We start from the raw sequence: 57,671 nt of genomic DNA, 5'->3' as shown, positions 1-57,671 counted from the left end.
GCTCTATGTTTCAGGAGTCAATCAGGGGGATTCCCGTGGTGCGCCGTCGGCCGGGCGACCGGGTGCCGACGCGACGTACGACCGACGCGACGCACGACCGAGGCAATCGCACGACTGAGGCAATCGCACGACCGAGGCAACGGACGACGAGACGAATGGCACGGGATTACGACAGCCAGCTCCTGGAGTCGGTGGCGGTACGTCGGCGCAGAATGCGTGACGCACTGCTGTTCGGCGCGCAGCGGGCCCGGCGTACCGCCGACGAGCGGCTGGGGAAAGTGTTCGCGGGGATCGCCATCGCGGCCGTGCTGTGCGCGGGCTGCGTGGGATGGTCCTTCGTCCAGAACATGCTGGAGAAGCAGAAGGCCGAACAGCAGAAGCAGCAGCGCCAGGAACAGCAGTACCAGCAGCCGGCGAAGACGGCACAACCGGATAAATCCGGGGAATCGACGAAGAATCCCCAATAGACCGGTAACTCCAGAGAATTCCATGAGGTTTTCCCCGTGAATGGGGATCGTGAAGGCGTCGGCTGCATCGGCACACCGGCTCCCGACTCCTCAAAACGTCGCGATGATAGGTTCCCGTAAAGTGGTGAGCACAGCAACGACTTCCCGAGCGCAGCTCAGCCGGGTGACTCTGGTCGGTGAGCGGCGCCGGGCCGATATCGTCCTGCCGTCCGACACACCGATCGGGCAACTGCTGCCGGACATCCTGCAATTGCTGGACGACCGGGCGGCCGCCCGCCCGATGACCCGGCAGTTGATCACCTCGGACGGCTCCGCTCTCCCGCACGACAGCACGCTGTCCTCGGCCGGGATCGCGGACGGTGCGGTGCTCCGGCTGGTCCGGGCCCACTCCGCGCCCCCCGCCCCGGTCGTGCACGACGTCACCGATCTGGTGGCCGACGATCTCGATCTGCAGGCCTGGCGCTGGCGCCCCTCCGCCCGTCGTACGAGTGCGGGTGTGGCCTCGGTGGTCTTCGCGGTGGTCTCCGCGCTGCTGGCCCGGCGCGAGTTCGCCCTGGAGGCACTGACCGCCGCCCTCGCGGCGGCCACGCTCGTCCTGCTGGCGGCCGGTGCGCTGATCGCGAAGATCGGGCAGGGGAACCGGGGTCTGGCGACCGCGCTCCTGCTCGCTTCCGGCAGTCTCGGCATCCTCACCGCCTGGACCGCCGCGGACGCGTACGACTGGTCGGGGACCGCGCGGCTCGCCGCCGTCGCCGCCGCGCTGGTCCTGACGCTGGTGCTCCTCGGCTACTTCTCGCCGCTCGGCCGCGGCGGGCTCATCGGTGCCGCCGCCACCACCGCGATCACCGTGGTGTGGGAGGCCGTCGCCGCTGTCCAGGACGACCTGGCGCGGCTCGGCGCCGTCATGGCCGTCTTCTCGGTCGTGCTGCTCGGCCTGCTCCCCCGGCTTGCGCTCGCGGCCTCCGGGCTCACCGCACTGGACGACCGCCGCTCCGGCGGCACCTCGGTCAGCCGCCACCAGGTGGGCAACGCGCTGGCGGCCACCCACCGCGGTCTCGCCCTGGCGACGGTGGTCACCGCGGTCTCCGCGGCGGCCAGCGGCTGGCTGCTCACCCTGGCCGGCAAGCCGTCCGTGTGGACCGTGGCGCTCCCCTCGCTGGTGGCGCTGGTGCTGCTCTCCCGGGCGCGGGCCTTCCCGCTGGTCGCGGAGGTGGTGGCGCTGTTCGCCGCCGCCGCGGTCCTCCTCGTGCGTCTCGTCATGCTGTGGATGGGCCACGCCGGGGGCGCCGGACCGCTCGCGCTGCTCTGCGCGGCCGCGGTGCTGCCGCTGCTCGTCCTGGCGGTCCAGCCGCCCGAGCATGTGCGGGTCCGGCTGCGGCGCATGGCCGATCTGGTCGAATCCATCGGCGTGGTGGGGCTCTTCCCGCTCGCCGTCGGTGTGTTCGGCGTGTACGGACAGCTGCTCAACAAGTTCTGAGTCGACGCGCAGGTGCTCCGGGCGGGGCAGCAGGGCGAAAAAGAAGGGCAGACATGCCGAACGAAGACAACTGGCAGGGCGATGTACTGCGCGCCATGAGGGGCGGCGCCGCCCGGCAGGGCGCGCAGGACCCCGACGGCCGGGGCCCCGACGGCCAGGGCCACGGTGCCCCGGCGCAGGGGCAGGACGGTCAGCCGTACGGTGCCGCCGCGCCGGGCCCCGGCCTCCCCGCGCAGAACGCCCATGCCTACGGGATGCCCCAGCAGCACCCCGGCCTGTCCCAGCCGCCCCAGCAGTACGCCGGCTACCAGCAGGAACAGCAGCAGGCCGCCCAGCAGCAGCAGTACCCCGGTTACCAGGAACAGCAGCAGGCCGCCCAGCAGCAGTACCCCGGTTACCAGGAACAGCAACAGCAGGCCCAGCAGCAGCCACAGCAGCACATCGGCTATCAGGAACAGCAGCAGCACCAACAGCCTCAGCAGCCGCACGCCGGTTACCACCAGGACCAGCAGCAGCAACCGCCCCAGCAGCACCCCGGCCATCAGGGACACCCGGGTGTGACCGCCCACCCCGTCGCACAGCCACAGCAGCCACAGCAGCCACAGCAGCAGTCGCAGCAGGACCGGCCGCGGACCCAGGCCACGTACACCCCCGGCACCCAGCCCCATCACGCCCCCGACTCCCGGCCCGTGGTGGACCGGGGGCTGGCCGCCCTCGGGCGCAAGGCGCGGCGCGGCGAGCCGTTCGCCGCGCGGGCCGCGCGCGCCCTGCGGGTGAGCGTGTCCTCGTCGGCCGCGCGCGAGGTCGCCCGTACCACCGCGACCGCCGAGACGCTCCAGCAGCCGGTGACGACCGGCCGGCAGATCGCCGTCACCTCGATCCGGGGCGGCGCGGGCAAGTCGACCGTCGCGGCGCTGCTCGGCACCACGTACGCGCACTACCGCCAGGACCCGGTCCTCTTCGTCGAGGCCGACCCGTCGCTCGGCTCGCTGCCGCTGCGGCTCGGCGCCGAGTCGCTGCGGTGGACCACCGGTGACCTGGCGGGCATCATCGAGCCGCAGATGTCGCTGCTGGACATCACCGGCTATCTCGTCCAGCTCCCCGGCAACGCCTGGCTGCTGCCCGGCAGCCAGGGCCAGATCGGCGCGATGCTGGACAGCAGGGCGTACGAGCGGGTCATGGTCTCGCTGCGCCGCTACTTCGGCGTCACCGTCGTCGACTGCGAGACGCTGCCCGCCGAGGTCGCCCGGGTCGCGCTGTCCGCCGCCCAGGCCCGGGTGCTCGCCGCCCCCGCCACGCTGGAGGGCATCACCAGCACGTACGCGGTGCTCCAGTGGATGCAGTCGCTGCCCCGGCAGGTGATCGCCGGCACGGTCGTCGTGCTCAGCGAACTGGTGCCGCACCCCGGACTCGACCTCGCCGAGGCGGCGAAGAAGATCGAGGCCACCGGGGCGAGCGTCCAGGTGCTGCCGTACGACCGTCATCTGGCGGCCGGCGGCGAGATCCGCACCGAACTCCTGGCTCACGCGACCCGGGAGGCCGCCACCCGGCTCGCCGCCGATGTGTTCCGGCTCTCCCAGCAGCACCACTGATCACCGATCGGCAGCACCACCGGTCCCGATGCCGACCTGCCCCGACCCCGAGTGACGGACGACGATGAGTACCCGACTGATCCACCGCCCGGCCAGGACCACCCGGCCGCCGGCCGCCTCCGAGGCGCGCACCATCGAGGCACCGCCGAACCTGCCCGAGGGCAAGTCCGGAAACATCGCGATGTCGCTGTTGCCCGTCGCCGGTGTGATGTCCTCCGTCGTGATGATGACGGTCGTGCGCAACAGTCAGTTCGCAGGTCTCGGCGCGATCATCCTCGTCGTCACCGTCATCGGCTCGCTGGCACTGGTCTTCTCGCAGCGCGGCAAGGCCCAGCGCACCCGCCGTACCCAGCGCGAGGCCTATCTCGCGTATCTGGAGGACCTGCGCGAGGAGCTCTCCATCGAGGAGCGCCGGCGGGCCGAGCGGGCCGATGTGCTCAATCCGCCGCCGCACGCTCTGTACGACATAGTGCGCGACCCGGCCCGGGTCTGGGAGCGGCGCCGTCTCGACGGCGACTTCCTGCGGGTGCGCGTCGGCACGGGTGAGATGCCGGTGCGCGATCTGACGGTCGCCCAGCAGGGCTCGTCCGTCCTGTCGCCGCCCGACACCTTCATGCTCAACGAGGCGTCGGCGCTGATGGACCGGTTCCGTACCGGCACCGAACTCCCGCTGACCGTGCCGCTCGACCGGGTCGGCAACGTCAGTGTCATCGGCCCCCGCGAGGACTGCCTGCGCATCGCGCGCGCCCTGCTCGTCCAGACCGCCGCCACGCACGCCCCCGACGACGTCGCGATGGCGCTCGCCGTGCCCGGTGAGCGGCTGGCCGACTGGGAGTGGGCCAAGTGGATGCCGCATCTGCTCGACAGCGAGCAGTTCGACGGTCCGGTCGCGGCCCGCCGGATCGCCCCGTCCGCTCCCCAGCTCTCCCGCCAGATCGGTCCGGAGCTGCGCCGCCGCGCCTCGTACGCGGCCGAGGTGCGGCGCGGTCTGTCCGGCAAGGACGCGCTGTCCATGACGTCCCGGCTGCTCGTCGTCACCGACGGGCACGGCGAGGACGCCGTGGACCTGCCGCGCCCGGACGACGCGGTCGGCCTGCGCGAGATGGGCGTCAGCGTGCTGCACCTGCTGGAGCACCGGGTCCAGGAGCCGGGACACGTCAGCGTACGGATCACCGTCGACGGCGACTCGGTGGTCATCGAGGACCTGCGCGAGCAGGAACCGATCAGCGCCCACGGCACCGTGGACGAGGTCGGCATCCCGTTCGCCGAGGGGCTGGCCCGGATGCTGGCGCCGATGCGGCTGTCCGCCGAATCGCTCGTGGACGCCCCGCTGTCGGGCCCCGTCGACTTCGCCGACCTCCTCGGCATCGACGACGTGGCGCAGCTGGAGCTGTCGCGGATGTGGGCGCCGCGCGGCGAACGCGCCTTCCTGCGCGTGCCGATCGGCATCAGCGACTCCCACCAGCCGGTGCTCCTGGACCTGAAGGAGTCCTCCGAGCTGGGCATGGGACCGCACGGGCTGTGTGTCGGGGCCACCGGTTCCGGCAAGTCGGAGCTGCTGCGCACCCTGGTGCTCGCCCTGGTGGCCACGCATCCGCCGGAGGACCTCGCGCTGGTCCTGGTCGACTACAAGGGCGGTGCGACCTTCGCCCCGTTCGCGGAGCTGCCGCACGTGGCCGGGGTCATCACCAACCTGGAGAACCAGGCGGGCCTGGTCGAGCGGGTGCACGCCTCGCTCGCCGGTGAGGTCAAGCGCCGTCAGCAGGTGCTCAAGGACGCGGGCAATGTCGCCGACATCGGTGACTACGCGGCGCTGCGCGCGGACCGGCGGCCCGATCTGGATCCGCTGCCGCATCTGTTCGTGGTGATCGACGAGTTCGGTGAACTCCTCACCGCGAAGCCGGACTTCATCGACCTGTTCCTGTCCATCGGCCGGATCGGCCGCTCCATCGGTGTGCATCTGCTGCTGTCCAGCCAGCGCATCGAGGGCGGCAAGCTCAAGGGTCTGGACACCTATCTCTCGTACCGGCTCGGTCTGCGTACGTTCTCCGCCGACGAGTCGCGCACGGTCCTGGACACCACGGACGCCTTCCATCTGCCGCCGCTGCCCGGCTTCGGCTATCTGAAGGTGGACACCAGCCATTACGAGCGTTTCAAGGCGAGTTATGTCTCGGGCGCGTACCGGGGGCCGGTGCAGCGCGACGAGGAGCAGGACAGCGGGCCGCTGGCCCTGGAGTACGAGGCGTTCAACACCCTTGCCGAGCCGGTGGGTTCGGGCGAGGAGCCGAAGGTGCGGCGCCGGGAGACCGGGCCGACGGAGATGGGTGTGATCGTCGACCAGCTGCGGGAGGCGGCCGGTCCGGTGCGCCGGATCTGGCTGCCGCCGCTGCCCGGCGCGGTCGCCCTGGACAAGGTCGCGGGGCCGCTGGACGTGGGCCCGCGCGGGATGCAGCTGGCCAAGCGGCGCGGTCCGCTCCAGGTGCCGCTCGGCCTGCTCGACGACCCGACCAAGCAGTGGCAGGGCCAGTGGTACCTGGACCTCACGGTGGCGGGCGGGCACGCCGCGGTCATCGGCGGTCCGCAGACCGGCAAGACGACGCTGCTGCGTACGCTCGCGCTGTCGATCTCGCTGACCCACACCCCGCAGGAGGTCGGCGTCTACGGCCTCGACCTGGTCGGCGGCGGCCTCCAGGCCGTGTCGGGGCTGCCGCACGTCGGCGGTGTCGCCGGGCGGGCGGACCGGGAGCGCGCGGGGCGCACCGTCGAGGAGGTGCGGGGCATGCTCGCGGTCCGCGAGGACCTGTTCCGCGAGCACGCCATCGACTCCGTGGAGCAGTTGCGTTCGCTGCACGCGGCGGGCCGGCTGCCTCAGCTGGCCTCGGCCGAGATCGTGCTGATCATCGACGGTTTCGGTGCGCTGCGCGACGACTTCGACGAGCTGGACGACGCGGTCGTGGACATCCTCAAGCGCGGTGGCGGCTACGGCATCCACGTCGTCGCGGGCATGCTCCGCTGGAACGACGTGCGCATCGCCACCCAGTCGAACTTCGGTACCCGGGTCGAGCTGCGGCTCAACGACCCCAGCGAGTCCAGCATCGACCGCAAGCTCGCGCAGACCCTGTCGCCCGACGAGCCGGGCCGCATCCTCACCGACGGCAAGCTGTTCGCCCAGGTCGCGCTGCCCCGTACGGACGGTCTCGCGGACGTCTCGGACCTGGGCGCGGTCCTGGAACACACGGCCCGTACGGTCCGCGCCACCTGGAGCGGCGAGGTCGCCCAGCCGGTCCGGATCCTGCCGCACGTCCTGGAGCCGCATCTGCTGCCGGGCCCGGTCGCCGAGCCCAAGCGGGTGCCGATCGGCCTGGACCAGACGGCGCTGGCGCCCGCCGTGCTCGACCTGTTCCACCACGACCAGCACCTGCTGGTCCTGGGCGACAGCGAGTGCGGCAAGACGAACCTGCTGAAGACCGTGGCCGGCGGGCTGATCGAGCGCTACGGCGAGGACGAGCTGGTCTTCGCCGTCATGGACCCGCGGCGCGGGCTGCGCGGCGCGATCCCCGAGGAGTTCCGCGGCGGGTACGCGTACAACCCCAAGATGTGCGCGGGTCTGGCCGCCGGTATCGCCACCGAGCTGGAGAAGCGGCTGCCGGACGACCGGGCGGACACCGAGGACCTGGAGCCCGGCAGCTGGGGCAGCGGTCCGCGGATCGTGATCCTGGTCGACGACTACGACGTGCTGACCACCGCCGGTCAGTCGCCGCTCGACCCGTTCCTGCCGTACATCCCGTCCGCCGTCGACATCGGCCTGCACTTCGTGCTGACCCGCCGGGTCGCGGGCGCCTCGCGCGGCATGTACGACCCGCTGGTGCTGGGGCTGCGCGAGTCGGGGGCCTCGGCGCTCCTGATGTCGGGCGACCGCAGCGAGGGCCAGCTGTTCCCCGGTGTGTACGCCGCCCAGCAGCCGCCGGGCCGCGGGGTGTTCATCCGCAGGGGCCAGCCCAACCGCCTCATCCAGACCGTGTACACCGCGGAGTGACCCGCCGGGGCGCGGTCCCGTTTCCGCGGGCCGCGCCCCACCGCACATCCGCATCCGGACGAAGAAGGAACGGCCGACCACATGACCAAGGACGTCATCGCCCTCACCCCGCGCATGCCCGACCCGCTGACCGTGCTCGCGGGTCTGCTCGCGGGCGGCCCGGACAAGCTGGTGGGGACCACGGGCGAGGACGCCGTGGTGCAGCTCTGCGACGACCAGGGCCGGCCGCTCGTCTCCATCGAGGCGCCGCTGCTGGTGCAGGTAGCGGGCGAGGCCGAGCGGCTGCTCGGGGCCACCGCGCCGCCGGTTCCGTTCTGGTGGACGGAGGCCCGCGCCACCACCGGGGTCGAGGAGGCCGAGCTGCTCGCGGGCACCTTCGCGGCCCGGATCGCCACGCTGGCCGGCGGCTCCGCCTGGCCGCCGCAGGCCGCGCGTTCCCTCTCGGTGGTCAGGAGCGAGGGGGTGAGTGTCGCGCCGACGCCCGCCGCCGCGCAGCCCGCCGTGGACGCGCTCACCGACAAGGTGGCCGTCGTCATCCAGGACCGTCCGGTGGTCGCGATGACGGCCTGGCTCTCGGACGCGTTCCGGGCGGCGGCCAACGCCGAGCTGGGGCTCCAGATCGTGACCTCGCCGGGTGCCACCCTCTCCCCCGCGGTGCGCAACAGCCTCAGCGGCTGGCCGTCGCGCTGGGTGGTGCAGGACGAGCGGGACGGTTACTACGACGGTCTGTCCGGTGCCGTACTGCGCTGGCAGCACGGCATGTTCGCGACGGTCGAGTCGGCCGACGCCACCCCCGAGGACCCGCGCACGCCGGTGGCCGCCGCCTATCAGGAGGTCACGGACACCGGTGACCGGCAGCTGGCGATCTCGTTCCGCACGGTCCACCCGGCGGACGACCGGCTGGTGCTGGGCGGCGCCCTGGAGTCGGTGTGGCAGGAGCTGACGGGGCAGCCGCCGGCCGGGTGGGGCACCGCCGAGCCCGCCAACCTGCCGTGGTCGCTGCGCCGGCTGACGGATGTCGCCTTCGAGCGGGCGCCCGAGCCGACCTGGCTCGTGGTGGTCGGCAGCCCGGACCGGCCGGGACTGGCCACGGTCCGCGTCAGCCGTACGAAGGCGGGTGTGGAGGAGGACGTCACGCTGGCGTTCGGCTACGGGCCCGGCGAGGAGCCCCCGCTGGACGCCCTGCCCCGGGCGGCGGAGGTGCTCGCCACCCGTCACCATCTCCAGTCGATGCTGGTCCAGCTCCGCAGGGCCCGCCGTGACCTGGCGGTGCCGCCGCGCTTCGAGGGGCCCGGCGTTCCGCTGGCGTTCGTGCTCGGCGCGGAGGAGGTGCGCGAGATGCCCGGTGACCGGGCCCGGCGCACCCCGCTCTCCGAACCGCCGGTACAGCTCGGTCCGAGGTCCCGTCCGGCGCTGTACTACCCGCTGCCGGGCGACCCGTCCGACCTGTCCGGCTGGCAGGACTTCGAGCGGCTGATGCGGCATCTGAAGGGTGCCTGAGCGCTACGGGACGGCGGGCGCGACAGTACGCGGGGTGATTTGGCAAGGCCGCGTGACAGGGCGAGGCAGGGCGGAGCGGCGTAAAATCGTCTGCGCGGCGGGCCGCTCCGGCGTGTCCTGCGCCGACCGTCGCCCTGTACAACTGGTCAGCTGTAGCCCAGAGATGCTCATTCGTTTCTGACGATCAAGCAGTTTCGGTCACAAATGGCTTCCCTCTTTCCCCCACAGGGGGTTGACTGGGCGTTACACATGGTGATGCCACCGTCCTGAGCCGAGGGCGATTGCCACCGCGGGCCCACGGACCCGGCCCCGATGCCCCCACCCCCGGCGGAGGAGAGTGAGCAGGGATGACTGCCTCGTCCCGCACGGCGAGCCTCTGGCCGGGGTCGGTGGATGCGGGCGGCCCGTCCCCCGATGCGTACCCGGCTCCGAGACGCGAGTCCGGCCGGTCACCCGTTCGTATCGTTCATCCGAATCGTTTCGACGAGGGGCACCAATGAGCCAGATTGCGCTGCCAGCGTTTCATATGCCGTTCCAGAGCACCGGATGCAATCCCGGCATCGAGGAGACCCGGAAGGCCGCGTGGGAATGGGCCGAATCCAATGGTCTGGTGCTCTCCCCGGTGGCCCGGAAGAGAATGATCCGGACCCGGCCCGAACTCTGGATATCCCTCATCTTTCCCACTGCTCCGCAGCAGCATCTCGATCTCTTCTGCCAGTGGCTCTTCTGGGCCTTCCTCGTCGACGACGAGTTCGACGACGGGCCCGCCGGACGCGATCCGCGCATGTGCGAGGCGGCGATCGACCGGCTGGTCGCCGTGCTCGACGGCGGCCCGCCGCGCGGCGCCATGGAGCGCGCGCTCGTGGGGCTGCGCTCCCGCACCTACCGGGACCGCTCGGCGCACTGGATCAGGCAGTTCCGGCGGGACACGGTCGCCTGGCTGTGGACCTACTACGCCGAGGCCGTGGAACGGGCCGCCGGGCAGGCACCGACCCGGAGCGAATTCGTGAAGCACCGCCGGGACTCGGTGGCCATGCAGCCCTTCCTGGACCTCCATGAGATCACCGCCGAGATCGACCTCCCGGAATCCGCCCGCAGCCTGCCCGCGTACATCGCCCTGCGCAATGCGGTGACCGATCATTCGGGACTCTGCAACGACATCTGCTCCTTCGAGAAGGAGGCGATGCTCGGATACGAGCACAATGCGGTGCGCCTCATCCAGCGCGATCGCGACTGCACGCTCCAGGAGGCCGTCGACGAGGCCGGGGCGCAGCTCGCACAGATCGCGCAGCGGGTGCAGCGCGCCGAGAAGGAGCTGATCGAGGAGATCGAGGCGGCCGGCATCCAGGGCCCCACCCGGACCGCGCTGGAGCGGTGCGTGCAGGACTACCGGGGGCTGGTCCGGGGCGACTTCGACTACCACGCCCGCGCGGAGCGCTACACCCGCCCCGATCTCGTCGAGGTCGACGAGCGGGACTCCATGTCGGAGCACTTCGCCGCCTGATCCGCCGTCGGCACGGCGCGGGAGCCGCGACCGGGGGCCCGGCAACGGCCTCCGGTCCCGCGCGGTGGACCCGCCACGGCACGGCTCCCGGAGGCTGCCGGGTGGCCTTCGGCCGGAAAGCGGACGCGGTCCGGTGCGTGCGCTTCCGAGGCGCCGGGATGTTCTCGTAGCGAAAGAGCCGCCAGGACATCCCGGCAGCACCGGAAGCGTGCGTGCCGGGGCCCGGCCGCCCGGCCAGAGGTCACCCGCAGGCCTCTCAGCCCCCCGGCGCCCCTTCGCCGTCACCGGCCAGCAGCGGCAGCGCCCGCAGGGCCAGCGCCCATCCCAGCCGCACCTCGCCCGACTCGGCGTCGCAGCCGGTGAGTTCGGCGATCCGGCCGATCCGGTTGAGGACCGTGTTGCGGTGGCAGTAGAGCAGTTCGGCCGCCCGCGCCGCCGAGCAGCCGCTGTCGAGCCAGACCCGGAGCGTGCCGAGCAGCACCTCGCGTTCGGCCGCCATGTCCAGGACGCCGCCCAGCCGGGTGCCCACGATGCGCTCGGCGATCTCCGGACGGCCGACCAGCAGCACCTCCGCGAGCCGGTCGTCGAAGGCTGCCGCCCCACCGCTCTTGGCGGGCAGCGTGCGCAGCGCCTGCTCGGCGAGCCGCAGCGCCCGGCCGGCCCGGGCCAGCCGGTCGAACTCCGGCGAGACGCCCGCGGTGGCGCCGGTGCGGTGGCGCAGCAGGTCGAGCAGTACGCCGCACTCCCCCGCGGCCAGCCGCACGATGCCCGCGTACCGGCCCGACCGGGGGCACCAGAAGGACCAGATGCCGTGCTCGTCGAGGACGGGTGCCGGGTTGGGCGGCGCGGCCGGGTCCTGGGCGGCGACGACGATGACGTACCGGTCCTGGACCGGCACGCCCAGCGCGGCGGAGGCGGCCGCCGCGACCGCCGGATCGTCGCCGTGCCCGTCGAGCAGGGCCTCGAAGAGGGCGACGCGGCGGGTTTCCTGCCTGCCCTGCATCTCCAGTTGGGTCAGCCGGTACGAATCCGCCATCACCAGTGAGTAGCGGTCGATGGTCTCCCAGACGGCGCCCGCCATGTCCAGTTCGGTGTCCCGGTCGCCCGCCGCCCCGTGGGCCTGCCGCGTCCCGCGCGTGGCCCGCAGGTGCTCGGCCATCATCTGCCACATCACCCGGCCACCGCGCCGGTAGGCCTGGAGCACGGTGTCCATCGGTACGCCCTGCTCCGCGCGCCGCCGCCCCGTCTCGCGCGCCGCCTGCTCGGCGTCCCCGCCGGACATCAGCCCGCCGAAGTCCTCCAGCGCGCGCAGCAGGTTGTCGCGGCAGATCCCCCAGAGGTCGTCCCGGCTGACGGGCGAACCGGAGGCGTACGTGCCGCTGTGCGCGTGGATGTCGTCGACGACCCGCCGGGTCAGTTCGTCGATCCCGGGGAGCAGGGCGACCGCCAGGGCCCGCCGCAGCTCGCCGTCGCCGCCCTCGGGACGGGGTTCTCCGGCGTGCGGGGTCCGGGCACCCGGGTTCTGCGCCATGACCGAAGGTTAACGCCCGCGCGTTAGGCGGATGCCGCGCCATGTACCGCGCCGCGTGGCCGCTGCCCAGGTCAAGGGTGCGCATGGTGGGCAACTGCACATTGTGCGGAGCGGGGATACGGCCGATTCTGGGCAGGCCAGCCGTGTGAACACCGTGTTTCCTGGAGCCTGTCATGTTTCTCAGCGTCGCGACCGTCCTGGGTGAGTCGGCCCGCAAGCACCCCGACGGGGTGGCCGTGGTCGATTCGGGCAACCGGATCAGCTATCACGAGCTGTGGGCGGGGGTGCTGCGCTGCGCGGGCGCGCTGCGGGCGTCCGGGGTCCGGCCGGGCGACCGGGTCGCGGTGCTGCTGCCCAATTCGGCGGACTTCCTGTACGCGTACTACGGCGCGCTGGCCGCCGGGGCGACGGTGGTGCCGGTGCACGGGCTGCTGGTGGCCGAGGAGGTGGCGTACGTGCTGCGGCACAGCGGATCCGTCGCCCTGATCAGCGGCGGTCCGATGTGGCCGGTCGCCGAGGAGGGGGCCCGTGCCGCGGGCGTCCGGGCCGTGCGGGGTCTGCCGGAGGGCGGCGAACCGCTGACCGCGCCGGAGCCCGCGGCCCCCGAGGACGTCGCGGTGATCCTGTACACCAGCGGCACGACCGGGCGGCCCAAGGGGGCGCTGCTCACCCACCTCAACATCGTGCTGAACGCCTCCGTCAGCGCCCACGACCTGCTGCGGCTGAACAGCGACGACGTGGTCCTCGGCTGTCTGCCGCTGTTCCACAGCTACGGGCAGACCTGCGCGATGAACGCGACGCTGCGGGCCGGGGCGACGCTCGTCCTCATGCCGCGCTTCAGCGGCGCGGGCGCGCTGGAGCTGCTGGCCACCGAAGGCGTGAGCGTCTTCATGGGCGTACCGACGATGTACCACGCCCTGGTCGAGGCGGCGCAGGCCTCCCCGGCCGGCCGGACCACACTGCGCGCGGCCGTCTCCGGCGGGGCGGCGTTGCCGGTGGCCGTGCTCGAACGCTTCGAGGCCGCCTTCACGACACGGGTCCTGGAGGGCTACGGGCTGACCGAGACGTCCCCGGTCGCCACCTTCAACCAGCCGGAGTTCGGCCTGCGCCCCGGCACGGTCGGCCACCCCGTGTGGGGCGTGGAGATCGGGGTGGCGGACGCGGCGGTGGAGGATGCCGTGGTGATGCTCGCGGACGGCGACGTCGGCGAGGTCGTGGTGCGCGGCCACAACGTGTTCGCCGGGTATCTCGACGATCCGGAGGCGACGGCCGCGGCGGTGGTCGACGGCTGGTTCCGCACCGGGGATCTCGGGGTCCGGGACGAGGACGGCTTCCTGAGCATCGTCGACCGGAAGAAGGACCTGGTCATCCGGGGCGGCTTCAACATCTATCCGCGCGAGGTCGAGGAGGTGCTGGTCCGCCACCCGGCGGTCTCCGAGGTCGCGGTGATCGGGGTGCCCGACGAGACGCGCGGCGAGGAGATCTGCGCGGTCGTCGTGCTGCGGGCCGGTACGGGGGCGGTGACCGCGCAGGAGCTGATCGACTGGTCCAAGGAGCGGCTCGGGCGGCACAAGTACCCGCGGATCGTGCGGTTCACCGAGGCGCTGCCGCTGGGGCCGACCGGCAAGGTCCTCAAGCGGGCCCTGACGGCGGGCTCCGCCTGACGCCACCGGCGTCTGCCGTTCACCCGACAGGGCCGGTCCGGGTCGGCGCGGCCCCGGACCGGGTACGTATCGAAGCACCGGCACCGGTGGCCGCCGTCCGCGCCGGCGCCGTCCGCGACCGCACCGCAGAAGGGCTGGACCTCATGTCTGCCGTACCCGCTCCGATACCCGGGACGTCTCCCCGGGTCAGCACGGTCCACGGGGCGGTGCGCGGCACGCTGGAGCAGGGTGTCGCCGTGTTCCGCGGCATTCCGTACGCCGCCGCCCCGGTCGGCGCCCTGCGCTTCGGGGCGCCCGTTCCGCCCGAGCCCTGGGAAGGGGTACGGGACGCGGTGGCGTTCGGGCCGACCGCGCCGAAGCGGCCGTACGACCCGCCGCTGGACCGGTTGCTGCCCGACCCCGACGTGCCGGGCGACGACTGCCTCAACCTCAATGTGTGGACCCCGTCCCCGGACGCCACCGGGCTGCCCGTCATCGTCTGGATCCACGGCGGTTCGCTGCTGCACGGCTCGTCGGCGGTCCCGCTGTACGACGGGACCGCGTTCGCCCGGGACGGGGTGGTCCTGGTGTCGGTCAACTACCGGCTCGGCGTCGAGGGGTTCGGGGTGCTCCCGGACGCGCCCGCCAACCGGGGACTGCTCGACCAGATCGCGGCCCTGACCTGGGTGCGGGACAACATCGCGGCGTTCGGCGGCGATCCGGACCTGGTCACGGTGTGCGGCGAGTCGGCGGGGGCGATCAGCATCGGCGCCCTGCTGGCCGCACCTCGGGCCCGGGGGCTGTTCCGGCGGGCGGTGCTGCAGAGCGGTGCGCCGACCGCGCTGCCGCCGGGCGCGGGCGCCCAGCGCACCACGGAGCTGATCGCCGGGCGGCTCGGGGTCGCGGCGACGGCGGAGGCGCTGGCCGCGGTGGACCCGGCCGCGCTGCTGGCCGCGCAGACCGAGGTGACGGCCGGCGGCTCCCCGCTGACCGGCGGGAACTCCTTCCAGATCGTGGTGGACGGCGAGCTGCTGCCCCGCGATCCGCTGGAAGCGCTGCTGGACGGCGCCGCGTCCGGTGTCGATCTGCTGCTGGGCTCGAACAGCGAGGAGTACCGGCTCTGGTTCGTGCCCAGTGGTCTGACGGAGCGGCTGTCCTCGTTCAAGCTCCGGCTGGCCCTGCTGAAGTTCAAGGTGCCGGGCGCCACGGCGCGTACGTACCGGGCGAACCGGCCGGGTGCCACGCCGGGTGAGCTGCTCGGCGCGCTCGCCACCGATCTGCTGCTGCGGGTTCCGCTGAACCGGCTGGCCGACGCCCATGCGGACGGGCCGGGAAGCACCCATGTCTACGAGTTCGGCTGGCCGTCCCCGGTGCTGCGGCTGGGCGCCTGTCACGCGCTGGAGATCGGCTTCGTCTTCGACACCCTGGACCGGCCCGACGCGGTGGCGCTGACCGGTCCGGACGCCCCGCAGGAGCTGGCCGACGCGATGCACGCGGCGTGGGTGGCGTTCGCGGTGTCCGGCGACCCCGGCTGGCCGGGGTGGGACGACTCGCGCCCGGTGATGGGCTTCGGCCCCGGAATGCCGGCCGTGGTGCGGGCCCCGCGCGACGCGGAGCTGCGCGGCTGGTCGCCGTACCGCGAGAGCGCCTGAACGGCGGCCCCCCGGCCCGCGGGCCGGGGGTCCAACGCGGTGCTCAGTTCTGCGCCGCCCAGAACTCGTCGAACGTGAGCAGCCCGTCGCCGTTGGCGTCGTGCGAGTTGATGACGGCCTGGGCCACCGGCTCGGTGACGTAGGGGTCGCCGAGCTGCGCCATCACGCTCTTGTACTCGGCGGCCGATATCAGCCCGTCGCCGTTCAGATCGAACCGCTCGAATGCCTTGCGCGCCGACTCGATGTCCGCCACGGTTCCGCCCCTTCGTAATGCCTGATCAATGCCTGACCAATGCCTGACTGACGGGTGCCAGATTAACGGTCGCGACGGATGGCGGTCGCGGCGGCCGGTCGCCGATCATGGGCGGCAGGCCCGCCGTCCGGCGGACCACGGCCCGGACGGGGGAGCGGAAGGCTCATGGACGAGGTACTGGCACGGATTCTGGCGGCCGCGGCGGGCGGCCGCTTTCCCCCGCCGGACGGGTCGACGACCGTGGTGCGGCAGCCCTCGGCCCGGGACGCGGGAGTGCTGGCGTTCACCGCGCACTCGGTGGTCTTCACCGACGAGGACCCGGACTGGGTGCGGTCCGTGCTGGCCGGCACCCCCGGCGACGCGCTCGCCGCGACGATGAATCCGTACTTCCTGGGCGCGCTCATGGCCCGCAGCGGCCGGCACATGAACACCGTCGATCTGCTGACGGCCGCGCCCGCGCTGCCCGGTGGTCCAAAGATCGCGCTGCGGGAGATCGAGGATCCGGAGCATCCTCGGGTGGCGCGGGCGATGAGGTACCGCGACGAGGTCCGGGTCTGGGCCGCCGACGGCGGTGTGGTGATCCTGGGCCGGGGCGTCGCGGGCCGCTGGGAGACCGCGGTCGAGGTGGCCGAGGAGTCCCGCGGCCGGCGGCTGGGCGAACGGCTCGCGCGGGCGGCCCGGCACCTGGTGCCGGACGCGGTGGTGTGGGCCCAGCAGTCGCCGGGGAACGCCCGCAGTGTGCGGACGTTCCAGGCGGCGGGCTACCGGCCGGTGGGCTCGGAGGCCCTGCTGATCGCGGGGTGAGCGGCCTGCAGGGCCGTGGCGCGCGGTGGCCCGGCGGTCAGCGGAAGACGCCGGTGTGGCCGAGCGAGTACCGGCCCGGCTGCGGGTAGACGGCGAGTCCGTGCGGGCCGCTGCCCACCGGGATGCGGGCGAGCTGCTTGCCGGTGGCGGTGTCGATCGCGTACACCTCGGCGTTGTAACGTCCGCTCAGCCAGAGGACCTTGCCGTCCGCCGAGACCCCGCCCATGTCGGGGCTGCCGCCGCCGGGCAGCCGCCATTTCTTCGCCAGCTTGCGCTGCGCGAAGTCGAAGACGGAGATGCTGCCCTCGCCGCGGTTGGAGATGTACATCTCCTTGGAGTCACGGCTGACGTAGAGGCCGTGGGCTCCCTTGCCGGTGCGCAGCAGCTTCGGGGTGGTGAACTTCCTTCCGTCCAGTACCCAGATCCCGTCGGCGATCATGTCCGCGATGTAGAACGTCCCGCCGTCCGGCGACAGTTTGACGTCCTGCGGCATCGCGCCCTTGAGCGGCAGCTTCTGCTGGGCGACGACCTTCATCTTCGCGGTGTCGACCTTGAGGAGTTCGCCGGAGAACTCGCAGGAGACGATGAAGTACCGGCCGTCGGGGGTGAAGTCGGCGTGGTTGACGCCCGCGCAGTCGACCGGGACGGTCTTGGCCGTCTTCATGGTGTGGGCGTCGCGGAAGACCAGCTGACGGTCCATCGAGGCCATCACCACGGCGTACTTGCCGTCCGGGGTGAAGTAGAGGTTGTACGGGTCGGAGACCGGCACCGTGCGGCCGGTCTTCCCGGTGGCCGGGTCGATGGCGGTGAGGCTGTCGCCGATGTCGTTGTTGACCCAGAGGGTCTTCAGGTCCCAGGACGGGACGACGTGCTGCGGCTGGCGGCCGACCTTGATGGTTCTGATGACCTTGTACGTCGCGGGGTCGATCACGGTCACGGTGTCGGAGTTGGTGTTGGGGACGTACACCCGGGACGGGAAGTCCTTGACGGCCGGTGACAGCTTTCCCGGCCGGTCGGCGGAGTAGACGTCCTTGGCGTCGAGCACCGGGGGCATTCCGGGGAGCCCCGGCGGTGCGGGCGGGGTGAGGCGTTCGGGCTCGACGGGTGGCGCGGCGGCCTCGCTGCCGACGGCCTGGACGTTCGCCTTCTCGGCCGAGGTGCCGCAGCCGGTGAGTACGGCCAGCAGCACGCCCCCGAGCAGGGCCGCGGTGTGCTTGGTGGAGGGAGACATCAGGTCAGCAGCTCCGTGGTCGTCACCGCGCGCAGTCGGCGGCGGTCGATTTCGGTGAGGAGGAGAGGCAGGGCGGCGACCGTGTCCGCGTAGCCGAAGTGCAGGCTCACCACCGATCCGTTGCGGATCTCCCCGGCCACCTTGCGGGTGACGGCCGCGGCGCCGGGAGAGGTGAAGTCGAGGGAGTCCACGTCGTAGGAGAGGACGTGCGGGTAGCCCGCCCGGGCGGCCAGCCGCTGGACGAGCGGGGTGGCGTACCGGGTGCGTGAGGGCCGGAACCAGGTGCCGATGGAGCCGGTGAGTCTGCGCAGCCGCTGGGCGCAGCCGTCGATCTCCGCGTACGCCTGGGCCTCGCCCATCGTGGAGATGTCCACGTGGTGCTGGGTGTGGTTGCCGAGTTCGTGGCCGCCGTCGAGGATGCGCCGGGCCATCGTGGGGTGTTCGTCGAGCCAGCTGCCGACGGCGAGGACGGTGACTTTGACGTGTGCCCGTTCGGCCTCGGCGAGCACGGTGCGGGCGACGGCGGGGTCGCCCTGGCCGTGGAAGGTGAGGGCGACGCGGGCACGGTCGCGGGGGCCGTGGTCGATCTGGACCGGCTGTCCGGGGAAGCGGTGCGGTCCGGGGGCGGGGGACGGCGGCCGGGTGGTCGCGTCGGCGGGGCGCTTCGGGCTCACCGTGCCGGTGACGGTCGTGGCCGGTGGGCCGGCGGTGTCGTGGTCCGCGCATCCGGTGAGGACACCCGCGAGGGCGGCCCCTGCTCCCGCGCGCAGGGCGCTGCGGCGGGGCACCGGAGTGTCGGAGGCGTTCATGTGCAGACACAGTAGGGGCGGAACGAGGAGAAAATAACAATTTAGACATATGGGCGAAGCGAATGAATCGCTCACCGAATCCCATAAATATTCATACTTTTGCAGGCAAGTGACCCATCACACCTGCGATTCACCTTGGAAATGTCTGACTATGACAGCGAATGTCCCACTTGAGGCTTTGGCGAAGAGGTCGCCCGTCTGCCATAGTCGGTCACACGACCGCATGACCCGAGCCCGGTCGTCACAAGCGGCCGTGAACACACCCCCCATTTCACGGCCCCCACACAGCAGCCCCCGAAGCGCCCCACCACGGCGGACCGGGGGCTGCTGTGCGTCCGGGCACCGGCCGGGGTCAGCGGTCGGAGATCCGCATCTCGAACCAGGTGGTCTTGCCCCGCGGCAGCAGATCCACGCCCCAGCGGTCGGAGAGCTTGTCGACGAGGAAGAGGCCCCGCCCGCTGACGTCCATCTCCTGGACCGGCATCAGGCAGGGCAGCCCGCGCGAGGGGTCGCGCACCTCGATCCTGATCCAGCCCCGGCGGCGCAGCATCCGTAACCCGAACACCCGGGCGCCGGTGTGGCGCACCGCGTTGCCGACGAGCTCCGAGACGAGCAGCACGGCGTACTCGGCGGTCTGCGGGGAGAGCGCCCACTGGCGCAGCACCACGCACGAGGTGAGCCGGCGGGCGGTGGCCGCGGACTCCGGACGGGAGGGCAGCCGGACTTCGCCCTCCGCCGGATTTCCGAACAACTCCAGCGCCTTGAACGCCTGTTCGTCCTCGACGACCGGCATCCAGCGCGCCGCTGTCGCACCACCGTGCGGTCGCGGCTGTTCCACACCCTCCAGGCCCGCCATGGAGACCATCATGGCCGCAAGACGGGTGCCCCGTGGCCGTTCCGGAGGAATCCGCCCCCCGGAACACACCGTTCCGTGAGTGTCGTCAGGCATATGCCGGTGGCAGAATGCGACCTGCCAAAGCCCCGCTGACCTGCGTGAACACCCCCTCGGATGGCGGTTGACCGGGCCATCGGGGAGCCGGACCCCAAGGTTGCCCCAAGGCCCAGCCAATCCGCCCGCACGGATGAACGCGCGTCAGTCTGTGCCCAACTGGCGTTCGGTCAGAGGAATTTGGCCTTGCCCGGTCCCTCTTCGACGAAGCTGCGCATTCCGCGCTCCCGGTCCTCGGTGGCGAACAGTCCGGCGAACCAGTTCCGCTCGATCGTGAGCCCGGTGTCGATGTCCGTCTCCAGGCCGGCGTCGATGGATTCCTTGGCGGCACGCAGCGCCAGCGCCGGCCCCTTGGCCAGCCCGGCGGCCCAGGCGTGCGCCTGCTCGTACACCTCTGCGGCGGGCACCACCCGGTCCACCAGACCGATCGTCAGGGCCTCCTCGGCCCGCACGTGGCGGCCGGTGAAGATCAGGTCCTTGGCCCGGGACGGGCCGATCAGCCGGGCCAGGCGCTGGGTGCCGCCCGCGCCCGGGATCAGCCCGAGCAGGATCTCGGGCTGGCCCAGCTTGGCGTTGTCGCCGGCGATGCGGAAGTCGGCGCAGAGCGCCAGCTCGCAGCCGCCACCCAGCGCGTAGCCGGTGACGGCGGCGACGACCGGCTTGGGGATCCTGGCCACCGCGGTGAAGGAGTCCTGGAGCGCCTTGGACCGAACGACCATCGCCGTGTGGTCCATCGCCTGCATCTCCTTGATGTCCGCGCCCGCCGCGAACACCTTCTCGCCGCCGTAGAGGACCACGGCGCGCACGTCGTCGCGCCGGGTCGCCTCCTCGGCGAGTTCACGCAGCCGGTCCTGGGTGGCGACGTCCAGGGCGTTCATGGGCGGGCGGTCCAGCAGGATCGTGCCGACGCCGTCGCGTACTTCGAGGTTTGCGGTCATGAGAGGCAGGTTAGACCGACCGGCAACTGGGGGGTGGGAGAAGGAGCGGGACTGGGTGCGTGCGACTGCAAGGCGGAGGATTGAGGCATGGCGGAGCCATGGTGATTGACGACAACGCCGCAGACGCGCGTGCCCAGCCCCGCGACGCCGCCCCCCAATTGCCGGTCGGTCTCAACTGCCGCTAACACGAGCGGGCCCGGTGCTGTTGGTCACAGCACCGGGCCCGCTCCGTACGGCTTGCGCGAAGGACTACTTGGTCCACTCCGACCAGGACATGTTCCAGCCGTTGAGGCCGTTGTCCGGCTGGATCGTCTTGTCGTGCGAGTTCTTCACGACCACGACGTCACCGATGAGCGAGTTCTCGAAGAACCAGCCCGCCGAGGTCGTCTTGCTCCAGGCGCCGCGCTCGTCCTGCAGACCGACACAGCCGTGGCTGGTGTTGGTCGAACCGAAGATGCCGGACGCGCCCCAGTAGTTGCCGTGGATGAAGGTGCCCGAGGTGGACAGACGCATCGCGTGCGGCACGTCCTTGATGTCGTACTCGCCGCCGAAGCCGACGGTGTCACCGTTCATCCGGGTCACCTTGAGCTTCTCGCTGATGACCATCTGACCGTTGTACGTGGTGGTCGCCGGGGCGCCCGCCGAGATCGGGATGTCCTTGATCTGCTGATCGTCGCGGACGACCTTCATCCGGTGGGTGTTCGCGTCCACCGTGCTGACCTGCTTGCGGCCGATGGTGAAGGAGATCGTCTTGGCCTGCTTGCCGTAGACACCGGGGCGTCCCTCGACACCGTCGAGGTTGAGCTTCACGGTCACCTTGGTGCCCGCGGCCCAGTAGTCCTCGGGGCGGAAGTCGAGCCGGTCGTTGCCGAACCAGTGGCCCTCGACCGGGACGTCCGGCTCGGCCGTCACCTTGATGGCCTTCTCGACCGCCTCCGGGTCGGTGATGCCGCGGGTGAAGTGGATCGAGACAGGCATCCCGACGCCGACCGTGGAACCGTCCTCCGGGGTGTACTGCCCGATGAAGGTGTTCTGCGGGACCAGCGTGGTGAAGCTGGTGTCCTTGGCCGACTCAAGGCCCTTGGAGTCCTTGGCGACCGCGTGGACCTTGTACTTGGTCGCGGCGGCCAGATGCTGGTCCGGGGCCCAGCTCGCGCCGTCGGCCGCGATCTTGCCCGCGACCTCGGTGCCCTTGGGGTCGGAGACCTTGACCGTGGTCAGCTTCCCCTGGTCGGCCGAGACCTTCAGCGCCCCGTTCGTCGCGACGGAGTCCGCGCCGTCCTTCGGCGCGACGGTCACCACGGCCTGCGAGGCCGAGGTGTCCTCGGCCTTCCCCGCGCCGCCCTTGCCGCCGCCCGCGTCGTCTCCCCCGCCGCACGCCGTCACCAGCAGCAGCAGTGCGCCCATCACCAGAGCCAACAGTCCGGTGGACCCTCGCCCGCCCCGTACGCCGTTCGCCCCGGCCGATGTCCCCGATATCGGCTGCCCGTTCAATGTGGTCGTCTCCCCTCACACGGCCTGGCCCCGCCAAGGCCCCGGGAGCCCGAAGGCTCCTCCCCCGCGCGCTGCATATGCACGCTCAGCGAAAGATAATCACACCGGCCGTGTGGAAATGACCCCCCGGATGTCACCGTTCAGTCCCAAGTTGTCCCGGGACTTCTGCCAGGTGGCACGGGACTCCGGGGGCGGGGCGGCCCGACGGGGCCTCAGCGCAGGGCGGAGCCGGCCCTCCACCGGTTCCAGTCGAGATTCCAGCCGCCGAGCCCGTTGTCCGGTGCGACCTTCTTGTCCTCGGAGTTGACGACCTCGACCACGTCGCCGATGAGCGTGCGCTCGTAGAACCGGCCGGCCGGGGTGTCGTCGCCGCCGCCCCGTACGTCCTCCAGCCCGACACAGCCGTGGCTGACGTTCTCCGAGCCGAAGATGCCCTCGTCCGACCAGTAGTTGCCGTGCAGGAAGGTGCCGGAGTCGGTGAGCCGGATGGCGTGCGGGACGTCCTTGATGTCGTACTCGCCGCCGAAGCCGACCGTGCGGCCGTCCATCCGGGTCACTTCACGCATCTCGCTGACCACCATCTTCCCGTTGTACGTGGTCGTCTTGCCCGCGGCGCCCGCCGTGATCGGAATGGTGGAGACGAGTTCCCCGTCGCGGCGCACCTCCATGGTGTGCGCGGCCGCGTCGACCAGGGACGACTGCGAGCGGCCGATCTCGAAGACGACCTTCTTGTCCTGGGTTCCGTACACGTGCGGCGCGCCCTCCACGTCGCGCAGCGCCATGTCGACGGTCACCTCGGTGCCCGGCTTCCAGTACGTGGCGGGGCGGAAGTCGAGCCGGTCCGCGCCGAACCAGTGCCCCACCACCTCGACCGGCGGTACGGCCGTCACCCCGATGGCCTTCTGGACGGCCGCGCGGCGGGTGACCGGCCGGCTGAAGCGGAAGGAGACGATCATCCCGGTGCCCACCGTGGACCGGTCCTCCGGCCTGAAGTTGCCGATGAAGCGGTGTTCGGGCACGAGCGTGGTGAAGGTGGTGTGGCGGGTGGTGCGGTTGCCCGAGCCGTCCACGGCCACCGCGTCCACGGTGTACTCGGCGCCGAGCCTGACCCGCCCCTCGCTCCCCCGGGGCTCCCAGGAGCGCCCGTCCCGCGCGATGTCGCCGGGCACCGCCCGGCGCCGCGCGCCCTCGGTCCGGGTCACCTCGACGCTCCGCAGCCGCCCGCCGGGGACCTTCACCGCGAGCCGCCCGTCCGGGCCGATGTTCTTGGCCCCGTCCCGCGGGGTGACCTGGATCCCGCCCTGCGGCGGGCCCGCCGACCCGCCGAAGATCGATCCGGTGCCGGTGCAGCCGGTCAGTACGGCCAGTACGACGAGCAGTCCCGCCCATGTCGGCGCGGCGGCCCTGCCCGCCACCGCCCTCTTCGCTACGTGGTTCACGCCCTCCCAACGACGGGGCCGGTCGCGGGAAACGTGAGTGCGGGCGCCCGGGTGGGCAGAGAACAGGGGGAGGACCACCCTTGGGGAGCCGCGGCCGGGGCGCGGTGCGCTCCTTTCCGGTGCCGGTCCCCACGAGCCCCGGGAGGCGATCAGGTGTCGGGCGCAGCCGAGCAGGAGGCAGTGCGGGAGCCGGGTACGGCCGCCGGGCGCCGGGTCGCACGGGGGCGGTCGCCCGCCGTGTGGCCCGGCGCCCCGACCCCGCTGGGGGCCCGTTTCCGGGTCGGCCCCGACGGAGTCGCGGGCACCAACTTCGCGCTCTGGGCCGGTGGTTCGGACTCCGTCGAGCTGTGTCTCTTCGACGAGGACGGGACCGAGCGCCGGTTCGCGCTGACCGAGCTGACCCATGAGATCCGGCACGGCTTCGTACCGGGAGTGCGGCCGGGGCAGCGCTACGGCTACCGGGTGCACGGCCGCTGGGATCCCTGGACCGGGGCCCGCTGGAATCCGGCGAAGCTGCTCCTCGATCCCTACGCCCGGGCGGTCGACGGCACTTTCACCCTTCCGCCGGAGGTGTACGGCCATGTGAGGGACTGGCCGCAGCAGCAGGTCGCCGACACCGTCCGCGACGAACGGGACTCCGCTCCGCACGTTCCCAAGGGGGTCGTGGTCCATGACGACGACGACTGGGCCGAGGACCACCGGCCGAAGACCCCGTGGGCGGACTCCGTCATCTACGAGCTGCATGTGCGCGGCTTCACCGAGCGGCATCCCGGCATCCCCGAGGAGCTGCGGGGCACGTACGCCGGTCTCGCCCATCCGGCGGCCGTCGGGCATCTGCTGCGGCTCGGGGTGACGGCGGTGGAGCTGCTGCCGGTGCACCAGTTCGCCCACGAGGACCATCTGCTGAGGCGCGGTCTGCGCAACTACTGGGGCTACAACTCGATCGGCTACTTCGCCCCGCACGCCGACTACTCGGCGAGCGGCACGGCGGGCGGCCAGGTCGGCGAGTTCAAGCGGATGGTCCGGGCGCTGCACGACGCGGGGATCGAGGTGATCCTCGACGTGGTCTACAACCACACGGCGGAGGCGGGCGAGCTCGGTCCGATGCTGTCGCTGCGCGGCATCGACAACCGCGGCTACTACCGCCTCCAGCCCGACGCCCGCCGCTACGCCGACTACACGGGCTGCGGCAACACCCTGCACGTGGTCCAGCCGCACGTACTGCGGCTGATCACCGACTCGCTGCGCTACTGGGTGACGGAGATGGGCGTCGACGGCTTCCGCTTCGACCTGGCGGCCGCGCTGGCCCGCTCGATGCACGACGTGGACATGCTCTCGCCGTTCCTCGCGGTGATCGCCCAGGACCCGGTGCTGCGCCGGGTGAAGCTGATCGCCGAGCCGTGGGACGTCGGCAGCGGCGGCTATCAGGTGGGCGCCTTCCCGCCGCTGTGGACCGAGTGGAACGACCGCTACCGGGACGCCGTGCGGGACTTCTGGCGCGGCGCCCTGCCCGACGTACGGGACCTGGGCTACCGGCTGACCGGGTCCAGCGATCTCTACGCCTGGGGCGGCCGGCGCCCGTACGCCTCGGTCAACTTCGTCACCGCGCACGACGGCTTCACCCTGCGCGACCTGGTGAGCTACGAGCAGAAGCACAACGAGGCCAACGGCGAGGGCAACCGGGACGGTACGTCCGACAACCGGTCCTGGAACTGCGGCGCCGAGGGCGAGAGCGAGGACCCCGCCGTCAACGCGCTGCGCCGCCGCCAGCTGCGCAACCTGCTGACCACCCTGCTGCTGTCGACGGGCGTGCCGATGCTGGTCGCGGGCGACGAGATGGGCCGTACGCAGGGCGGCAACAACAACGCGTACTGCCAGGACAACGAGACCGGCTGGCTGGACTGGTCGCTGCTCGAACAGCCCGGCTGGCGGGAGCTGACCGAGCTGACGGCGCGGCTGCTGCGGCTGCGCCGCACCCACCCGGTACTGCGCCGCCGGGCCTTCTTCTCCGGGCTGCCGCAGGCGGCGGACGGGCTGCGGGACCTGGCGTGGTTCACCCCGCGGGGTACGGAGATGACCGAGGGCGACTGGTACGCGCCGGCCGCCACGGTCGGGCTCTTCCTCTCCGGGCGCGACATCCCCGGGCGGGACGCACGGGGCGAGCAGATCACCGACGACAGTTTCCTGGCGATCCTGCACGCCGGTCACCGCCCGGCCGGTTTCCGGCTCCCCGGATCGCCGTGGGCGCGGAGCTACGAACTGGTCCTGGACACCTCGCGGGAGGACCAGACCGCGGCCCCCGGCACCGTCCACCCGGGAGACGGAACGCTCACCGTGCCGCCCAGGTCGGTGCAGCTGCTGCGGGTGGCGCGGTGAGCGGAACCGGGGCCGGGGTCGGGGTCGGGGCCGAGGCCGAGGCCGGGGCCGGGGTCGAGGCCGGGGTCAGCCGAGGATGCCCCGGTCGTAGCCGATCGCCACGGCGGCGGCCCGGTCCTTGGCTCCCAGCTTGGCGAAGATGTGGGTGAGATGGGTCTTCACGGTCGCCTCGCTGATGAACAGCTCGGCGGCGATCTCCCGGTTCGACGTGCCCTTCGCGACGAGCTCCAGCACCTCGCGCTCACGGCCCGACAGCGCCTCGCTGCCCGCGGCCGCCGGGGTCCGCACCCGTGAGATGAGCCGGGAGGCGACGGCGGGCGAGAGCACGGTGCGGCCGTCGGCGGCGGCCCGGACGGCGGTGAACAGCTCGTCGCGGGGCGCGTCCTTGAGCAGATAGCCGGTCGCCCCGGCCTCGATCGCGGGCAGCGTGTCGGAGTCGGTGTCGTACGTGGTGAGCACCAGCACCTTGGACCGGGCGCCGCGACCGGCCAGCTCCGCGATGGCGGCGACCCCGCCGCCGCCCGGCATCCGCAGGTCCATCAGGACGACATCGGGATCCAGCCGGCCCACCATCTCGACCCCCTCCACCCCGTTCGACGCCTCCCCCAGCACCCGGAACTCCGGGGCCGAATCGAACATGCCGCGCAGACCGTCCCGTACGACGGGATGGTCGTCGACGACCACGAGTGTGATGACGCGTGCGGGTTCCTGAGCCATGGCAGACCAACCGTACTGGTCATCGGCCGTACGGGACCAGTGGCACCCGGGCGCTGACCGCCGTGCCCCGGCCCGGTTCCGTCTCCACCTCGACCGTGCCCGCGACGCGCTCGGCGCGGGCCCGCATGCCGCCGAGCCCGAAGCCGCCCGCACCGCCGGCCGGCGGCAGGGCGGACGGGTCGAAGCCGCAGCCGTCGTCCCGTACGTCCAGGGTGAGTTCGTCGCCCATGAACGACAGCGTGACCCCGGCCCGGGCGGCCCCGGCGTGGCGGCCGACGTTGGCGAGGGCCTCCTGCGCGATCCGCAGGAGGGTGGCGGCTATCTCGTCGTGGACCGGCTCGACGGTGCCGGTGACCGTGAACTCGGCCCGGACCCCGAGACGTTCCGTCCAGTCGGTGACCGTGCGCTTCAGCGCCCCCGGCAGGTCGTCGTGTTCCAGTGCCGAGGGGACCAGGTCGTGGACCGAGCGGCGGGCCTCGCCGAGGCTGTGCCGGGCGAGCGCGGCGGCGCGGTCCAGATGCGTCCGGGCCAGCGCCGGGTCGCTCTCGCCGATCGAGGTCACCACCTGGAGCTGGGCGATGATGCCGGTCAGGCCCTGGGCCAGGGTGTCGTGGATCTCGGCGGCGAGCCGGCGGCGCTCGTCGGCCACGCCCGCCTCACGGGCCTGGACCAGGAGTTGGGCGTGCAGCCCGGCGTTCTCCGCCAGGGCCTGTTCCAGGCGGGCGTTGGCCGACTCCAGTTCGGCGATGGTGTCGACCTGGGTGCGGGCGTGGTGGGCCTCGCGGTCACCGATCCTGGCGAAGACCATGGTGAGGGTTCCGTGCAGGCCGAGCAGGGCGACGAAGGCCACCCAGTCCATCGCGGAGACCGGCGGCAGGCCGCTGCCGCACTGCGCGCCCGCCATGATGACGGCGGTGGCCAGCAGCCCGGGGCGCACCGCCCGGGCCGGGAGCAGCCGCCCGGTGTCGAAGTACCCGAGGATCGCGTACACGGAGAAGAACGGGTTGCACCAGGTCAGCGCGAAGGCGATCAGGGTGCGGGCGACGTAGTAGCACTGCGGCGTCCGCGACCTGGGGACGACCGCCAGCCCGAACCGCCCCCACCAGAGCTGGAGGGCGAGGGCGACGGGCACCAGCACCGCGGCGGCGTACACGTCCGCGCGGTCCATGATGATCGGGGCGCTCACGGCCGAGACGAAGGTGCTCAGGCCGAGGAACCCGTAGGGCCCGTACCGGAAGAACCGTTCCCAACCGTGCTCGGCGTTCACCGTGTCGTTCCGGTGTGCCGTCGCCGTGTCGTTCCGGTGTGCCGTCGCCGTGTCCCACGCCTTCATGGGGTGCAGTCTCCCCGTCCCCGGCGTCCCGGTCACTCCCAGCGGAAGAGACGGGCCGCGAGGAAGGTCACCAGAGCCGTCCACAGTGCCATCACGCCGAGCTGGGCGAGGCCGGGCCAGCCGCCGGACGCCGCCCGGTCCAGCGCCTCGGAGGCGGCGCCGAACGGGGTGAACCGGACGATGGTGCGCAGGGTGTCGGGCATGCTCTGCACCGGGATCCAGACCCCGGCGGTGAACATCATCAGGAGGTAGACGACCGAGCTGATGGCGGCGGACGCCTTGGCCGTACGGGCGAGGGCGCAGAGCAGCGAGCCGAGCGCCAGCACGCTCGCCACGGCCAGCAGCAGCGCCGCGGCGTAGCCGAGCGGCTGCCCGGGCAGTGCGACGCCGAAGCCGATCCGGCCGACGGCCATCGCCAGTGCGGCGGAGCCGAGGGCGGCGACGCCGTGCAGGGCGATCTGCGCGGTGAGCAGCGCGGAGGGGCGTACGGGGGTGGTGGACATCCGGCGCAGGATGCCGCGTTCGCGGTATCCGGTGAGGACCGGCGGCATGGCCTGGAGCCCGGCCATGATCATGCCCAGCAGCACCGCCACCGGTACGTAGAGGTCGATGACGCGCCGTCCCGCGAGTTCGTCGGTGTGCTCCCGGAAGGAGGGGATGAGGCCGAGGATCGTCAGCAGCACGGTCGGGAAGGCCATGATCCAGAACAGGCTGCCGGGTTCGCGGAGGAAGAGCCGGATCTCGGAGCGGAGCACCGCGCGGTGCGCGGAGGCGGCGGAGGCCGTCGCGGGGGCCGTCGCCGGGGCGGGGTTCGCCGTGGTCATCTCAGACAGCCTGTTCTGTGAGGTCGAGGAAGGCGTCGTCGAGCGTCGCCTCGGAGACGCGGAGCCGGTGCGCGGTGATGCGGTGCCGGGCCAGCAGGGAGATCACCGCGTTGACCGTCTCGTCGGTGCCGCTGATGACGATCCGGTCGTCCTTGCGCTCCAGGGAGGCCGCGCCGGGCAGTTGCTCCAGCTCGGTGTCGGTGAGCGGCCGCGAGGGGGTGAAGGAGATGACCGTGGAGCTGCCCGAGCTGCCGATCAGGCCCGACGGGCTGTCGAGGGCGACGACCTTCCCCTTGTCGATGACGGCGATCCGGTCGCAGAGCTGCTTGGCCTCCTCCATGAAGTGGGTGACCAGCAGGACGGTGACTCCGCTGTCGCGTACGTCCTCGATCAGCTTCCAGGTGTCCCGGCGGGCCCGCGGGTCCAGTCCGGTGGTCAGCTCGTCGAGCACCACCACCCGGGGTCTGCCGACCAGGGCGAGCGCGATGGACAGCCGCTGCTTCTGGCCGCCGGAGAGTTTGGCGAACCGGGTGCCGTACACGGTGTGCAGGCCGAGCCGTTCGGCGAGTTCCCGCCAGTCGGCGGGGTCGGGGTAGAAGGCGCTGTACAGTTCGAGCGCCTCGGACACGGTGAGTTTGGGCTGGAGTTCGCTCTCCTGGAGCTGGGCGCCGAGCAGCCCGGTGACCCGGTCGTGGTCGGCGACGGGGTCGAGACCGGCGACCCGGACCTTGCCCGCGTCGGGGATCCGCAGCCCCTCGACGCACTCGACGGTGGTGGTCTTGCCCGCACCGTTGGGGCCGAGGATCCCGAAGATCTCCCCCTCGTCGACGGCGAAGCTCACGCCGTCGACCACGGGGCGCCCGGCGTAGGACTTGCGCACCCCGTCCACTTCGATGATTGCCATGTCCACGAGCATCGGGGCGCGGCGGCCGGCGCACCATCGTCCATCGCGCTCGAAACGGCATCGGCCGATCGGTTGATACGGGCTACGACCTGCGGGCGGGCCACCACCTGCCGACGGGCCGCGACCTGCGGGGCCGTGCCCCGGCGGGCGTCGGTCGGCCGGAAAACCACATGAGCGGTGTCAGGGGTGAACCGTAGTCTCGGCTGTGATGCCAGAAAAACATGCAGAGCCCAAGGATCGGTCCACCGCTCAGTCCCTGTTGCGGCTGTGGCCCTATGTGAAGCCGGTGCGGCACCGGCTGTTCGGTGCCGCGCTGGTGGCGGTCGCCGCGTCCTGTATCGCCCTGGTGATCCCCCTCGTACTGAAGTGGATGGTCGACGGCCCGGTGGCGGACCGGGATCCCGGCGGGGTCTGGCTCGGGGCGCTGTACCTGCTGTTGCTGGGCATCGGTGAGGCCGCGCTCTTCGGGGTGCGGCGGTGGATGGTGGCGCGGCCGCTGGCCGGGGTCGAGGCGGCGATGCGGGCCGATCTGTACCGGCATCTGCAACGGCTTCCGGTGGCCTTCCACGACCGCTGGGCGTCGGGGCAGTTGCTCTCGCGCGCGACCACGGACCTGATGCTGCTGCGTCAGTTCCTGGCCTTCCCGCTGACGTTCCTGCTGGTCAACGGGGTGACGATCCTGATCGGCTTTGTCATTCTGCTGATGCAGCAGTGGATGCTGGGGCTGGTGCTGCTCATTCCGGTCGTGCCGCTGATGATCATCTGCTCGGCCTTCGAGACGAAGTACTCGATCGTGGCGCGCAAGGCCCAGGACCAGGTCGGCGATCTGACGACGGTCGTCGAGGAGAGCGTGCTCGGCATCCGGATCATCAAGGGCTTCGGCCGGCACCGCAGCCAGGCCCGCACCTTCCGCGCCCTCTCTCAGCGGCTGCGCGCCACTGAGCTGGGCAAGGCCCGGCTCCTGGCGGCCATCTGGGCCGCGATCACCGTGATCCCGGAGCTGGCCATCGGCGCGGCACTGGTGCTCGGCACCGTTCAGGTCGCGGACGGCGAGCTCTCGGCGGGCACCCTGGTCGCCTTCCTCTCCACCGCGCTCGCGCTGCGGTGGCCGGTGGAGTCGATCGGCTTCCTGCTGGCGATGAGCCAGGAGTCGGCGACGGCGACCGAGCGGTACTTCGAGGTGATGGACGTGGCCGAGGAGAACGACACGTCCGGCGCGGAAGGTCCTGTCGCGGGCGGCGGCCCTGAGCGGGGCGAAATGGTCTTCGAGGGCGTGGAGTTCCGCTATCCCGACGCGGAGCCCGGCTCCGTGCCCGTGCTGTCCCGGATCGATCTGCGGATCCGGCCCGGCGAGACGATGGCCCTGGTCGGGGCCACGGGTTCCGGCAAGACAACGCTCACCGCCCTGGTCCCGCGGCTGCACGAAGCCACCGCGGGGCGGATCACGCTGGACGGTACGGACATCACCGCCATGACCCGGGAGCAGCTGCGCGAGCTGGTGTCGGTGGCCTTCGAGGAGCCGACGCTCTTCTCGGCGAGCGTCGGGGAGAACGTGCTGATGGGCGGCGAAGGAGCCGGGGAGGACGAGCTGCACAGGGCACTGGCCGTCGCCCAGGCGGACTTCGCGCACGAGCTGCCCGAGGGCGTCGGCACCCAGGTCGGCGAGCAGGGGCTCAGTCTCTCCGGCGGCCAGCGGCAGCGGCTCGCGCTGGCCCGCGCGGTGGTCGGCCGGCCGCGCTTCCTGGTGCTGGACGATCCGCTCTCCGCGCTGGACGTGCACACCGAGGCGCTGGTGGAGGCCGCTCTGCGGCGGGTGCTGGCACAGACCACGGCGATCGTGGTCGCGCACCGGCCGTCCACCGTGATGCTCGCGGACCGGGTGGCGCTGCTCTCGCGGGGCCGGATCGCCGCCGTCGGCACCCATCAGGAACTGCTGCGCAGCAGCCCCGAGTACGCCTGGCTGATGTCGGGCGCCGAGGGCGCTCCGGACGCGGCGGACACGCCCGCCGAGGACGCCTTCCCCGCCGAGAAAGGCCTCACCCGATGACCAGTACGACGAGCACGGACCACGTCCCCGCCGAGCCCGGCGAGAACACCGAGACCGCTGAGAACGCCGGGGCCGCCGAGGCCGCCGGGGACCGGTTCGACCGGGACGATCTGCCCACCCCGGCCGGGGCGACCGGGGCGCTGCTGAGGTCGCTGCTGCGGCCGTACAAGGCCCGGGTGGTGGTCGCCGCGCTGCTGCTGCTGGTCCAGCAGGCCGCGGTGCAGGCCGGACCGCTGCTCGTGGCGTACGCCATCGACAGCGCGGTGCCCGCCTTCCGGGACGAGCGGTACGGGCCGCTGATCGCGGTGGCGGTCGGGTACGCGTTGTGCTCGGCGGTGGCCGGGGGCATGCAGTACGCGTTCATCCGGGTCTCCTCCCTGCTCAACCAGGACGTGCTGCTCGATCTGCGCGGACGGATCTTCCGTCATGCGCAGGCGCTCAGCGTGGACTTCCACGAGCGCTACACCTCGGGCCGGCTGATCTCCCGTTCCACCACGGACGTGGAGTCGCTGCGGGAGCTGCTCAGCGAGGGGCTCCAGGAGCTGATCGGCGTCATCCTGTCCTTCGTCTCCATCTCGCTGATGCTGCTCTGGCTGGACTTCGGCCTGGGCGCGCTTGCCGTGCTCTCCCTCGTACCGCTGTATCTGCTGGTGCGGCGCTTCCAGCGGCGGGCCGGGGTGCTGTATTCCGGGCGGTCCACGGCGATCGCCGCGGTCATCGTGAAGTTCGCGGAGACGATGAACGGCATCCGTCCCGTCCAGGCGTTCCGCCGCGAGCCCGTCAACGACGCGCACTTCGAGGACCTCAACAACACTCACCGGTGGGCGAACGGCTCCGCGATGCTGGAGATGGCGCGGTACGTCGTCGGCTCGCGGCTGGTCGCCAACACGGCGGTCGCCGGAATCGTGCTGTGGGGCGCGTACCGGGTGGCCTCGGGCACTCTGGCGCTCGGTGTGCTGGCCGCGGCCGTGCTCTATCTGCGCCGGCTGTACGACCCGATCGACCGGCTCGGCATGTTCCTCAACTCCTACCAGTCGGCCGCGGCCTCGTTGCAGAAGATCGCGGGGCTGCTGGCCCAGACCCCGTCCGTCCCGGAGACGTCGAGCCCGCGCGAGCTGCCGTCCCTGACCGGTGAACACCCGGGCCGCGAGGTCGTGTTCGACCGGGTGCGCTTCGCCTACCGCACCGGCGGCGAGGTGCTGCCCCGCTTCGACCTGACGATCCCGGCCGGCCAGACCGTCGCCGTGGTCGGTTCGACGGGAGCCGGCAAGTCGACGCTGGCCAAGCTGCTGGCCCGGTTCTACGACCCGACGGACGGGCGGGTGCTGCTCGACGGCACGGACCTGCGGGACCTGGCGGTGCCGGAGCTGCGGCGGGGTGTGGTGATGGTGACCCAGGAGGCGTTCCTGTTCTCCGGGACGGTCGCCGAGAACATCGCGATCGGCAGCCCGGACGCGACCCGCGCGGAGATCGAGCAGGCGGCCAAGGCGATCGGCGCGCACGACTTCATCAGCGGGCTGCCCGACGGGTACGACACGGACGTACGCAAGCGGGGCGGCCGGATCTCGGCCGGTCAGCGGCAGCTGGTCGGCTTCGCCCGGGCCCTGCTCGCCAACCCTGCGGTCCTCATCCTCGACGAGGCGACCAGCTCCCTGGACGTCCCCGGCGAGCGGGCGGTGCAACGGGCCATGGACACGGTGCTGCACGGCCGCACCGCGGTGGTGATCGCCCACCGCCTCTCGACGGTGGAGATCGCGGACCGGGTCCTGGTGATGGAGCACGGCCGCGTCGTGGAGGACGGCGCCCCCGCCGAACTCATCGCCGGCGCGGGCCGCTTCGCGGGGCTGCACCGGGCGTGGCGGGAGAGCCTGACGTGACACAGCGGGAAGGGGCGGGCGGAGCGCGGCGGGCCGCGCTCCATGTGTTCAGCACTGAAGCCGAATGCATGATGCGCATTCGATTGAACGGGAATTCGCCGTTTCTGGCCATTCTCCGCGCCTTCTGATATCGGTACGCCGCTACCGACTGATTTTGATCATTCCCCGCCGCTACCATTCCTCTGGTTCCCTCGGGGGAAGGAATGGCACATGTACAGCATCATCGTGGTGCCCGCGAACGGCTCCGGACCTGCCGACCAGATCCGTCTCGAACCCGGCGAGACACTTGCGTTCGGCAGGAATTCGGCTCCTCCGGCAGCGGGCCACCGCCATCTCACCATCGAGCACTGCGGGGTCTCCCGCACGGCGGGCGAGATCACGGCGTCGGTGGCGTTCTGGACGCTCAGCAACCACAGCGCGCGGCAGACGTACGTCGTGGAGAACCCGGAGGGGGCCGGCGAGCACATCAAGATCGCGCCGGGTCGGGTCGGGGCGCCGATCCCGTTCGAGTTCTCCCGTGTGGTGCTTCCCGCCGGCGGTGATCTCCTCAACTTCGACGTCTGGGCGCCGCGCCACGACTACGCCGACCTGCCCGCCGAAAGGTCCGGGGGCGAGGCCACCGCCCTGGCCTTTCCGCTGGACCGCACCAAGCGCTATTTCCAGGTGCTCGCCGCCCTGTGCGAACCGCGGCTTCGCGGCGAACCCCACGCGCCATTACCGACCGTCGACCAGGTGACCGAACGGCTGCGTCCCGTCTGGCCGGCCGCGGGCCGCGCCTCGGTGCAGTGGAACATCGACTATCTGGCGGTCAAGCTCCGCCTCAAGCAGCCCCCGGAATCCGCCGCGAGCGGCCCCCGCCTCAACGGGAAGAAGGAGACGCTGGTCGCCCTCGCGCTGCGCTTCGACCTGGTGAGCCAGGACCAACTGGACGTGCTCGAAGAGCCGACGCCATGACGGCGGGGGAACATCCCACCGTCCCGGTCCCGGCCGGCTATCGCATCGGCCGCTGGGAAGTGCGCGAACCTCTCGCCTCCGGAGCGTTCAGCAGTGTCTACGCCGCACGGGCCACCGGCCCCGGTTCCGGCTCCGCCGACGGGCTCCCCGCCGACGCGGCGCTGAAGATCCTGACCACCGGCACCCGGACCCCGCGCCAGCTGAACCACCTCCAGGAGCTGGCCCGTCGCGAGCTGGAGATCCACCGCAGGCTCCAGCACCCGCGTCTGATCCGGATGTTCGAGGCGCAGACCATCGACGATCCCGGACGCCCGGCGCTGGACGGCGCCACGGTCCTCGTACTGGAGCGCGCCGCGGGCTCCGTCGAGGACCTGCTGGGCCGCTCCGGTGCCGGGCCGCTGCCCGCCGCGCCGGGTCTGCTCGCCCAGATCTGTGAGGGGGTCGCCCAGATCCACCGGGCGGGCTGGGTGCACGGCGATCTGAAGCCGGCCAACGTCCTGCTGATGGCGGACGACTCCGTCCGGCTGGGGGACTTCAACCTCGCCTCCGAGATGGAAGGCACCCACGCCTACGCACCGGTCTTCGCGACACCCGACTACACCCCGCCGGAGCTGCTCTGGTCGGAGATCTCCGAGCAGGGCCGGCAGATCCGCCCCACCGCCGACATCTGGGCCTTCGGCATCCTCGCGCACCTCCTGCTGACCGGGTCGCTGCCGCTGCCCGGCGGCACCCCCGCGGCCCGCCGGGACAGCCTGCTGCGCTACGCACGCGGCCGGGAGGAACTACGGCTCTCCGCCCAACTCCCCGAGGTCTGGCGGCCGATCGTCACCGACTGCCTCGCGCGCAGCCACGAGGACCGCGCGGTGCACGACGCCGGTTCCCTGCTGCGCCGGGTGGAGGCCGCCGCGGGCACCGGCCCGTCCCCCCGCCTCCCCCGTCTCCGCCCCCGCAGGGTGCCCCGCCGGGTGTGGGCCGCCGGCGTCGCGGCCGCGCTGATCGCCTCCGGCAGCGCGTACGCGCTGCGCGACCGGCCGCAGGATCCCGCGCTGTACGGTGCCGAGGAACTGCGCACGGACCAGGGCGTCCCCGTCGAGTACCGCGGTCTGATCGTGGATGCCGCGCACACCTGCGAGAGCCGTGACGTCACCCCGGCGCTGATCGCCGCGCTGCTGAAGACCGAGTCGGACTTCGACCCCGCTCTCGCCGATCCGGCCAAGGACGAGTACGGCATCGCCCGCTGGACGCCCGACGTCCTCTACTACTGGCTGCCCGAAGGACAACGCCCGGCCAGGGTGAAGGACTTGAAGCCCCCCTTTCCCCCGAAGACCTCGATCCCGGCCGTCGGCCGCTACCTGTGCGACATCTCCCGCACCCTGTCGAAGGACGTGCGGGGCAACCGGAAGGTGGCGGTGGCCGCCGCCTACCGGACCTCGGTCGAGCTCGTCAACGACGCCGCCGGCGTCCGCCCGCAGGAACGCGCCTACGCCACGGAGATCGAGCGCCGACTGGACCAGTACACGCCGGGCGATGGCTGACGGAGCGGCACGGGTACCTCGGATGTCCGAGGTACCGCTTCGGGCTGCGGCACCGCATCGTTGCAGCTGTGCGCCGGTACAGGGGAACGGCGCAACCCGAAGCACTGAAGGAGCCCGTCATGAAGACATTCCGTACGCTGCTCACCACCGCCGCGACCATGGCCGCCGGTGTCGCACTGGTGATGACACCCGGTACGGCCGAGGCGGCACAGAAGGCGTATGACTGCCCGAGCGGCTATGTCTGCCTGTACACCAAGAGTGGCGGAACCGGCCAGCGCTGCTACACGGACATCTCGATCAAGCGGTGGACGACTCCGTCCTGCAACACCGTCAAGTTCCAGTCGTCGTTCAACAACGGCACGGTGGCCGGTGGGGTCAACCACGTCCACGCGTACACGGAGTACTCGTACGGCGGGGGTGACCACCATCTCGTCCGCGGCAACAAGGGCCGCCTGACCAGCGACGAGCACCCGACCGGCATCAGCATCAAGTCCATCAAGTGGACGTCGAGCTGACCTGACCGCCGCGCCGGTCACGGCCGTCGGGGCGAGTGACGGCCGTTCCAGGGCGACCGTCTACGGAGCCGGGGCGCCGGGGTCCGACAGGACGATCGCCCCGGCCGGGCACAGGTCGACGGCCCTGAGGACCGAGTCCCTCGTCCCGGCGGGCGGCTCGGGCCGCAGCACGATCGCCCTTCCGTCGTCCTCGTCCTGGTCGAACACCTCACCGGCGGTGTACACGCACATTCCGGAGCCGACGCAGCGCCCGGCGTCCACCGTGATCCTCATCGCTCACGCCTCCCAGGTGACCGGGAGGCTCTTCACCCCGTAGATGTCCGCGGTCTCCGGACGCAGGGCGACCTCGGCCGGCGGTACGGCCAGGCGCAGCGCGGGAAAGCGGTTGAACAGGGCGGGGAACGCGACCTTCATCTCGACCCGGGCCAGTTGCTGCCCCAGGCACTGATGGATGCCGTGCCCGAAGGCCAGGTGCCCGCCGCCCTGCCTGCGGAGGTCGAGCGCGTGGGGATCGGCGAAGCGCCCGGGGTCGCGGTTGGCGGTGTTGTACGAGAGGATCACCCGCGATCCGGCCCCGATGGTCGTGCCTCCCACCTCGACGTCCTCCAGCGCCGTCCTCATGAATGTCTTGGCGACACTGAGGTACCGCAGCAGTTCCTCCACGGCCCGGTCGGCGAGCGCGGGATCGGCGCGCAGCGCGGCAAGTTGCTCCGGGTTGCGCAACAGCGCGAAGGTGCCGAGGGACAGCATGTTCGCGGTGGTGTCGAGCCCGGCCGCCAGCAGGAGCAGGGCCATCCCTCTCAGTTCCTCGTCGGTCAGATCGCTGTCGGCGAGGTCGCTGAGCACGTCGTCGGTGGGGTTCGCGCGCTTGGCGGCCACCAGTTCCGCGAGGTAGTTCTGGGTCGCGGTGTAGGCCGCGATCATGTCCTCGTCGCTGGTCTCCCCGTTCATGAACGAGTCGACCTGCTCCTGGAAGGACGCCCGGTCCCGGTACGGCACTCCCAGCAGTTCACAGATCACGATGGCGGGGATCGGCTTGGCGAACGCGGTCACCAGGTCCGCGGACGTCCCGGCCGCCTCCATGGCGTCCAGGTGGTCGGCGGTGATCTGTTCGACGCGCTCGGTGAGCAGCCGCATCCGCCGTACGGTGAACCTGCCCATCAGCGGCTTCCGGTAGCGGCCGTGCCGGGGCTCGTCCATGAGCAGGAACTCACCGGGCGGCGCCGGGGGTGCCTTCATGTCTCCGTAGTCGATGGTCGGATGAAGCATCAGCTCCCTGCGCGAGCTGAACCGCGAGTCGGCCAGGACCGACCTGACCAGGTCGTATCCGGTGATCAGCCAGCCGGGTTCGCCGCCGGGGAAGGTGTAGTGGCTGATGGGGCCGTGCCCGTGGGCGTCGAGCAGCTCCGCCGGCGGGTCGAAGGGGCAGTCGGACCGACGCTCCGTGGGCATCGTCGTGACGGTGTGCAGTAACCCACCCATGATCATTTCCCCCGCCCATCTCGCGATAGTACGCGTTTGGCCATGCCTGAAAGCTACGCGGCATCCAGAATTCCTGTCAATCGACAGAAATGCATCTACGCAGGTCAACGGCCTGAAATTAATGCAATGACGATGCGATCGAATGCAATATCGCGTTGCAATGACTGACAGCGAAAGCAATACTGACGGCATGCCAGGAGAACGGTTGACCCAGCAGGACCGCCAGCGCATCGCGGCCGGAATCGCCGACGGACTCTCCTGCTCCGAGATCGCGCGACGGCTCGGCCGGCCGCCCTCCACGATCAGCCGGGAGATCGCCCGCAACGGCGGCTCCGGCGACTACCGCCCCGACCGGGCGCACCGGGCGACGGGCCTGCGAGCGCGGCGTGGCACACCGGCGCCCCCGCGCGCGGCCGGGTCACCGGGTGACGCGGTGGGAGAGGAGATCATCGAGACGGCGGTCCGGGCGGGTCTGCCGAGGATGATGGCGCGCGTGCACATGGACCTGCTGCTGTCCGAGGAGGGCAGGCGCACCGCGGCCGAACTGACCCGCAGGCTGAAGGTCAGCCCGGCCTCCGTCTCCCTGGCCGTGAACTACCTCGTGCAGCACGGCTATGTCCGGCGCGAACGCGATCCGCGGCGGCGGCGCGATGTCTATGTGATCGACGACGCGGCCTGGTACCGGTCCGTCGTGCTCAGCACCATGCAGACGCTCGAAACGGCGCGGTCCGCGATGGCCATGGCGGAGGCGTCCGGCCCGGACAGCCCCGTGGGGCAGCGGATGGCCAGGGCGGGGGCGTTCCTGGAGCGGGTCAGCCTGGACATGATGGAGTCGGCCGACCGCTGGCGCGGCCTCCTGGAGTGAAGGGGCCCCGGCGAACCCCGGAAACCGACAGGGCCACGGTCCGGCGGGCGGCGCCGTCAGCCGTACATCGCCACGCGGTGAAGCGTCGCGAGCGCGTCGTCGATGGGGTGGGGCTGCGGCCTGCCGGAGGAGTCGAGCCTGTTCCACCTCTGCGTGTTCACCGCGACCGCCAGCTGCCGCTTGCCGTCGGCGCGGATCACGGCCAGCGCCCCACCACCCCAGACCGTGCCGCCGTGGCCCCAGAAGGTGCTCCGACCGGGCTCCTCCATCGGGTACAGGCCGAGGCCGTAGTCGATCGTCCTTCCCTCCTGGGAGATGACCGGGACGGTGCGCCGCATCTGCGCCAGCGACGAGGGACCGACGATCTCCCCGGCCAGCAGCTTGCCGAAGAAGCGGTTGAGGTCGCTGACGGTCGATATGAGCGAGGCCGACGGTCCCACCCATGACATGTCGAAGACGCTGTAGTCGCGCGGCGGGTCGATCATGCCGAACCACGCCTCGTAGAGCTTCGAGTGCGGCCCGTCGACGTGCGGTCCGGCGGGGAACCCCGTGTCCCGGAGCCCGGCGCGCTCGATGACGTTGCGGGTGATGTACCGCTCGGCCGTGGTGCCGGTCACCTGCGCGAGGAGTTCGCCGAGCAGCAGGTAGTTGGTGTTGGAGTACAGCCCCGGAACACCACCCGGGGGGCCGAAGGCGGGCGCGGTGACCCCCATCCCGATCAGTTCGACGGGGTCGAACCGCGTGAGCCGGTGGTCGTCCAGGCTCTGGGGTCCGGTGCGCGCGAGGTCGGGGAACGCCTTGAGGGACGGATAGGCGTAGGGGAGGTATTCGGCGAGGCCGCTGGTGTGGTCGATCAGCATCCGGACGGTGATCGCGTCGCCGCGTTCTCCGGGGACCAGCTTCGGGAGGTACCGGCCGATCGGTGTGTCGAGACCGATCCGGCCGCTCTCGACCTGTTGCAGAACCGCGGCGGCGGTGAAGGTCTTGGTGATGCTGCCGACCCGGTGCCGCATACCGGCGTCGACGGGGCGACCGGTGTCGACATCCGCGACCCCGGCGGCGCCGCGCCAGACCTGGTCACCGTCCCGCACCTCGGCGAACAGGCCCGGCACCCCGGCGCGGTGGACGTCCTCCATGGCGGCGTCCAGCGCCGCGCGATCCAGTGAGCTCTTCACGTCATGCGTCCTTTCGTGATCCCCGGGGCGGACTCCGCGTCGGTCACCGACCCGGACGAGCCGCCCCGGGCAACAGGGCACGAGTGGCGTGCCGGCCCGCCCGGCACACTCATGTCCTCATTATGCACGCGGTGCGTGCAACACCAAGTGCACAGGTAGGCTGGGATTCGGCGAGAGGAGCGGGATGGCAGCCCGAAGGCGTTGGTCGACCGACGAGATCCTGGACGCGGCGGCGGAACTGCTGCGCGCGGGCGACGCGGATTCGTTCAGCGTGCGCAAGCTCGCGGCGACGCTCGGAACGGATTCCTCCAGCCTCTACCGGCACTTCCGCAGCAAGACCGAGCTGCTGCGCGCGGTCGCCGACCGGATTCTGCTGGCCGCGATGGACGACTACCGCCCCGAGGGGGACTGGAAGCAGCGCATCACGTCTCTGGCCCTGCATGTGAGAGAGGCATTCGGACGGCAGCCCCAGCTCGCGGCGGTCTGGGGGCGCTACGCGTCAAGCGGCACGGGTTCCCGGATGATCATGGAAGAGGTGCTGCACGCGCTGCGCACGTCGGGGCTGCCCGACGAGGAGATCCCGGCGTGCTACCACCGGATCGCGGTCCTCATCGCCGCGCTGATCGCCTCCGAGGCCGGGGTCAGCACCGTCACCCCCGAAGAGCACGAGCAGGGCATGGAACTGTTCCGCGTGGCGGTCCTGGGCGCCGACCCCGAACGCTTCCCGACCCTGGCCCGCTTCGCCCGCGACGTCCGTCCCCTCGGGGCGGATCGCCGCGCCGCGTTCGAAGAGATCCTCGCCGCCCAACTCGCCCATGTCGAGGCCTCGGTCCGCGCGCGCTAGCCGACCGTTCCGCCGCTCGAAAAGCCCCTGGTAGGGTCCGCGAAGACCACTCACAAACCGCGATGGAGATGGTTCATGAGGCTGCTCCCGTTGTTCCTCCGCCGGCCGATCGAGGCGGTGTACGAGCGCCGACTGGCCACCACGCTGACGGGGCTGCCCCGGCCCCAGCACGTCGGGATCATGCTCGACGGCAACCGGCGCTGGGCCCGGCAGGCGGGTCACACGGACGTCCGGGAGGGATACCGGGCAGGTGGCGCCAAGACGACCGAGTTCCTGGGCTGGTGCGCTGCCGACGGAATCGAGCGCGTGACGCTCTTCATGCTCTCCGACGACAATCTCGGGCGCCCCGCCGAGCAGCTCGGCCCGCTGATCGAGATCATCGAAGCGACCGTCCGGGACATCACGGCCGCGGGCCGTTCCTGGGAGGTCCAGGTGATCGGCTCGCTCGACATGCTGCCCGGCGCCAGTGCCCGGGTGCTCAAGGAGGCCGCCGCCTCGACCGCGGGGCGCGGCGGGCTCAAGGTGGACGTCGCGGTCGGCTACGGCGGCCGGCGGGAGATCGTCGACGCGGTGAAGAGCGCCTTCGAGGAGCACATCGCCGCCGGAGGCGACCCTGCCGAACTGGTCGACCGGTTCGACATCGAGGACATCTCCCGGCATCTGTACTCACCGACGGCCGACCACACCGACTTCATCATCCGGACCTCCGGAGAGCAGCGGCTGTCCGGCTTCCTCCTCTGGCAGTCCGCGTACGCCGAGATGCACTGGGTGGACTGCTACTGGCCGGCGTTCCGTCACGTGGACTTCCTGCGCGCACTGCGCTCGTACGCGAATCGCGAGCGGCGCTTCGGCAAATGACCCGCCGCGTCCCCGGCGGAAAGAGCTGGAACACCGGTATTGAGGTCAGCCGCTCGGACAGCTGTCGAGGTCGAGGATTGCCACGTAGGCGGCTTCGGCAGCGCGGCCGGGTGCGATGTCCGGCGGGGTCTTGGCCAGGAACTCCTCGGCCGTGCCGTTCTGGAGGATTCGGCCCGCCTTGAGGACGGTGACGTGGTCGGCCTCCACGGCGAGATCCTGGATGTCGTGGGTGGACATCAGGATTCTTACCTGGCCGGTCAGGGAGGCCAGTACGTTTAGGCAGGGATTGATCTCGCCTACGCAATCCGTCAGGTCTCAAGGCCGAAAACATGCGCGCCGAAAGCGAGAATGGCCGATTCCGGGAGGGCTCCGTCGGCAGTGCATCTTTTCGGGCGTACGGGGGGCTTTCGTCGTCGCGGCGGACAGCAAGAAGCCCCACCGCGCTCGGCGCAATGGGGCAATCCCGCAACGACGTGCACTGACCGGGCGGTCAGACGGCGCCGAACTCTCCGGCCTTGACGCCCGCCACGAACGAGGCGAACGACGCGGCGGAGGTGCTCAGCACCGGGCCGCCAGGAGTCTTCGAGTCGCGGACGGGAACCACGCCGAGCGAACCGACGAGGTTGGCAGCGACCTCGATGCACTGGCCGCCGTTGCTGCTGTAGGAGGACTTGAACCAGCGGGGGGATTCGGTGGTCACGGGATGCCCTTTCGTACCTGCTCGATCACGGCTACGGATGCCGCCTGGGACAGCGCTTCGGCCTGCATCTGATGGTAGGCCGTTACCAGCGGCTGCACGAACCTCATATCGCGCTCCAAGCACCCCTGTTGCGCCGACTCGGTGTACGCGATCTGCGACCGGTCGGCAAGGTTCAGCAGCGTCACGGGCAGGTCGAATGCCCTGCGCTCCCCCAGGTCGAACGGAGCCACCTGCACGACGGTTGACGGCAGTTCAGCGAAGGCGACGAGCTGGTCCAGCTGCTCCGCCATGACCCCGGAACCACCCACAGGACGCCTGATGCAGCTCTCGTCGAGGACGACGTACACCAGCGGCGCGGGAGTTCGCCGCAATGACTCCTGCCTTCGCGCGAGGAGCGACAACCGTTCTTCCGCCTGCTGCTCGGTGATCGCTCCACGCCGCACGGCACCCCTGGTGATGGCTGCGGCGTACTCCGGTGTCTGGAGCAAGCCAGGGATGATGCCGAGCTCGAAGAGCCTGATCTCTGCCGCGCGCACCTCGTGCGCCACGAACTCCGGGAAGCCCTCAAGTATCGCGGTGTTCCAAACGGCCCGCCCCTGGCGTTCGAGACGGTCACCCGTTCCGAACGCCCTGTCAGCACTTGCTGCGAAGCGAGGAGTTGGGGGCCGTCGACCAGTTTCGACGGCGGAAATATGCGTCCCGGAGCACCCCATGCGATCCGCCAGCTCGTCCTGCGTCCAGCCGCGCTCGTCGCGTAACTGACGCAGGCGCTGCCCAAAGCGGGCAACGGGCGATTTTTCGGGGTCCAGCTCTTTGCGGTTCACCATCCAGCAGTCCCATCTCTCCGCTCATTTGGCGCAAGTTGAAGACTCCCCAATCCTAAGCCACGCTGATCCCCCTTGGTAGCGGAACCGTTACGGAGAGGAGTGGCCCATGTCTGTGGAAGACGGCCCCCCGAGCGAGCAGAAGCCCCCACAAGTCCCCTCCACCGGAACGATGTTGGTGGACACCAGTCGTCGTGACCGGGTGGGTGAGTTCCGGGGCGTGACCGGCCCGTACTGGTCGTTGCGGCCGGTCTGCGGCGGTACGGAGTGGGAGGCAGAGCCCGGGAGCGTGCGGGAGCCGAGTCCCATAGAGCGCTTGCGGGCCGAGATGTCGCGGTGCAACGCCCGGAGCGAGGGGCGGATCCTGTGACCGGTGATGTGAACGGGCGGCCGGAGCAGGCGGGTTACCGGTGCGAGGCGCTCGCCGAGGGGCTCGTGTACGGCATGGACGAGACGGTGCGGTACGTGCTGGGCACCTTCCGGACCATCTCCCCCGTGCTCGCGCTGCGGTGGCTCGGCGGTCAGGCGTTGTGGATCGCGGACCGGATCGGCCTCGACCATCTCGCGGAGCTCCGTGCCTGGTACGAGGACCGCGAGTGCCAGCGCGCCTCCCACGCGCACATCAAGAGCGGCGCTCCGCTGCTGGTGGTCGTCCCCGACACGGACTGCACGTACACGCTGTCCGTACGATCCCTGGAGCAGGCGCCCGCGACGGAGTTGCGCCACGGCCCCGGGGAGGGATCCAGATCAGGAATCGCCCACTGCACCCGGTACGCCCACCCGACCGCCGCAGCGCCCTGCGCTACCTGTGGTGGCTGATCGTCTGCCAGCGCGGCCGGATCGCCGCCGGCGCGCTGCTCGGCAGCGCCTGGATGATCTGTCTGACGCTGCCGCCGTACCTGCTGTCCCGCGCCATCGACGACGGGCTGCAACCGGGGCGGTGGCCCGTGCTGGCCGGCTGGGTCGCGGCGCTGCTGGGCGTAGGGGTGCTGAACGCCTGGCTGGCGATCATGCGGCACCGCACGATGACCAGGGTGCGGCTGGACGCCGCCTTCCGTTCCGTGCGGGCGGTGGTCGCGCATTCGACCCGGCTGGGCGGGGCGCTGCCGCGCCGGGTCACGGCCGGGGAGGTCGTCACGATCGGGTTCGGCGATGTCGGGGTGATCGCCCACACCCTGACCATCACCGGGCCCGGCGTGGGTGCGGTCCTCGCCTTCCTCGTCGTGGCCGCGCTGTTGCTCGCCGTGTCACCGCTGCTCGCCGCGGTGGTGCTGCTCGGGGTGCCGTTGCTCGCGGTGCTGGTCGGCCCGCTGCTGGGACGGTTGCAGGCCGTCGAGGCGACGTACCGGGATCGGCAGGGCGGGCTCGCCGGCCGTTTCGCGGACATGGTGGGTGGCCTGCGCGTCCTGGGCGGCATCGGCGGCAAGGAGGTGTACGCCGCGCGCTACCTGCGCGGCTCGCGGGAGTTGCGGGCGGAGGGGTACCGCGTCGGCGCGGTGACCAGTTGGATCCAGGCCCTCGGCGTCGGCCTGCCCACCCTGTTCCTCGGGGCCGTGACCTGGCTCGCGGCCCGGATGGCCGCCGAAGGGGCCATCAGCGTGGGCGAGTTGGTCGCCGTCTACGGGTACGCCGCGGTGCTCGTGGTGCCGGTCGAGTTCTTCATCGAGGGCGGCTACGGTCTCAGCCGCGGACTGGTCGCCACCCGCCGGGTCATCCGGTTCCTGGACCTGGAGCCCGATTCCGCGGGCGGCGAAGCGGCGGCGGACGGACCCGGCGAGCCGGCCACGCTCCATGATCCGGCGTCCGGCGTGGAGGTGGTGCCCGGGCGGCTGACCGCGCTGGCCGGTGCCCGGCCGTCCCAGTCCGCGGCGGTGGTCGAGCGGCTCGGCCGGTTCACCGATTCGGCCGCGACCTGGGGCGCGATACGCCTCGACGAGATCGACCTGACGCAGGTGCGCCGGCGGATCCTGGTCGCGGACAACGAGGCCGATCTGTTCGCGGGTCCGCTGCGCGAGGTGATCGGCGGCGCCCGGGAACGGGACGAGGAGTCCATCGGCCGGGCCCTGTACGCGGCCGTGGCGCAGGACATCGTGCGCGGGCTGCCGGACGGACTCGACTCGCCGGTCGACGCGCAGGGCCGCAACCTCTCCGGAGGACAGCGCCAGCGCGTCCGGCTGGTCCGGGCGCTGCTCGCCGATCCCGAGGTGCTGCTGGCGGTGGAGCCCACCTCCGCGGTCGACGCGCACACCGAGGCGGCCGTCGCGACCCGGCTGCGCGAGGCGCGGGCCGGCCGCACCACGGTCGTCACCAGCACCTCACCGCTCCTGCTGGACCGGGCGGACACCGTGTACTACCTGGTCGACGGTCGCGTCGCGGCGGTCGGCAGCCACCGCGAACTGCTGGAGCGGGAGCCGGGCTACCGCCTCCTGGTGTCACGCGGTGCCGACGACCCCGGCGACGAAGGAACCGTCCCGCCGTCCAGGGAGGCCGTGCGATGACCACCGGATCCGGACCCGCGTCCCAGGACCTGCCCGTCGCCGAACCGTCCCGGACGCTCCGGGCCGCGTTCCGGCTGATCCGGCTGGACGGCCGGGTCTTCGCCGCCATGATCGGCCTCAACGCGCTGGCCGCCGGTGCCGGGCTCGTCGGCCCGTGGCTGCTCGGCCGCATCGTCGACGAGGTCGGGGCGGGCGCCGGGGTGGCCGCGGTGGACCGCCTGGCGCTCATCATCCTCGTCTTCGCCGTGGCGCAACTTCTCCTGGTCCGCTGGGCCGGTTACGTAGGACACCGCTTCGGCGAGCGGACGCTGGCACGGATCCGCGAGGAGTTCACCGACCGGACGCTGGCGCTGCCCGCCCGGGTGGCCGAACGGGCCGGGACGGGCGATCTGCTGACCCGGGGCACCACCGATGTCGCCATGGTCGGGGCCACGCTCCGGGACACCGGGCCCGAGGTGCTCATCGCCGCGGTGCAGGCGCTGTTCGTTCTCGGCGCGGTCTTCGTGCTCGACCCGCTGCTCGGTGCGTGCGGGGTGCTGGGGCTGCTCGGGATCTGGTTCGCCGCCCGCTGGTACCTGCGCCGGGCGCTCACCGCGTACCTGGCCGAGGGCAGCGCCAACTCGGCGCTCGCGGAGCAGCTCGCGGCCACCGCCGCCGGGGCCCGCACCGTCGAGGCGCTCGGGCTTCAGCAGCGCCGTGTCGCCGCCTGCGACGAGGCCGTCGAGGAGTGCCGGCGGACCCGGACCAGGACGCTGTTCCTGCGCAGTGTGCTCTTCCCGGCCGTGGACATCTCGTACGTCGTCCCGGTGGCCGGTGTCCTGCTGGTCGGTGGCGTACTGCACGACCACGGCGCGGTGACCCTCGGTGCGGTGGTCGCCTCGGCCCTGTATCTGCGGCAGCTCTCGCAGCCCCTGGACACCATCCTCCAGCGCCTCGAACAGCTCCAGAGCAGCAGCGCCTCCTTCGCCAGGATCGAGGGTCTCGCCCCGGCGGCGCACGTACCGCCGGCCGCCTCCCCCGCACCGGCCGGCGACCTGATCGAGGTGACGGACGTGCGTTTCGCCTACGACGGCGGGGGCGACGTGCTGCATGGCGTCGGCCTGACGGTCCGTCCCGGCGAGCGGCTGGCGGTCGTCGGCCCGTCCGGCGCGGGCAAGACCACGCTGGGCAGGCTGCTGGCCGGCCTGGACTCGCCGCGCACCGGCTCGGTGACGGTCGGACGGGTGCCGGTCGCCGGGCTGGACCCCGAGCGGCTGCGCAGGCATGTCGTCCTGGTCACCCAGGAGCACCACGTCTTCCTCGGCACGGTCCGGGACAATCTGCGGATCGCCTCGGCCGACGCCACCGACGGCGAACTGCGCGCGGCGCTGGCCGCCGTCGGCGCCGACTGGGCCGACGAGCTGCCGGACGGCCTGGACACCGATCTGGGCCACGGGGCGCACCGGCCGGACGGCGCCCGTGCGCAGCAGCTGGCCCTGGCGCGCGTGGTGCTGGCCGATCCGCACACGCTGATACTCGACGAGGCCACCGCGTTCCTGGACCCGGGGACCGCCCGGCACACGGAGCGGGCGCTGGCCGCCGTTCTCGAAGGCCGGACCGTGGTCGCCGTCGCGCACCGTCTTCAGACGGCCCACGACGCCGACCGGGTGGCGGTGATGGAGGACGGCCGGATCACCGAACTGGGCACCCATGACGAGCTGGTGGCGGCGGGCGGCGCGTACGCCGCGCTCTGGCGCTCCTGGCACGGCGAACGGCCGTCCGCGTCCTGAAGGCCCCCGTCCCGAAGTCCCCGCCCCGCCCCGTCCGCCCTGGCCGGCGTGCGCGGGCGGGGCGGAGCTGGTCTGCTGGTCCGGGGGGGGCCGACCGTCCATGACCCGGAGAGATCCAGATGAGCGTCCCCAGCACCTACCGAGCCGCGCAGGCCGCAGCCGCCGGCGGCCCCTTCGAGATCGTCGAGCGTGCGGTGCCGCAGCCGGGTCCGGGGCACGTCCGGATCTCCGTGGACGCCTGCGGGGTCTGTCACAGCGACGCGCTCTTCGTGGACGGCGCGCTGCCGGGCGTACGGTTCCCGGTGGTCCCGGGGCACGAGATCGCCGGCCGGATCGAGGCACTGGGCGAGGGCACGCGGAGCGCCTGGCAGGTGGGCGACCGGGTGGCGGTGGGCTGGTTCGGCGGCAGCTGCGGCCACTGCACGCCCTGCCGGCAGGGTGACTTCGTGGTCTGCCTGAACCTGAAGGTGCCCGGGTGGGCGTACGACGGCGGCTACGCCGAGAGCGTGGTCGTCCCGGCGGACGCCCTGGCCCGGATCCCCGACGAGCTGTCGGCGGTCGACGCGGCGCCGATGGGCTGTGCGGGGGTGACCACGTTCAACGGGCTGCGGCGCAGTTCCGCCCGGCCGGGCGACCTGGTCGCCGTGCTGGGCATCGGCGGCCTCGGTCACCTGGGCGTGCAGTACGCGGCCGCGATGGGCTTCGAGACGGTGGCGATCGCCCGGGGGGCCGCCAAGGCCGGCTTCGCGAAGGAGCTCGGCGCCCACCACTACATCGACAGCACCGCGGGCCCCGGCGTCGCGGACGCGCTCCAGGCCCTGGGCGGGGCCAGGGTGGTGCTGGCCACCGCCGCCAACTCCGCGGCCATCACGTCGACCGTGGACGGGCTCGCGCCGCGCGGCGAGCTGGTGGTCATCGGGGCGGACCCGGAGCCGCTGGGCATCAGCCCGAACCAGTTGCTGATGTCCGGCAAGGTCGTCCGGGGCCATCCGTCCGGCACCGCGCAGGACGTGCAGGACACCCTGGCGTTCAGCACCCTGCACGGGATCCGCCCGATGACCGAGGCCGTGCCGCTGGCCGACGCGGAGGCCGCGTACCGGAAGATGATGTCCGGCGCGGCCCGCTTCCGGATGGTGCTCACCACCTCCTGAGGCCCGGTGCCGCGGGTCTCAGCTCGGCGTACGCACGCCCCGGAGCAGTACGACGCAGAGCACGGCGGCGCCGGCCATCACGGCGGCGGCACCGGCCGCGGCCATGTCCAGGCCGTGGGTGAAGGCCCGGTCCGCGGAGGCGAGCACCGTCTCCCCCAGCCGGTGCGGGAGCTGCCGGGCCACCGCCGCCGCGCCGCCCAGGGTCTCCCGTGCCGCGTCGGGCACATCGGCGGGCACCGCGGCGTTCATGTCCCGGCCGTAGACGGCGGCGCCGATCGAGCCGAGCAGTGCCATCCCGAGGGCGCCGCCGAGCTCCTGGCCCGATTCGAGGACGGCGGCGGCGGAGCCCGCGCGCTCGGGCGGTGCGGCGCCCAGCGCGAGTTCGTTGGCGAGGGTCATCGCGGCGACCAGGCCGCCCGCGTAGACGGCGGACCCGGCGAGGGTCGTCCACAGCGGCGAGTCCACCCCGGTCCGGGTGAGCCAGAGGAAGCCCGCGGCGGAGACGAGGAACCCGCCGGCCATCACGTATCCGCGGTCGAACCGGCGGGCGAGCGCACCGCCCACGGGGGCGGCGACCAGCACTCCGAGGGACGGGACCAGGCTCCACATCGCCGCCTCGAAGGGGCTTTTGCCCAGGACGGACTGCACGTACTGGGAGAAGAACGGGGCGAATCCGACCGTGGCCGCCATGGCCAGCAGGTTGACGGCGACCGATCCGCCGAAGGCGCGGCGGCGCAGCAGGGCGAGGTCGACCATCGGGTGGGCGAGCCCGGCCTGCCGGCGGAGGAAGACGAGGCCCAGGCAGAGTCCGGCGGTGATCCCGAGGGCCGGCAGCGGCCGGTAGCCGTGTGCGGCCAGCTCCTTGATGCCGTGGATCAGCGGCAGCAGCGCGGCGAGCGAGAGCACCGCGCTCAGGGTGTCGAACCTGCCCGGGGCGGGCGACTTGGACTCCGGCAGCAGCAGCGGGGCGAGGACGAGCAGCAGGGCCATGGCGGGCAGGTTGACGAGGAACACGGCGCCCCACCAGAAGTGTTCGAGGAGCGCCCCGCTGAGGACCGGGCCGACGGAGATGCCGGTGGCCAGCACGGTCGTCCAGACGGCGACCGCGCGGGCCCGCTGCCCGGGGTCGTGGAAGAGGTTGCGTACGAGGGCGAGGGTGGACGGCATCAGGCAGGCGCCGCCCACGCCGAGGAGTGCGCGGGCGGCGATCAGCGCCCCGGGGGACTGCGCGTAGGCGGCGGCCACCGAGGCGGCGGCGAACACGACCGTGCCGGCGATCAGTACCTTCCGGCGGCCGACGCGGTCGCCGAGCGCACCCATCGTGATGAGGAGTCCGGCGAGGACGAAGCCGTACATGTCCAGGATCCACAACTGCTGGGTGGAGCCGGGTTCGAGGTCCGCGCCGATGGCCGGCAGGGCGTAGAAGAGGATGGAGACGTCCATCGAGACGAAGAGCAGCGGCAGCATCAGCACGCCCAGCGCGATCCACTCGCGGCGCCCGGCGCGCGGGGCGGCGGGCTCCGGTGGGGCGGGGGCGGGCGGGGCTGGGGTGTGCGGTCCTGAAGTCATGGCGGGAGCACAGCAGTCGCCGCGCGTACACCGCAAACAGTGCCGTAGTGCACCGGTCGGCCCGCTTCGATCCACCGCCGGAATTCCCGGGGTTGACGGGGCGTACGCCGTCACCGGTGCACTAGTACAGTGCCCCGGTGACGACCGAACCGCCCTACCTCAGGATCGCCGGTGAACTGCGCCGCCGGATCGTCGCCGGCGAGCTCGCCCCGGGCGACCGGCTGCCCTCGACGCGCGCGATCGTCCGGGAGTGGGAGGTCGCGATGGCGACCGCCACCAAGGCGCTGTCGGTGCTGCGCGGCGAGGGCCTGGTGCGGGCGGTGCCGGGGGTCGGGACGGTCGTGGCCGAGCGGGCCGCGCCGGGCCCCGGCGACGTGGGCGGCGGGGCCGCGCTGAGCCGTGCGCGCATCGTGCGTACCGCCATCGAACTGGCCGACGCCGAAGGGCTGCCCGCGGTCTCGATGCGCCGGGTCGCGACCGTCCTGGCCACCTCCACCATGGCGCTGTACCGCCATGTGCCGGGCAAGGCCGAGCTGGTCCGGCTGATGTCGGACGAGGCGTTCGCGGAACACCCGCTGGGCGCGGTGCCGCACGGCTGGCGGCCGGGGCTGGAACTCGCCGCCCGGTGGCTGCGGTCGGTGTACGGGCGCCATCCCTGGCTGGCCCAGGCCGTGGCCTCCTTCACCCGGCCGACGGCGTCCCCGCACGCGATGCGGTACACGGAGTGGGTACTGCGCGTCCTCGCCGGCACCGGACTGCCGCCGCACACGAAGCTCCACATCCACCTCACGCTCTTCGCCCATGTGCAGGGACTGGCGATGGCAGGCGAGCTGGAATCGCAGGCCCTCCAGGACACCGGGCTCTCCGCGGAGGCATGGATGGAAAGAAACGAGCCACAATTCGACGCCATCTCGGCCAGCGGCGACTACCCCTTCCTCAACTCACTGTTCGAACACGAGGCGTTCGAGCTCGACCTCGGGATTCTCTTCGAATTCGGGCTCCGGAGGACGCTGGACGGCATCGCGGTGATGATCGGCGAAACGTCCGCTTAACGAACACGACGTTTCCGGCAACGAACGAAATCCGGCCAACTTGTTGACGCGCTCCTGACAGGAACATCTTCCGGCTGACACTCTTCACCCCGTTCTGCGCTCTTCTCGCTCACCCCGGACGGCTCACCGTGCCGCCGGTACCCCCCTCGCAGAAGGAGTCCGCGTGAGATCCACGCCCAGCCGTCGTGCCACCGCGACCGGCGCTCTGATAGCCGCAGCAGCCCTCGTAGCCGTCGGCGTCCAGACCGGCACGGCCACTGCAACTCCCAGCAGCGCCACAGCGGCGACCTCGGCGGCGGCCGGCGCCGACCACGGTGCCCTGGCCAAGCAGCTCTCCCCGTCCCAGCGCGCCGAGCTGATCCGCAAGGCGGACGCGAGCAAGGCGGACACGGCCAAGGACCTCGGTCTCGGCTCGCAGGAGAAGCTCGTCGTCCGGGATGTCGTCCAGGACAACAACGGCACCACGCACACGCGCTACGAGCGCACCTTCGCCGGACTTCCGGTACTCGGCGGCGACCTGGTCGTCATGGAGTCCAAGTCCGGGGCGACCCAGAGCGTCACCAAGGCCTCCAAGGCGACCAGCGGTCAGCTGAAGGCCGTGGACCTGAAGGCGGACGTCGCGCCCGCCAAGGCCGAGAAGCAGGCACTCGGCCTCGCCAAGGCCGACGGTTCGAAGAAGACCGAGGCCGACCGGGCACCCCGCAAGGTGGTCTGGATGGCGCAGGGCAAGCCGCAGCTCGCCTACGAGACCGTCGTCGGCGGCCTCCAGCACGACGGCACCCCCAACGAGCTGCACGTCATCACCGACGCGGCCACCGGGGCGAAGCTGTACGAGTGGCAGGGTGTCGAGAACGGCACCGGCAACACCCAGTTCAGCGGCCAGGTCACCCTCGGCACCGCACCGTCGTACACCCTGACGGACACGGGCCGCGGCAACCACAAGACCTACAACCTGAACCACGGCAGCTCCGGCACCGGGACGCTGTTCACCAACTCCACCGACGTGTGGGGCAACGGCAACCCGTCGAACGCCGAGACGGCCGCCGCGGACGCGCACTACGGCGCGGCCGAGACGTGGGACTACTACAAGAACGTGCACGGCCGCACCGGCATCCGCGGTGACGGTGTCGGCGCGTACTCCCGTGTCCACTACGGCAACAACTACGTCAACGCCTTCTGGCAGGACAGCTGCTTCTGCATGACGTACGGCGACGGCTCGGGCAACAACGCCCCGCTGACCTCGCTCGACGTCGCCGCGCACGAGATGTCGCACGGTGTCACCGCCGCCACCGCCAACCTGGTGTACAGCGGCGAGTCCGGTGGCCTCAACGAGGCGACCAGCGACATCTTCGCCACCGCGGTCGAGTTCTACGCCAACAACTCCAGCGACGTGGGCGACTACCTCATCGGCGAGAAGATCGACATCAACGGTGACGGCACCCCGCTGCGTTACCAGGACAAGCCGAGCAAGGACGGCGCGTCCAAGGACGCGTGGTACTCGGGCATCGGCAACATCGACGTCCACTACTCCTCGGGCCCGGCGAACCACTTCTTCTACCTGCTCTCCGAGGGCAGCGGCGCCAAGGTCATCAACGGGGTCTCCTACGACTCCCCGACCTCCGACGGCCTCCCGGTGACCGGCATCGGCCGCGCCAAGGCCGAGCAGATCTGGTTCAAGGCGCTCTCCACCAAGTTCACCTCCACCACCAACTACGCGGCGGCCCGCACCGGCACCCTCGCCGTGGCCGGTGAGCTGTACGGCACCACCAGCGCCGAGTACAAGGCCGTCATGAACGCCTGGGCGGCCATCAACGTCGGCACCCGTGACGGCGGCGGCAACCCGGACCCGGGCGGCAAGGTCTTCGAGAGCAAGACGACCGTCGCCATCCCGGACCGCGGTGCGGCCGTCACCAGCTCGGTCAACGTCACCGGTGTCACCGGCAACGCGCCCAGCACCCTCAAGGCCGACGTGGACATCACCCACACCTACCGCGGTGACCTGGTCGTCGACCTCGTCGCCCCGGACGGCACCGCCTACCGGCTGAAGAACTCCTCGGCCGGCGACCCGGCGGACGACGTCCGCGGCACCTACACGGTCGACGCGTCGTCCGAGGTCGCCAACGGCACCTGGAAGCTGAAGGTCCAGGACGTCTACTCGGGTGACACGGGCAAGATCAACAGCTTCAAGCTCACCTTCTGAACCCCGCACCGGTCATGACCCGGTGACCACCGCCCGGCAGGAGCTCACGCCCTGCCGGGCGGTTGCGTGTCCGGCGGGCGCTCAGCGCCTGTCGGGTGGCCTCTGACCGGGCGGCCACGCCCTGGCACGCACGCTTCCCGCGTTGCCGGGATGTCCGAGTAGCTCCGCTACGAGGACATCCCGGCGCCTTGGAATCGCACGCACCAGACCGCGTCCACCATCCGATCGAAGGCCACCCGACAGGCTCTCAGCGCATCAGCACACCCGCACCGTCCACGGCCGCCTCCGCGGGCAGCGCCACCAGGCCGAGTTCCGCCCCGGTCGCCAGCAGCGGATGGGCCGGCAGCACCCGCACCGTGTAGCCGTAGGGGCCCGTGCGGTCGAGGGCGAGCGGCCCCTCGTAGAGCCAGCGGCCCTCCAGGTCCTGGCCCCCGGCCGGCTTCAGCGGGAAGACCTGGGCGTCCGAGATCGCGTCGGCCGCGTCCACCCGGCCGGCCACCGCCTGCACCTCCACGTCGTCCGGCTCCAGCACCCCGAGGGCGACCCTGACCCGGAGCAGCAGTGCCGAGCCCAGCTCGGCCGATCCGTCCGCCGCGGTGGGCGCCACGGCCTCCACGTGGTCGACGGCCACCCGCGGCCAGGCGGCCCGGACCCGGGCCTTCCAGTCGGCGAGCCGGCGAGCCGTCCCGGGGTCCAGCGCGCGCCGGGCGCGCGCGGCGGGCACGTACAGCCGCTCCACGTACTCGCGGACCATCCGGTCGGCCAGCACCTTGGGACCGAGCGTGCCGAGCGTGCGGCGGACCATCTCGATCCAGCGCCCCGGAAGCCCCTCCTCGCCGCCCAGGTCGTAGAAGCGCGGCACGACCCGGTCCTCGATCAGCTCGTAGAGGGCGGCCGCCTCCAGATCGTCCCGGCGGTCCTCGTCCAGGGCCAGACCGTCGGCGGTCGGGATCGCCCAGCCGAAGTCCGGCTCGAACCACTCGTCCCACCAGCCGTCGAGCACCGAGAGGTTGAGGCAGCCGTTGAGCGCGGCCTTCATCCCGCTCGTACCGCAGGCCTCCAGCGGGCGCAGCGGATTGTTCAGCCATACGTCGCAGCCCGGGTAGAGCTTCTGCGCCATGGCCATCCCGTAGTCCGGCAGGAACACGATGCGGTGGCGCACCCGGGGGTCGTCGGAGAACCGCACCAGCTCCTGCACCAGCCGCTTCCCGCCGTCGTCGGCGGGGTGGGCCTTGCCGGCCACGACGATCTGGACCGGCCGGTCCGGGTGGAGCAGCAGTTCCCGCAGCCGGTCGCGGTCGCGCAGCATCAGCGTCAGCCGCTTGTACGAGGGGACGCGCCGGGCGAAGCCGATCGTCAGCACGTCCGGGTCGAGCACGCCGTCGATCCAGCCCAGTTCGGCCGGCTCCGCGCCCCGGGCCCGCCAGGAGGCGTGCAGCCGTTCACGCACCTCGGTGACCAGCTGGGCGCGCAGGGAACGCCGCAGCTCCCACAGCTCACGGTCGGGGACCCCGGCGGCGGACTCCCAGCGTCCGGGCGTGCCGCCGTAGCGGTTGCGCAGCCGGAAGACCTCGGGCGCGACCCAGGTGGGCGCGTGCACCCCGTTGGTCACCGAGGTGATCGGCACCTCGGCCGGGTCGAAGCCCGGCCACAGCCCGGCGAACATCTCCCGGCTGACCGATCCGTGCAGGGTGGAGACCCCGTTGGCCCGCTGGGCCAGCCGCAGCCCCATCACCGCCATGTTGAAGAGGCCGGTCTCACCACCGGGGTAGGTCTCCGTGCCCAGTTGCAGGATGCGTTCGACGCCCACGCCGGGGAGTTCGCCGTCGTCGCCGAAGTGCCGGGCGACCAGTTCGCGGTCGAAGCGGTCGATCCCGGCGGGCACCGGGGTGTGGGTGGTGAAGACGGTGCCGGCCCGGACGGACTCCATCGCGGAGTCGAAGTCGAGTCCGGTGCCGGAGAGTTCCCGGATGCGTTCGAGCCCGAGGAAGCCGGCGTGCCCCTCGTTGGTGTGGAACACCTCGGGTTCCGGGTGGCCGGTGAGACGGCAGTACGTGCGCACCGCGCGCACCCCGCCGATGCCGAGGAGCATCTCCTGGAGCAGCCGGTGCTCGCTGCCGCCGCCGTACAGCCGGTCGGTCACCTCGCGTTCGCCCGGTGCGTTCTCCTCCACGTCGGAGTCGAGCATCAGCAGCGGTACCCGGCCGACCCGGGCCAGCCAGATGTGTGCGTGCAGCGAACGGCCGCCGGGCAGGGCCAGCACCACCCGGCTCGGGGTGCCGTCGGCCTCGCGCACCAGGGCGACCGGGAGCTCGTTCGGATCGAGCACCGGGTAGTGCTCCTGCTGCCAGCCGTCGCGCGACAGGCTCTGGCGGAAGTAACCGTGCCGGTAGAGCAGGCCGACCCCGATGAGCGGTACGCCGAGGTCACTGGCGGCCTTGAGGTGGTCGCCGGCGAGGATGCCGAGCCCGCCGGAGTACTGGGGCAGGGCGGCGGTCACCCCGAACTCGGGTGAGAAGTAGGCGACGGCGGCCGGGAGTTCGGCGCCCAGCTCCAGCTGTTGCTGGTACCACCTGGGGCCGTCCAGATAGTTCCGAAGGTCCTGGGACGCCCCGGTCAGCCGGTGCAGGAACTGCTCGTCCCGGGCCAGCTCGGCGAGCCGGCCCGCGGACACCGCACCGAGCAGCCGCACGGGATCGCACTCCGCCGGCGCCCGGATCTCCGGGTCGACGGCCTGGAACAGCTCACGGGTCTCGGGGTGCCAGGACCAGCGCAGATTGCGGGCGAGGTCGCTGAGCGGTTGAAGGGGGTCGGGGAGGACGGGACGCACGGTGAATCGACGAATGGCCTTCACGTATTCCACCTTCGCAGGGGACGCGGGGATCCGAGGGGACATACCTCGGTGCGTCCCCCACGCCCGTTCCGGCACATCGGCCACACAGGTAATGGCCGATTCCCTTCCCCCGTTCGCTCTTGTGGCGCTCCGCACCAGAGGGAAAGCTGCCCAGTGGCGTCCGGAAGGGCACCGGCGGGCCCGTGGAAACTCGGGGCGGCGCCCGACACGGACAGGTCGTCACAGAAACACCCGAGTATTTGACAAACCACCGGATCGGCCCACCGGGAATCGCGGGAAGGCTTCTCCGGTACACAGCCCGAGTGCGCTCCGGGTGCCGCATGGACGACGCCCGGATGCAGCACGAATGCGAGGCATCCGCGGGCCGGTTTTCACCCGGTTGACATCCGCGAAACATACCCGTGCCCCGCCCATTCGACTGCCATTCGAGTGAATGCGGACAGGAGCGGCCATGCCCACACACGGTCAGCCGTCAATCGAGCAGCTAGAAAGGACGCACCCCATCGGTCGCGGTGCGCGTATTCCGCCCTCCGCCGCTGTGCCGCGTCCCGTTCGGCCCGAGCCCCAGTCCCGGGCCCAGTCCCCAGGTGATTCCATGATCGGTCGCATTCCCGTACTCGACGTCCGTCCCCTCGTCGACTGCGGCCAGAGGCCCGCCAAGGCCGTTGCCGGTGAGACCTTCCAGGTCACCGCGACCGTCTTCCGCGAGGGCCATGACGCCGTCGCCGCCAATGTGGTCATGACGGACCCGGGCGGGCGCCCCGGCCCCTGGACACCGATGCGCGAGCTGGCCCCGGGCACCGACCGCTGGGGCGCCGACGTCACCCCGGACTCGGAGGGCCGCTGGACGTATACGGTCGAGGCCTGGAGCGATCCGGTCGCCACCTGGCGGCAGCACGCCGGGATCAAGATTCCGGCGGGGATCGACACCGCGCTCGTCCTGGCGGAGGGCGCCGGGCTGTACGAGCGGGCCGCCGGCGGCGTACCCAAGCGGGACGGGCGCGAGGCGGTACTGGCCGCCGTGGACGCGCTGCGCGACGAGTCCCGGCCGGCCGCCGCCCGGCTGGCCGCGGCGCTCGCCCCCGAGGCACTGGCGGCGCTCGCCCGGCACCCGCTGCGCGAACTGGTCAGCGCGTCCCGGCCACTGCCGTTGGTGGTGGAGCGCCGGCGGGCCCTGTTCGGCTCCTGGTACGAGCTGTTCCCCCGCTCGGAGGGCGCCGTGGTCGAGCGGGCCGCCCCGCCCGCGAGGCGCAGGGGCGGGACCGGGAAGGCGGCGAAGGTCCCGACGAGGATCGTCGGCGGCACCTTCCGCACGGCCGCCGAACGGCTGCCCGCGGTCGCCGCGATGGGCTTCGACGTGGTCTACCTGCCGCCGGTCCACCCGATCGGGACCACCCACCGCAAGGGCCCCGACAACGCCCTCTCCGCC

Annotated in this window: 46 protein-coding genes (1 of these 46 only partly in view); 26 read left to right on the top strand and 20 right to left on the bottom strand. The window is 71.8% G+C overall.

Annotated features, from left to right (window positions below; all coding sequences use genetic code 11):
* The first annotated feature begins 155 nt into the window (after positions 1-155).
* The 6 genes from ACGF8B_RS06970 (at position 156) to ACGF8B_RS06945 (ending at position 10,576) form a co-directional block, all read left to right on the top strand.
* The gene (locus ACGF8B_RS06970) at positions 156-467 is read left to right on the top strand and encodes a hypothetical protein (protein ID WP_342281731.1); all 312 of its coding nucleotides are present in this window, start codon (positions 156-158) and stop codon (positions 465-467) included.
* 103 nt (positions 468-570) lie between these two features.
* Complete coding sequence (gene eccD, locus ACGF8B_RS06965; protein ID WP_392735458.1) at positions 571-1,944, top strand: type VII secretion integral membrane protein EccD; 1,374 nt, start codon at positions 571-573, stop codon at positions 1,942-1,944.
* Between the two features lie 53 nt (positions 1,945-1,997).
* Positions 1,998-3,536, top strand: coding sequence for a MinD/ParA family protein (locus ACGF8B_RS06960; RefSeq protein WP_392735456.1), 1,539 nt, complete (start codon positions 1,998-2,000; stop codon positions 3,534-3,536).
* Positions 3,537-3,600: 64 nt separating this feature from the next.
* Positions 3,601-7,572 carry a type VII secretion protein EccCa gene (eccCa, locus tag ACGF8B_RS06955; protein ID WP_392735455.1) on the top strand — a complete coding sequence of 1,324 codons (3,972 nt, stop codon included), beginning with the start codon at positions 3,601-3,603 and terminating at the stop codon, positions 7,570-7,572.
* Between the two features lie 81 nt (positions 7,573-7,653).
* A complete protein-coding gene (locus ACGF8B_RS06950) occupies positions 7,654-9,072 on the top strand; it encodes a DUF6177 family protein (RefSeq protein WP_392735454.1) in 1,419 nt (472 codons plus the stop codon).
* Between the two features lie 526 nt (positions 9,073-9,598).
* Complete coding sequence (locus ACGF8B_RS06945) at positions 9,599-10,576, top strand: terpene synthase family protein (RefSeq protein WP_392735500.1); 978 nt, start codon at positions 9,599-9,601, stop codon at positions 10,574-10,576.
* A 256-nt stretch (positions 10,577-10,832) separates the two neighbouring features.
* Here ACGF8B_RS06945 and ACGF8B_RS06940 read toward each other — a convergent pair whose 3' ends face one another.
* Positions 10,833-12,107 (bottom strand): PucR family transcriptional regulator, encoded by a 1,275-nt coding sequence (locus ACGF8B_RS06940; protein ID WP_392735451.1) that lies wholly within the window; start codon positions 12,105-12,107, stop codon positions 10,833-10,835.
* A 173-nt stretch (positions 12,108-12,280) separates the two neighbouring features.
* Here ACGF8B_RS06940 and ACGF8B_RS06935 point away from each other — a divergent pair, with 173 nt between their 5' ends.
* Both ACGF8B_RS06935 and ACGF8B_RS06930 read left to right on the top strand, forming a co-directional pair.
* Positions 12,281-13,771 carry a long-chain fatty acid--CoA ligase gene (locus tag ACGF8B_RS06935; RefSeq protein WP_392735449.1) on the top strand — a complete coding sequence of 497 codons (1,491 nt, stop codon included), beginning with the start codon at positions 12,281-12,283 and terminating at the stop codon, positions 13,769-13,771.
* A 143-nt stretch (positions 13,772-13,914) separates the two neighbouring features.
* Positions 13,915-15,402 (top strand): carboxylesterase/lipase family protein, encoded by a 1,488-nt coding sequence (locus ACGF8B_RS06930; protein WP_392735447.1) that lies wholly within the window; start codon positions 13,915-13,917, stop codon positions 15,400-15,402.
* A 43-nt stretch (positions 15,403-15,445) separates the two neighbouring features.
* On the opposite strand, the gene ACGF8B_RS06925 is transcribed toward ACGF8B_RS06930, so the two are convergent.
* Positions 15,446-15,655 carry an EF-hand domain-containing protein gene (locus tag ACGF8B_RS06925; protein WP_342281723.1) on the bottom strand — a complete coding sequence of 70 codons (210 nt, stop codon included), beginning with the start codon at positions 15,653-15,655 and terminating at the stop codon, positions 15,446-15,448.
* A gap of 165 nt (positions 15,656-15,820) precedes the next feature.
* On the opposite strand from ACGF8B_RS06925, the gene ACGF8B_RS06920 reads away from it, so the two are divergent.
* Positions 15,821-16,459 (top strand): GNAT family N-acetyltransferase, encoded by a 639-nt coding sequence (locus tag ACGF8B_RS06920; RefSeq protein WP_392735443.1) that lies wholly within the window; start codon positions 15,821-15,823, stop codon positions 16,457-16,459.
* Positions 16,460-16,496: 37 nt separating this feature from the next.
* Here ACGF8B_RS06920 and ACGF8B_RS06915 read toward each other — a convergent pair whose 3' ends face one another.
* From ACGF8B_RS06915 to ACGF8B_RS06890, 6 genes are all read right to left on the bottom strand, one after another.
* A complete protein-coding gene (locus ACGF8B_RS06915) occupies positions 16,497-17,690 on the bottom strand; it encodes a hypothetical protein (RefSeq protein ID WP_392735441.1) in 1,194 nt (397 codons plus the stop codon).
* Entirely contained in the window at positions 17,690-18,499 is an 810-nt protein-coding gene (locus ACGF8B_RS06910; protein WP_392735440.1) for a polysaccharide deacetylase family protein, read from the bottom strand. The genes ACGF8B_RS06915 and ACGF8B_RS06910 overlap by 1 nt, the downstream gene beginning before the upstream one ends.
* 352 nt (positions 18,500-18,851) lie before the next feature.
* Positions 18,852-19,367, bottom strand: a complete 516-nt coding sequence (locus ACGF8B_RS06905) for an ATP-binding protein (protein WP_392735439.1) — start codon at positions 19,365-19,367, stop codon at positions 18,852-18,854.
* Positions 19,368-19,618: 251 nt separating this feature from the next.
* A complete protein-coding gene (locus tag ACGF8B_RS06900) occupies positions 19,619-20,386 on the bottom strand; it encodes an enoyl-CoA hydratase/isomerase family protein (protein ID WP_392735437.1) in 768 nt (255 codons plus the stop codon).
* Positions 20,387-20,635: 249 nt separating this feature from the next.
* Entirely contained in the window at positions 20,636-21,880 is a 1,245-nt protein-coding gene (locus ACGF8B_RS06895) for an Ig-like domain-containing protein (protein WP_392735435.1), read from the bottom strand.
* A 212-nt stretch (positions 21,881-22,092) separates the two neighbouring features.
* Complete coding sequence (locus tag ACGF8B_RS06890; protein ID WP_392735433.1) at positions 22,093-23,319, bottom strand: Ig-like domain-containing protein; 1,227 nt, start codon at positions 23,317-23,319, stop codon at positions 22,093-22,095.
* 153 nt (positions 23,320-23,472) lie between these two features.
* Here ACGF8B_RS06890 and glgX point away from each other — a divergent pair, with 153 nt between their 5' ends.
* Positions 23,473-25,695 (top strand): glycogen debranching protein GlgX, encoded by a 2,223-nt coding sequence (gene glgX, locus ACGF8B_RS06885; protein ID WP_392735431.1) that lies wholly within the window; start codon positions 23,473-23,475, stop codon positions 25,693-25,695.
* Positions 25,696-25,761: 66 nt separating this feature from the next.
* Here glgX and ACGF8B_RS06880 read toward each other — a convergent pair whose 3' ends face one another.
* The 4 genes from ACGF8B_RS06880 to ACGF8B_RS06865 are packed head-to-tail and all read right to left on the bottom strand — an operon-like array spanning position 25,762 to position 29,473.
* Positions 25,762-26,412 carry a response regulator gene (locus tag ACGF8B_RS06880; RefSeq protein WP_392735429.1) on the bottom strand — a complete coding sequence of 217 codons (651 nt, stop codon included), beginning with the start codon at positions 26,410-26,412 and terminating at the stop codon, positions 25,762-25,764.
* Between the two features lie 19 nt (positions 26,413-26,431).
* On the bottom strand, positions 26,432-27,745 hold the full coding sequence (locus ACGF8B_RS06875) for a sensor histidine kinase (protein WP_392735427.1): 1,314 nt from the start codon (positions 27,743-27,745) through the stop codon (positions 26,432-26,434).
* A 32-nt stretch (positions 27,746-27,777) separates the two neighbouring features.
* Entirely contained in the window at positions 27,778-28,569 is a 792-nt protein-coding gene (locus tag ACGF8B_RS06870; RefSeq protein WP_392735425.1) for an ABC transporter permease, read from the bottom strand.
* Between the two features lies 1 nt (position 28,570).
* The gene (locus tag ACGF8B_RS06865) at positions 28,571-29,473 is read right to left on the bottom strand and encodes an ABC transporter ATP-binding protein (protein WP_392735423.1); all 903 of its coding nucleotides are present in this window, start codon (positions 29,471-29,473) and stop codon (positions 28,571-28,573) included.
* Between the two features lie 208 nt (positions 29,474-29,681).
* On the opposite strand from ACGF8B_RS06865, the gene ACGF8B_RS06860 reads away from it, so the two are divergent.
* The 5 genes from ACGF8B_RS06860 (at position 29,682) to ACGF8B_RS06840 (ending at position 36,401) form a co-directional block, all read left to right on the top strand.
* Positions 29,682-31,520 carry an ABC transporter ATP-binding protein gene (locus ACGF8B_RS06860; protein ID WP_392735420.1) on the top strand — a complete coding sequence of 613 codons (1,839 nt, stop codon included), beginning with the start codon at positions 29,682-29,684 and terminating at the stop codon, positions 31,518-31,520.
* Positions 31,517-33,397: an ABC transporter ATP-binding protein gene (locus ACGF8B_RS06855; RefSeq protein ID WP_392735418.1), complete on the top strand. Its 1,881-nt coding sequence runs from the start codon at positions 31,517-31,519 to the stop codon at positions 33,395-33,397. Before ACGF8B_RS06860 ends, ACGF8B_RS06855 begins: the two co-directional genes overlap by 4 nt.
* A 210-nt stretch (positions 33,398-33,607) precedes the next feature.
* Positions 33,608-34,351, top strand: a complete 744-nt coding sequence (locus ACGF8B_RS06850) for an FHA domain-containing protein (RefSeq protein WP_392735416.1) — start codon at positions 33,608-33,610, stop codon at positions 34,349-34,351.
* Positions 34,348-35,886, top strand: a complete 1,539-nt coding sequence (locus tag ACGF8B_RS06845) for a serine/threonine-protein kinase (protein WP_392735413.1) — start codon at positions 34,348-34,350, stop codon at positions 35,884-35,886. The genes ACGF8B_RS06850 and ACGF8B_RS06845 overlap by 4 nt, the downstream gene beginning before the upstream one ends.
* Positions 35,887-36,005: 119 nt before the next feature.
* Positions 36,006-36,401 (top strand): peptidase inhibitor family I36 protein, encoded by a 396-nt coding sequence (locus ACGF8B_RS06840; RefSeq protein ID WP_392735411.1) that lies wholly within the window; start codon positions 36,006-36,008, stop codon positions 36,399-36,401.
* A 60-nt stretch (positions 36,402-36,461) separates the two neighbouring features.
* Here ACGF8B_RS06840 and ACGF8B_RS06835 read toward each other — a convergent pair whose 3' ends face one another.
* Positions 36,462-36,674 carry a ferredoxin gene (locus tag ACGF8B_RS06835; protein ID WP_392735409.1) on the bottom strand — a complete coding sequence of 71 codons (213 nt, stop codon included), beginning with the start codon at positions 36,672-36,674 and terminating at the stop codon, positions 36,462-36,464.
* A gap of 3 nt (positions 36,675-36,677) precedes the next feature.
* Positions 36,678-37,883 carry a cytochrome P450 gene (locus ACGF8B_RS06830; RefSeq protein WP_392735407.1) on the bottom strand — a complete coding sequence of 402 codons (1,206 nt, stop codon included), beginning with the start codon at positions 37,881-37,883 and terminating at the stop codon, positions 36,678-36,680.
* Between the two features lie 160 nt (positions 37,884-38,043).
* On the opposite strand from ACGF8B_RS06830, the gene ACGF8B_RS06825 reads away from it, so the two are divergent.
* Positions 38,044-38,748: a helix-turn-helix domain-containing protein gene (locus ACGF8B_RS06825; protein WP_392735406.1), complete on the top strand. Its 705-nt coding sequence runs from the start codon at positions 38,044-38,046 to the stop codon at positions 38,746-38,748.
* Between the two features lie 56 nt (positions 38,749-38,804).
* Here the strand turns inward: ACGF8B_RS06825 and ACGF8B_RS06820 are convergent, their stop codons facing one another.
* Complete coding sequence (locus ACGF8B_RS06820) at positions 38,805-39,884, bottom strand: serine hydrolase domain-containing protein (RefSeq protein WP_392735498.1); 1,080 nt, start codon at positions 39,882-39,884, stop codon at positions 38,805-38,807.
* 223 nt (positions 39,885-40,107) lie between these two features.
* On the opposite strand from ACGF8B_RS06820, the gene ACGF8B_RS06815 reads away from it, so the two are divergent.
* A complete protein-coding gene (locus ACGF8B_RS06815; protein ID WP_392735404.1) occupies positions 40,108-40,767 on the top strand; it encodes a TetR/AcrR family transcriptional regulator in 660 nt (219 codons plus the stop codon).
* Positions 40,768-40,842: 75 nt separating this feature from the next.
* Positions 40,843-41,625, top strand: a complete 783-nt coding sequence (locus tag ACGF8B_RS06810; protein ID WP_392735402.1) for an isoprenyl transferase — start codon at positions 40,843-40,845, stop codon at positions 41,623-41,625.
* A 45-nt stretch (positions 41,626-41,670) separates the two neighbouring features.
* Here ACGF8B_RS06810 and ACGF8B_RS06805 read toward each other — a convergent pair whose 3' ends face one another.
* From ACGF8B_RS06805 to ACGF8B_RS06795, 3 genes are all read right to left on the bottom strand, one after another.
* Entirely contained in the window at positions 41,671-41,862 is a 192-nt protein-coding gene (locus tag ACGF8B_RS06805; RefSeq protein ID WP_392735401.1) for a hypothetical protein, read from the bottom strand.
* Positions 41,863-42,115: 253 nt separating this feature from the next.
* Entirely contained in the window at positions 42,116-42,325 is a 210-nt protein-coding gene (locus ACGF8B_RS06800) for a DUF397 domain-containing protein (RefSeq protein WP_392735399.1), read from the bottom strand.
* A complete protein-coding gene (locus tag ACGF8B_RS06795) occupies positions 42,322-43,152 on the bottom strand; it encodes a helix-turn-helix domain-containing protein (RefSeq protein WP_392735397.1) in 831 nt (276 codons plus the stop codon). Before ACGF8B_RS06795 ends, ACGF8B_RS06800 begins: the two co-directional genes overlap by 4 nt.
* Before the next feature lie 106 nt (positions 43,153-43,258).
* Between ACGF8B_RS06795 and ACGF8B_RS06790 the strand changes: the two genes are divergently transcribed.
* From ACGF8B_RS06790 to ACGF8B_RS06770, 5 genes are all read left to right on the top strand, one after another.
* Entirely contained in the window at positions 43,259-43,519 is a 261-nt protein-coding gene (locus ACGF8B_RS06790; RefSeq protein WP_392735395.1) for a hypothetical protein, read from the top strand.
* The gene (locus ACGF8B_RS06785) at positions 43,516-43,968 is read left to right on the top strand and encodes a hypothetical protein (protein WP_392735393.1); all 453 of its coding nucleotides are present in this window, start codon (positions 43,516-43,518) and stop codon (positions 43,966-43,968) included. The genes ACGF8B_RS06790 and ACGF8B_RS06785 overlap by 4 nt, the downstream gene beginning before the upstream one ends.
* 53 nt (positions 43,969-44,021) lie before the next feature.
* On the top strand, positions 44,022-45,647 hold the full coding sequence (locus ACGF8B_RS06780) for an ABC transporter transmembrane domain-containing protein (protein ID WP_392735391.1): 1,626 nt from the start codon (positions 44,022-44,024) through the stop codon (positions 45,645-45,647).
* Complete coding sequence (locus tag ACGF8B_RS06775) at positions 45,644-47,416, top strand: ABC transporter ATP-binding protein (RefSeq protein ID WP_392735389.1); 1,773 nt, start codon at positions 45,644-45,646, stop codon at positions 47,414-47,416. The genes ACGF8B_RS06780 and ACGF8B_RS06775 overlap by 4 nt, the downstream gene beginning before the upstream one ends.
* 119 nt (positions 47,417-47,535) lie before the next feature.
* Positions 47,536-48,567, top strand: coding sequence for an alcohol dehydrogenase (locus ACGF8B_RS06770; RefSeq protein ID WP_392735387.1), 1,032 nt, complete (start codon positions 47,536-47,538; stop codon positions 48,565-48,567).
* Positions 48,568-48,585: 18 nt separating this feature from the next.
* Here ACGF8B_RS06770 and ACGF8B_RS06765 read toward each other — a convergent pair whose 3' ends face one another.
* Complete coding sequence (locus tag ACGF8B_RS06765; RefSeq protein ID WP_392735385.1) at positions 48,586-50,136, bottom strand: MFS transporter; 1,551 nt, start codon at positions 50,134-50,136, stop codon at positions 48,586-48,588.
* Between the two features lie 137 nt (positions 50,137-50,273).
* Between ACGF8B_RS06765 and ACGF8B_RS06760 the strand changes: the two genes are divergently transcribed.
* On the top strand, positions 50,274-51,188 hold the full coding sequence (locus tag ACGF8B_RS06760; RefSeq protein WP_392735384.1) for a TetR/AcrR family transcriptional regulator C-terminal domain-containing protein: 915 nt from the start codon (positions 50,274-50,276) through the stop codon (positions 51,186-51,188).
* A 163-nt stretch (positions 51,189-51,351) separates the two neighbouring features.
* Positions 51,352-53,388, top strand: coding sequence for a M4 family metallopeptidase (locus tag ACGF8B_RS06755; protein ID WP_392735382.1), 2,037 nt, complete (start codon positions 51,352-51,354; stop codon positions 53,386-53,388).
* Positions 53,389-53,635: 247 nt separating this feature from the next.
* Here ACGF8B_RS06755 and glgP read toward each other — a convergent pair whose 3' ends face one another.
* A complete protein-coding gene (gene glgP / locus ACGF8B_RS06750; RefSeq protein ID WP_392735380.1) occupies positions 53,636-56,242 on the bottom strand; it encodes an alpha-glucan family phosphorylase in 2,607 nt (868 codons plus the stop codon).
* Between the two features lie 595 nt (positions 56,243-56,837).
* On the opposite strand from glgP, the gene ACGF8B_RS06745 reads away from it, so the two are divergent.
* On the top strand, positions 56,838-57,671 hold the 5' portion of the coding sequence (locus ACGF8B_RS06745) for an alpha-1,4-glucan--maltose-1-phosphate maltosyltransferase (protein ID WP_392735378.1). 1,206 nt of this gene lie beyond the right edge of the window; only the first 834 of its 2,040 coding nucleotides appear in the window; its start codon is at positions 56,838-56,840; its stop codon lies off the right edge, out of view.

Source organism: Streptomyces sp. NPDC047917, assembly GCF_043204345.1.
In the GTDB taxonomy this organism is placed as follows: domain Bacteria; phylum Actinomycetota; class Actinomycetes; order Streptomycetales; family Streptomycetaceae; genus Streptomyces; species Streptomyces sanglieri.
This window is presented reverse-complemented; position numbering and strand designations above follow the sequence as displayed.

Excerpts from the sequence above, each read along its gene's own strand:
- ACGF8B_RS06860 (WP_392735420.1), top strand. The coding sequence starts at position 29,682 with ATGCCAGAAAAACATGCAGAGCCCAAGGATCGGTCCACCGCTCAGTCC.
- ACGF8B_RS06815 (WP_392735404.1), top strand. The coding sequence starts at position 40,108 with ATGGCAGCCCGAAGGCGTTGGTCGACCGACGAGATCCTGGACGCGGCG.
- ACGF8B_RS06880 (WP_392735429.1), bottom strand. The coding sequence starts at position 26,412 with ATGGCTCAGGAACCCGCACGCGTCATCACACTCGTGGTCGTCGACGAC.
- ACGF8B_RS06935 (WP_392735449.1), top strand. The coding sequence starts at position 12,281 with ATGTTTCTCAGCGTCGCGACCGTCCTGGGTGAGTCGGCCCGCAAGCAC.
- ACGF8B_RS06840 (WP_392735411.1), top strand. The coding sequence starts at position 36,006 with ATGAAGACATTCCGTACGCTGCTCACCACCGCCGCGACCATGGCCGCC.
- ACGF8B_RS06830 (WP_392735407.1), bottom strand. The coding sequence starts at position 37,883 with ATGGGTGGGTTACTGCACACCGTCACGACGATGCCCACGGAGCGTCGG.
- ACGF8B_RS06930 (WP_392735447.1), top strand. The coding sequence starts at position 13,915 with ATGTCTGCCGTACCCGCTCCGATACCCGGGACGTCTCCCCGGGTCAGC.
- ACGF8B_RS06970 (WP_342281731.1), top strand. The coding sequence starts at position 156 with ATGGCACGGGATTACGACAGCCAGCTCCTGGAGTCGGTGGCGGTACGT.
- ACGF8B_RS06805 (WP_392735401.1), bottom strand. The coding sequence starts at position 41,862 with ATGTCCACCCACGACATCCAGGATCTCGCCGTGGAGGCCGACCACGTC.
- ACGF8B_RS06835 (WP_392735409.1), bottom strand. The coding sequence starts at position 36,674 with ATGAGGATCACGGTGGACGCCGGGCGCTGCGTCGGCTCCGGAATGTGC.
- ACGF8B_RS06960 (WP_392735456.1), top strand. The coding sequence starts at position 1,998 with ATGCCGAACGAAGACAACTGGCAGGGCGATGTACTGCGCGCCATGAGG.
- ACGF8B_RS06905 (WP_392735439.1), bottom strand. The coding sequence starts at position 19,367 with ATGATGGTCTCCATGGCGGGCCTGGAGGGTGTGGAACAGCCGCGACCG.
- ACGF8B_RS06910 (WP_392735440.1), bottom strand. The coding sequence starts at position 18,499 with ATGAACGCCTCCGACACTCCGGTGCCCCGCCGCAGCGCCCTGCGCGCG.
- ACGF8B_RS06845 (WP_392735413.1), top strand. The coding sequence starts at position 34,348 with ATGACGGCGGGGGAACATCCCACCGTCCCGGTCCCGGCCGGCTATCGC.
- ACGF8B_RS06915 (WP_392735441.1), bottom strand. The coding sequence starts at position 17,690 with ATGTCTCCCTCCACCAAGCACACCGCGGCCCTGCTCGGGGGCGTGCTG.
- ACGF8B_RS06770 (WP_392735387.1), top strand. The coding sequence starts at position 47,536 with ATGAGCGTCCCCAGCACCTACCGAGCCGCGCAGGCCGCAGCCGCCGGC.
- ACGF8B_RS06900 (WP_392735437.1), bottom strand. The coding sequence starts at position 20,386 with ATGACCGCAAACCTCGAAGTACGCGACGGCGTCGGCACGATCCTGCTG.
- ACGF8B_RS06940 (WP_392735451.1), bottom strand. The coding sequence starts at position 12,107 with ATGGCGCAGAACCCGGGTGCCCGGACCCCGCACGCCGGAGAACCCCGT.
- eccCa (WP_392735455.1), top strand. The coding sequence starts at position 3,601 with ATGAGTACCCGACTGATCCACCGCCCGGCCAGGACCACCCGGCCGCCG.
- ACGF8B_RS06855 (WP_392735418.1), top strand. The coding sequence starts at position 31,517 with ATGACCAGTACGACGAGCACGGACCACGTCCCCGCCGAGCCCGGCGAG.
- ACGF8B_RS06810 (WP_392735402.1), top strand. The coding sequence starts at position 40,843 with ATGAGGCTGCTCCCGTTGTTCCTCCGCCGGCCGATCGAGGCGGTGTAC.
- ACGF8B_RS06795 (WP_392735397.1), bottom strand. The coding sequence starts at position 43,152 with ATGGTGAACCGCAAAGAGCTGGACCCCGAAAAATCGCCCGTTGCCCGC.
- ACGF8B_RS06920 (WP_392735443.1), top strand. The coding sequence starts at position 15,821 with ATGGACGAGGTACTGGCACGGATTCTGGCGGCCGCGGCGGGCGGCCGC.
- ACGF8B_RS06775 (WP_392735389.1), top strand. The coding sequence starts at position 45,644 with ATGACCACCGGATCCGGACCCGCGTCCCAGGACCTGCCCGTCGCCGAA.
- ACGF8B_RS06945 (WP_392735500.1), top strand. The coding sequence starts at position 9,599 with ATGCCGTTCCAGAGCACCGGATGCAATCCCGGCATCGAGGAGACCCGG.
- ACGF8B_RS06790 (WP_392735395.1), top strand. The coding sequence starts at position 43,259 with ATGTCTGTGGAAGACGGCCCCCCGAGCGAGCAGAAGCCCCCACAAGTC.
- ACGF8B_RS06850 (WP_392735416.1), top strand. The coding sequence starts at position 33,608 with ATGTACAGCATCATCGTGGTGCCCGCGAACGGCTCCGGACCTGCCGAC.
- ACGF8B_RS06865 (WP_392735423.1), bottom strand. The coding sequence starts at position 29,473 with ATGGCAATCATCGAAGTGGACGGGGTGCGCAAGTCCTACGCCGGGCGC.
- eccD (WP_392735458.1), top strand. The coding sequence starts at position 571 with ATGATAGGTTCCCGTAAAGTGGTGAGCACAGCAACGACTTCCCGAGCG.
- ACGF8B_RS06765 (WP_392735385.1), bottom strand. The coding sequence starts at position 50,136 with ATGACTTCAGGACCGCACACCCCAGCCCCGCCCGCCCCCGCCCCACCG.
- ACGF8B_RS06780 (WP_392735391.1), top strand. The coding sequence starts at position 44,022 with ATGATCTGTCTGACGCTGCCGCCGTACCTGCTGTCCCGCGCCATCGAC.
- ACGF8B_RS06875 (WP_392735427.1), bottom strand. The coding sequence starts at position 27,745 with ATGAAGGCGTGGGACACGGCGACGGCACACCGGAACGACACGGCGACG.
- ACGF8B_RS06950 (WP_392735454.1), top strand. The coding sequence starts at position 7,654 with ATGACCAAGGACGTCATCGCCCTCACCCCGCGCATGCCCGACCCGCTG.
- ACGF8B_RS06870 (WP_392735425.1), bottom strand. The coding sequence starts at position 28,569 with ATGACCACGGCGAACCCCGCCCCGGCGACGGCCCCCGCGACGGCCTCC.
- ACGF8B_RS06825 (WP_392735406.1), top strand. The coding sequence starts at position 38,044 with ATGACTGACAGCGAAAGCAATACTGACGGCATGCCAGGAGAACGGTTG.
- ACGF8B_RS06820 (WP_392735498.1), bottom strand. The coding sequence starts at position 39,884 with ATGGAGGACGTCCACCGCGCCGGGGTGCCGGGCCTGTTCGCCGAGGTG.